At 60.5% G+C, this 56,481-nt stretch carries 52 protein-coding genes and 1 pseudogene (2 of these 53 cut by a window edge); 33 read left to right on the top strand and 20 right to left on the bottom strand.

All coding sequences use genetic code 11. The features are described 5' to 3' along the window. A protein-coding gene (locus tag E4P01_RS16040; protein WP_005786082.1) for a carbonic anhydrase crosses the window boundary here: on the bottom strand, positions 1-375 show its 5' portion. 267 nt of this gene lie to the left of the window's left edge; 375 of the gene's 642 nt are visible here — the first part of the coding sequence; the start codon lies at positions 373-375; its stop codon lies beyond the left edge, outside the window. A 112-nt stretch (positions 376-487) separates the two neighbouring features. Here E4P01_RS16040 and cynR point away from each other — a divergent pair, with 112 nt between their 5' ends. Continuing rightward, the gene (gene cynR / locus E4P01_RS16035) at positions 488-1,354 is read left to right on the top strand and encodes a transcriptional regulator CynR (protein ID WP_148852362.1); all 867 of its coding nucleotides are present in this window, start codon (positions 488-490) and stop codon (positions 1,352-1,354) included. 105 nt (positions 1,355-1,459) lie between these two features. Here the strand turns inward: cynR and E4P01_RS16030 are convergent, their stop codons facing one another. Then, entirely contained in the window at positions 1,460-2,233 is a 774-nt protein-coding gene (locus E4P01_RS16030; RefSeq protein WP_078820605.1) for a transporter substrate-binding domain-containing protein, read from the bottom strand. A gap of 350 nt (positions 2,234-2,583) precedes the next feature. On the opposite strand from E4P01_RS16030, the gene E4P01_RS16025 reads away from it, so the two are divergent. The 5 genes from E4P01_RS16025 (at position 2,584) to E4P01_RS16005 (ending at position 7,240) form a co-directional block, all read left to right on the top strand. Continuing rightward, a complete protein-coding gene (locus E4P01_RS16025; RefSeq protein ID WP_005786085.1) occupies positions 2,584-3,954 on the top strand; it encodes a glutamine synthetase family protein in 1,371 nt (456 codons plus the stop codon). 99 nt (positions 3,955-4,053) lie between these two features. Further along, the gene (locus E4P01_RS16020; protein ID WP_005786086.1) at positions 4,054-4,653 is read left to right on the top strand and encodes a class I SAM-dependent methyltransferase; all 600 of its coding nucleotides are present in this window, start codon (positions 4,054-4,056) and stop codon (positions 4,651-4,653) included. A 122-nt stretch (positions 4,654-4,775) separates the two neighbouring features. Beyond that, a complete protein-coding gene (gene rnd, locus E4P01_RS16015; RefSeq protein WP_032877242.1) occupies positions 4,776-5,909 on the top strand; it encodes a ribonuclease D in 1,134 nt (377 codons plus the stop codon). Beyond that, positions 5,906-6,199: a YcgL domain-containing protein gene (locus tag E4P01_RS16010; protein ID WP_014717482.1), complete on the top strand. Its 294-nt coding sequence runs from the start codon at positions 5,906-5,908 to the stop codon at positions 6,197-6,199. The genes rnd and E4P01_RS16010 overlap by 4 nt, the downstream gene beginning before the upstream one ends. A gap of 108 nt (positions 6,200-6,307) precedes the next feature. Beyond that, on the top strand, positions 6,308-7,240 hold the full coding sequence (locus E4P01_RS16005) for a D-2-hydroxyacid dehydrogenase (RefSeq protein ID WP_078820607.1): 933 nt from the start codon (positions 6,308-6,310) through the stop codon (positions 7,238-7,240). A gap of 70 nt (positions 7,241-7,310) precedes the next feature. Here the strand turns inward: E4P01_RS16005 and E4P01_RS16000 are convergent, their stop codons facing one another. Beyond that, complete coding sequence (locus E4P01_RS16000) at positions 7,311-7,904, bottom strand: nitroreductase family protein (RefSeq protein WP_216090896.1); 594 nt, start codon at positions 7,902-7,904, stop codon at positions 7,311-7,313. Positions 7,905-8,058: 154 nt separating this feature from the next. Between E4P01_RS16000 and E4P01_RS15995 the strand changes: the two genes are divergently transcribed. Next, entirely contained in the window at positions 8,059-8,508 is a 450-nt protein-coding gene (locus E4P01_RS15995; protein WP_216090897.1) for a YcgN family cysteine cluster protein, read from the top strand. A 14-nt stretch (positions 8,509-8,522) separates the two neighbouring features. After that, positions 8,523-9,743: a hypothetical protein gene (locus E4P01_RS15990; protein WP_216090898.1), complete on the top strand. Its 1,221-nt coding sequence runs from the start codon at positions 8,523-8,525 to the stop codon at positions 9,741-9,743. Positions 9,744-9,825: 82 nt separating this feature from the next. On the opposite strand, the gene E4P01_RS15985 is transcribed toward E4P01_RS15990, so the two are convergent. From E4P01_RS15985 to E4P01_RS15975, 3 genes are all read right to left on the bottom strand, one after another. Continuing rightward, positions 9,826-10,176, bottom strand: a complete 351-nt coding sequence (locus E4P01_RS15985; protein ID WP_032877238.1) for a DUF2892 domain-containing protein — start codon at positions 10,174-10,176, stop codon at positions 9,826-9,828. A gap of 67 nt (positions 10,177-10,243) precedes the next feature. Next, positions 10,244-10,711, bottom strand: a complete 468-nt coding sequence (locus tag E4P01_RS15980) for an RNA methyltransferase (protein ID WP_003189607.1) — start codon at positions 10,709-10,711, stop codon at positions 10,244-10,246. Between the two features lie 161 nt (positions 10,712-10,872). After that, the gene (locus E4P01_RS15975) at positions 10,873-11,247 is read right to left on the bottom strand and encodes a YajD family HNH nuclease (protein WP_005786102.1); all 375 of its coding nucleotides are present in this window, start codon (positions 11,245-11,247) and stop codon (positions 10,873-10,875) included. A gap of 107 nt (positions 11,248-11,354) precedes the next feature. Between E4P01_RS15975 and E4P01_RS15970 the strand changes: the two genes are divergently transcribed. Next, positions 11,355-12,275, top strand: a complete 921-nt coding sequence (locus E4P01_RS15970) for a ParB/Srx family N-terminal domain-containing protein (protein WP_216090899.1) — start codon at positions 11,355-11,357, stop codon at positions 12,273-12,275. A 117-nt stretch (positions 12,276-12,392) separates the two neighbouring features. Here the strand turns inward: E4P01_RS15970 and E4P01_RS15965 are convergent, their stop codons facing one another. Beyond that, entirely contained in the window at positions 12,393-13,079 is a 687-nt protein-coding gene (locus tag E4P01_RS15965; RefSeq protein ID WP_216090900.1) for a hypothetical protein, read from the bottom strand. A 78-nt stretch (positions 13,080-13,157) separates the two neighbouring features. On the opposite strand from E4P01_RS15965, the gene E4P01_RS15960 reads away from it, so the two are divergent. Next, positions 13,158-13,436, top strand: coding sequence for a hypothetical protein (locus tag E4P01_RS15960; protein ID WP_005786107.1), 279 nt, complete (start codon positions 13,158-13,160; stop codon positions 13,434-13,436). Between the two features lie 48 nt (positions 13,437-13,484). Here the strand turns inward: E4P01_RS15960 and E4P01_RS15955 are convergent, their stop codons facing one another. Beyond that, positions 13,485-15,527, bottom strand: a complete 2,043-nt coding sequence (locus E4P01_RS15955) for a S9 family peptidase (RefSeq protein WP_216090901.1) — start codon at positions 15,525-15,527, stop codon at positions 13,485-13,487. Positions 15,528-15,551: 24 nt separating this feature from the next. On the opposite strand from E4P01_RS15955, the gene E4P01_RS15950 reads away from it, so the two are divergent. Genes E4P01_RS15950 through E4P01_RS15940 form a run of 3 tightly spaced genes read left to right on the top strand, consistent with a single transcriptional unit; the run spans position 15,552 to position 17,441 of the window. Further along, entirely contained in the window at positions 15,552-16,079 is a 528-nt protein-coding gene (locus E4P01_RS15950; protein WP_216090902.1) for an MFS transporter, read from the top strand. 32 nt (positions 16,080-16,111) lie between these two features. After that, complete coding sequence (locus E4P01_RS15945) at positions 16,112-16,888, top strand: class II glutamine amidotransferase (protein ID WP_032877233.1); 777 nt, start codon at positions 16,112-16,114, stop codon at positions 16,886-16,888. A gap of 10 nt (positions 16,889-16,898) precedes the next feature. Then, positions 16,899-17,441, top strand: coding sequence for a DUF2937 family protein (locus E4P01_RS15940; RefSeq protein ID WP_005786113.1), 543 nt, complete (start codon positions 16,899-16,901; stop codon positions 17,439-17,441). Between the two features lie 113 nt (positions 17,442-17,554). Here E4P01_RS15940 and E4P01_RS15935 read toward each other — a convergent pair whose 3' ends face one another. Next, positions 17,555-18,475, bottom strand: a complete 921-nt coding sequence (locus tag E4P01_RS15935; RefSeq protein WP_005786115.1) for a LysR family transcriptional regulator — start codon at positions 18,473-18,475, stop codon at positions 17,555-17,557. A 175-nt stretch (positions 18,476-18,650) separates the two neighbouring features. On the opposite strand from E4P01_RS15935, the gene E4P01_RS15930 reads away from it, so the two are divergent. Genes E4P01_RS15930 through E4P01_RS15920 form a run of 3 tightly spaced genes read left to right on the top strand, consistent with a single transcriptional unit; the run spans position 18,651 to position 21,003 of the window. Beyond that, a complete protein-coding gene (locus E4P01_RS15930; protein ID WP_032877232.1) occupies positions 18,651-19,391 on the top strand; it encodes a 5-oxoprolinase subunit PxpA in 741 nt (246 codons plus the stop codon). Next, positions 19,388-20,092 carry a 5-oxoprolinase subunit PxpB gene (gene pxpB / locus E4P01_RS15925; protein ID WP_103733530.1) on the top strand — a complete coding sequence of 235 codons (705 nt, stop codon included), beginning with the start codon at positions 19,388-19,390 and terminating at the stop codon, positions 20,090-20,092. The genes E4P01_RS15930 and pxpB overlap by 4 nt, the downstream gene beginning before the upstream one ends. Next, positions 20,089-21,003, top strand: coding sequence for a biotin-dependent carboxyltransferase family protein (locus tag E4P01_RS15920; RefSeq protein ID WP_216090903.1), 915 nt, complete (start codon positions 20,089-20,091; stop codon positions 21,001-21,003). Before pxpB ends, E4P01_RS15920 begins: the two co-directional genes overlap by 4 nt. A 107-nt stretch (positions 21,004-21,110) precedes the next feature. Here E4P01_RS15920 and E4P01_RS15915 read toward each other — a convergent pair whose 3' ends face one another. The 3 genes from E4P01_RS15915 to E4P01_RS15905 form a co-directional block, all read right to left on the bottom strand. After that, complete coding sequence (locus E4P01_RS15915; RefSeq protein ID WP_078820616.1) at positions 21,111-22,289, bottom strand: VWA domain-containing protein; 1,179 nt, start codon at positions 22,287-22,289, stop codon at positions 21,111-21,113. Continuing rightward, a complete protein-coding gene (locus tag E4P01_RS15910) occupies positions 22,289-23,134 on the bottom strand; it encodes a MoxR family ATPase (protein WP_003210690.1) in 846 nt (281 codons plus the stop codon). The genes E4P01_RS15915 and E4P01_RS15910 overlap by 1 nt, the downstream gene beginning before the upstream one ends. A 150-nt stretch (positions 23,135-23,284) precedes the next feature. Further along, the gene (locus E4P01_RS15905; RefSeq protein WP_216090904.1) at positions 23,285-24,361 is read right to left on the bottom strand and encodes a DUF748 domain-containing protein; all 1,077 of its coding nucleotides are present in this window, start codon (positions 24,359-24,361) and stop codon (positions 23,285-23,287) included. 125 nt (positions 24,362-24,486) lie between these two features. On the opposite strand from E4P01_RS15905, the gene cysK reads away from it, so the two are divergent. Further along, on the top strand, positions 24,487-25,461 hold the full coding sequence (gene cysK / locus E4P01_RS15900) for a cysteine synthase A (protein ID WP_216090905.1): 975 nt from the start codon (positions 24,487-24,489) through the stop codon (positions 25,459-25,461). Positions 25,462-25,614: 153 nt separating this feature from the next. Continuing rightward, a complete protein-coding gene (locus E4P01_RS15895) occupies positions 25,615-26,553 on the top strand; it encodes an aspartyl/asparaginyl beta-hydroxylase domain-containing protein (RefSeq protein WP_032877227.1) in 939 nt (312 codons plus the stop codon). 137 nt (positions 26,554-26,690) lie between these two features. On the opposite strand, the gene acnA is transcribed toward E4P01_RS15895, so the two are convergent. Beyond that, positions 26,691-29,432: an aconitate hydratase AcnA gene (gene acnA, locus E4P01_RS15890; RefSeq protein WP_216090906.1), complete on the bottom strand. Its 2,742-nt coding sequence runs from the start codon at positions 29,430-29,432 to the stop codon at positions 26,691-26,693. 196 nt (positions 29,433-29,628) lie between these two features. On the opposite strand from acnA, the gene rlmM reads away from it, so the two are divergent. Both rlmM and tusA read left to right on the top strand, forming a co-directional pair. Next, on the top strand, positions 29,629-30,705 hold the full coding sequence (gene rlmM, locus E4P01_RS15885; protein WP_032877225.1) for a 23S rRNA (cytidine(2498)-2'-O)-methyltransferase RlmM: 1,077 nt from the start codon (positions 29,629-29,631) through the stop codon (positions 30,703-30,705). Positions 30,706-30,831: 126 nt separating this feature from the next. After that, entirely contained in the window at positions 30,832-31,077 is a 246-nt protein-coding gene (tusA, locus tag E4P01_RS15880) for a sulfurtransferase TusA (RefSeq protein WP_032877224.1), read from the top strand. Here the strand turns inward: tusA and E4P01_RS15875 are convergent. Next, the gene (locus E4P01_RS15875) at positions 31,074-32,468 is read right to left on the bottom strand and encodes an MATE family efflux transporter (RefSeq protein WP_032877223.1); all 1,395 of its coding nucleotides are present in this window, start codon (positions 32,466-32,468) and stop codon (positions 31,074-31,076) included. The two genes, tusA and E4P01_RS15875, sit on opposite strands and share 4 nt — an antisense overlap. Positions 32,469-32,636: 168 nt before the next feature. On the opposite strand from E4P01_RS15875, the gene pdxB reads away from it, so the two are divergent. Further along, the gene (pdxB, locus tag E4P01_RS15870) at positions 32,637-33,779 is read left to right on the top strand and encodes a 4-phosphoerythronate dehydrogenase PdxB (RefSeq protein ID WP_216090907.1); all 1,143 of its coding nucleotides are present in this window, start codon (positions 32,637-32,639) and stop codon (positions 33,777-33,779) included. A gap of 53 nt (positions 33,780-33,832) precedes the next feature. On the opposite strand, the gene E4P01_RS15865 is transcribed toward pdxB, so the two are convergent. Beyond that, complete coding sequence (locus E4P01_RS15865) at positions 33,833-34,006, bottom strand: PA1571 family protein (RefSeq protein ID WP_057013325.1); 174 nt, start codon at positions 34,004-34,006, stop codon at positions 33,833-33,835. 236 nt (positions 34,007-34,242) lie between these two features. On the opposite strand from E4P01_RS15865, the gene E4P01_RS15860 reads away from it, so the two are divergent. Further along, positions 34,243-36,009, top strand: coding sequence for an ABC transporter transmembrane domain-containing protein (locus E4P01_RS15860; RefSeq protein WP_179119801.1), 1,767 nt, complete (start codon positions 34,243-34,245; stop codon positions 36,007-36,009). 135 nt (positions 36,010-36,144) lie between these two features. Here E4P01_RS15860 and E4P01_RS15855 read toward each other — a convergent pair whose 3' ends face one another. Continuing rightward, the gene (locus E4P01_RS15855; RefSeq protein ID WP_005786144.1) at positions 36,145-38,073 is read right to left on the bottom strand and encodes a transglycosylase SLT domain-containing protein; all 1,929 of its coding nucleotides are present in this window, start codon (positions 38,071-38,073) and stop codon (positions 36,145-36,147) included. A 213-nt stretch (positions 38,074-38,286) separates the two neighbouring features. Between E4P01_RS15855 and E4P01_RS15850 the strand changes: the two genes are divergently transcribed. Beyond that, positions 38,287-40,206 carry an ATP-binding cassette domain-containing protein gene (locus tag E4P01_RS15850; RefSeq protein WP_005786146.1) on the top strand — a complete coding sequence of 640 codons (1,920 nt, stop codon included), beginning with the start codon at positions 38,287-38,289 and terminating at the stop codon, positions 40,204-40,206. Positions 40,207-40,389: 183 nt separating this feature from the next. On the opposite strand, the gene E4P01_RS15845 is transcribed toward E4P01_RS15850, so the two are convergent. Beyond that, on the bottom strand, positions 40,390-40,830 hold the full coding sequence (locus E4P01_RS15845) for a universal stress protein (RefSeq protein ID WP_005786147.1): 441 nt from the start codon (positions 40,828-40,830) through the stop codon (positions 40,390-40,392). A 105-nt stretch (positions 40,831-40,935) separates the two neighbouring features. On the opposite strand from E4P01_RS15845, the gene E4P01_RS15840 reads away from it, so the two are divergent. The 7 genes from E4P01_RS15840 (at position 40,936) to E4P01_RS15810 (ending at position 49,319) form a co-directional block, all read left to right on the top strand. After that, positions 40,936-41,373, top strand: a complete 438-nt coding sequence (locus E4P01_RS15840) for a hypothetical protein (RefSeq protein WP_032877219.1) — start codon at positions 40,936-40,938, stop codon at positions 41,371-41,373. Positions 41,374-41,831: 458 nt separating this feature from the next. Next, a complete protein-coding gene (gene fadB, locus E4P01_RS15835) occupies positions 41,832-43,979 on the top strand; it encodes a fatty acid oxidation complex subunit alpha FadB (RefSeq protein ID WP_005786151.1) in 2,148 nt (715 codons plus the stop codon). Positions 43,980-44,008: 29 nt separating this feature from the next. Next, entirely contained in the window at positions 44,009-45,184 is a 1,176-nt protein-coding gene (gene fadA / locus E4P01_RS15830) for an acetyl-CoA C-acyltransferase FadA (RefSeq protein ID WP_005786153.1), read from the top strand. A 98-nt stretch (positions 45,185-45,282) separates the two neighbouring features. Beyond that, on the top strand, positions 45,283-45,519 hold the full coding sequence (locus tag E4P01_RS15825; RefSeq protein WP_046071494.1) for a DUF1653 domain-containing protein: 237 nt from the start codon (positions 45,283-45,285) through the stop codon (positions 45,517-45,519). Positions 45,520-45,633: 114 nt separating this feature from the next. After that, on the top strand, positions 45,634-48,255 hold the full coding sequence (gene topA / locus E4P01_RS15820; protein ID WP_005786156.1) for a type I DNA topoisomerase: 2,622 nt from the start codon (positions 45,634-45,636) through the stop codon (positions 48,253-48,255). Between the two features lie 193 nt (positions 48,256-48,448). Further along, entirely contained in the window at positions 48,449-48,970 is a 522-nt protein-coding gene (locus E4P01_RS15815; protein WP_248130096.1) for a DUF6586 family protein, read from the top strand. A gap of 115 nt (positions 48,971-49,085) precedes the next feature. Then, on the top strand, positions 49,086-49,319 hold the full coding sequence (locus E4P01_RS15810; protein ID WP_005786160.1) for a hypothetical protein: 234 nt from the start codon (positions 49,086-49,088) through the stop codon (positions 49,317-49,319). 54 nt (positions 49,320-49,373) lie between these two features. Here the strand turns inward: E4P01_RS15810 and sulA are convergent, their stop codons facing one another. Then, positions 49,374-49,847, bottom strand: a complete 474-nt coding sequence (gene sulA, locus E4P01_RS15805; protein WP_005786162.1) for an SOS-induced cell division inhibitor SulA — start codon at positions 49,845-49,847, stop codon at positions 49,374-49,376. A gap of 10 nt (positions 49,848-49,857) precedes the next feature. Then, on the bottom strand, positions 49,858-50,466 hold the full coding sequence (gene lexA / locus E4P01_RS15800; protein ID WP_003172575.1) for a transcriptional repressor LexA: 609 nt from the start codon (positions 50,464-50,466) through the stop codon (positions 49,858-49,860). A gap of 263 nt (positions 50,467-50,729) precedes the next feature. On the opposite strand from lexA, the pseudogene E4P01_RS15795 reads away from it, so the two are divergent. From E4P01_RS15795 to E4P01_RS15785, 3 genes and pseudogenes are all read left to right on the top strand, one after another. Continuing rightward, positions 50,730-51,437: pseudogene (locus E4P01_RS15795) on the top strand (TetR family transcriptional regulator). Positions 51,438-51,573: 136 nt separating this feature from the next. Beyond that, a complete protein-coding gene (gene nagZ / locus E4P01_RS15790; protein WP_046071498.1) occupies positions 51,574-52,584 on the top strand; it encodes a beta-N-acetylhexosaminidase in 1,011 nt (336 codons plus the stop codon). A gap of 127 nt (positions 52,585-52,711) precedes the next feature. After that, the gene (locus E4P01_RS15785) at positions 52,712-56,017 is read left to right on the top strand and encodes a DEAD/DEAH box helicase (RefSeq protein WP_216090908.1); all 3,306 of its coding nucleotides are present in this window, start codon (positions 52,712-52,714) and stop codon (positions 56,015-56,017) included. 101 nt (positions 56,018-56,118) lie between these two features. Here E4P01_RS15785 and E4P01_RS15780 read toward each other — a convergent pair whose 3' ends face one another. Further along, on the bottom strand, positions 56,119-56,481 hold the final stretch of the coding sequence (locus E4P01_RS15780; protein WP_248130095.1) for a DEAD/DEAH box helicase. It continues 2,328 nt past the right edge of the window; 363 of the gene's 2,691 nt are visible here — the last part of the coding sequence; its start codon lies beyond the right edge, outside the window; it ends in the stop codon at positions 56,119-56,121.

The raw sequence follows: 56,481 nt of genomic DNA, 5'->3' as shown, positions 1-56,481 counted from the left end.
ATGACGCAACCAGTTGGCCACGGCCGGCAGATGGTCCAGGCACTTGCAGGTGGAAATCGCAGTCATGGCGCCGCAGTCCGAATGCCCGCAAATCACAATGTCGCTGACCCCGAGTACCGCCACCGCATATTCGACCGTGGCCGACACACCACCCGGCTCGGGGCCGTAGGACGGCACGATATTGCCGGCATTGCGGATCACGAACAGATCGCCGGGTTCCTGCTGGGTCAGAAGCTCCGGCACGACACGGCTGTCGGAGCAGGACACGAACAAGGTGCCGGGGTTCTGTGTGGTGGCCAGGTGCTTGAACAAGTCGCTGCGTTGGGAAAAGGCTTCACGTTGAAATTTGCGGAAGCCATCGATGAGATGCTGCATGGTGGTTCTCCTTGCGTCGCTGATGGGGCAAGGATGGAAGTTTTCGGCTATAGCGTCCAAGACCGGTTTATGATGCTATCTATAAGTCATGCCTATAGCTGGAGCGCTGTCGATGCTGCTGCGTCATATCCGTTACTTGCTCGCCGTTGCCGAGCATCGCAACTTCACCCGCGCCGCCGAAGCGCTGCATGTATCGCAGCCGACCCTCTCACAACAGATCAAACAGCTGGAAGAAAGCCTCGGCGCGCCGCTGCTCGACCGCTCCGGGCGCAGTATCAGCCTGACCGATGCGGGGCAAGCCTATGTGCGCTTTGCCCGGCTGGCCTTGCAGGACCTGCAGGCCGGCAGCCGCGCCATACACGATGTGCAGGACCTCAGCCGCGGGCATTTGCGCCTGGCCATGACGCCGACCTTCACCGCCTACCTGATCGGCCCGTTGCTGGCGCGATTCAATACGCTGTACCCGGGCATCACCCTCAGCGTCGAGGAGTTGACCCAGGACCGTATCGAAGCTGCACTGGGCGAAGACCTGCTGGATATCGGTATCGGATTTACCGGCGAACATGGGCCGGACATTGAGTGCGAGGGGCTGTTTGTCGAACAACTGAGCGTAGTGGTCAGTGCCAGCCATCCCCAATTGAGCCGACTCGTTTGGCTTGAACAACCCCTGGTGCTGCTGAACACGAGCTTCGCTACCCGCCGCCATATCGATGACTACTGCCGCGGGCAAGGTGTGAAACCATTTATCGCCATGGAAGCCAACTCCATCAGCGCAATCATCGAAATCGTCCGCAACACGTCACTGGCAACCGTCCTGCCCCAAGCACTGGCCGAGGCGCAGACGGGGCTGCACGCCGTGACCATCGACCCACCGCTGCCGCAGCGTACTGCCGCACTATTGAGCCGCAAGGGCGCCTACCGCAGCGCCGCGTGCAGGGCGTTCGTCGAGCTGATGTGGGAGGGGGCTTGCTCCCGATAGCGGAGTGTCAGTTAACAATTTTTTGGCTGATCCACCTATATCGAGAGCAAGCCCCCTCCCACATTTAGATCTCGGTGTGCCAGACAGGCCGTCATGGCAGCAAATTCAAGGCGCCGCCAACCACTGGCTGACAACCCCCCCATACACACCCGTCGCCACGCTCAAGTGCAACCACTGATCCACATAACTCTTCCAGGCCACATCATCGCGAGGTAGCAGGAAGGCTTTTTCACTGTACTGCATCGGCCGCTCAGGATTGACCGCACACAACCCCGGCTTGAGCTTCTGCTGATACCGCGCCTCGCTGGCATCGGTAATCATCACATCGGCCTTGCCCGCCAGCAGCTCATCAAAAATCGTCACATTGTCATGCAGGCGAATCTGTGTCTGGCCCAGGTGGGCACGGGCAAACACTTCATTGGTGCCACCTGCCGGCTCGATCACCCGCACCTGTGGCTGGTTGATCTGCTCAACCGTTTGGTAGCGCTGCACATCGGCGCAGCGCACCAGTGGGATCTTGCCGTCAACCCCCAGCGATTGGCTGAAGAACGCCTTTTTCTGCCGCTCCAACGACACCGAAATCCCACCCACGGCGATGTCGCACCGTTGGGCGAGGAAGTCCGGCATCAGGGTTTTCCACGTGGTGGGCACCCACTTGATCGTGGTGTTGAGGCTCTTGGCCAGGGACTCGGCCATGGCAATGTCGATACCTTCATAATGGCCATCGGCGCGCAATGAGGTGTAGGGCTTATAGTCGCCCGTTGTGCAAACGGTCAGGGTGCCGCGCTGGATCACCTCGTCAAGACGTGACGGGACAGTGTCGGCCTGGGCGATGTTTACCAGGCTTGCCAGCACACAGAGGGCCAGAGGAGCTTTCATGGGGGCGAGTCCTTGGGGCACGGTCGGGGCGCCCATTATTTCCAGCGCCGGGCAGGGTGGCAAGGCGTGGGGAATGTTTAGCCAAACTGTACCCAAACTCCATCAAGCCTGAATTTAACCGCCTATCCAGGCGTGTGACGCTCGGGGTTCTCTATTTCTGTGATCCGCGCATGGACGGTTGCCCCGACACTCACGCCGCGACACTGCCTTCTGCACTTGCGTTCTGGGCCTTGTTCCATTGTCGACACGCGCGCCCGCCAGACACCTCTTTTCTACGTTGATCCACCCCCACGGATGACGTGCACCTGTGCCCATCTGCATCTGCCCGACCCAAACGTATGAGAATTGCCATGAGTGTCTTTGCCCGCCTGCACGAAGCCCGAACCTTCCTTGAGCAGAACCCCGACATTGAGATGTTCGAGCTGTTTATCCTCGACAACAACGGCGTACCCCGCGGCAAGCTGCTGCACCGCGACGAACTGCTGGCGGTGTACGAAACCGGTCGGCCACTGCCCAGCACCATTCTCGGCCTGACCATCAATGGCGATGACGTAGAAAACTCAGGGCTGGTGTGGGAAGTCGGCGATATCGACTGCCGCGCCTACCCGATCAGTGGCAGTTTGCAGCGTATGCCCTGGCGTTTGATCCCCACCGCGGCGGTGCAAGTCAGCATGCACCCCACACAAGGCTTGCCCGCTACCGTGGCCGACCCTCGGCATTTGCTCGCCAAGGTCATCGATGCACTCAAAGCCGATGGCTATTACCCAGTGATGGCGGCAGAGCTGGAGTTCTACCTGCTCGACCAGAAGCCCGACGGCAACGGTCGTCCGCAACCGGCGCGGGATATGGACGGCAATCGCCCGCGTTCGACCCAGGTCTACGGCCTGCGCGAACTGGAGCAGATCGAGCCGTTTCTCGCCGACCTTTATAGCGCCTGCAAGCTGCAAGGTATCCCGGCGCGAACGGCCATCTCCGAGTACGCCCCGGGCCAGGTGGAAATTACCCTTGAACATCGCACTGATGCTTTACAGGCGATGGACGAAGCGGTGCGCTACAAACGCCTGGTCAAGGGCGTGGCCCACAAGCATGGAATGGCCGCATGTTTTATGGCCAAGCCGTTCGACGACCTGGCCGGCACCGGTATGCATATGCACGTCAGCCTGGCCGATGCCCAGGGCAATAACCTGTTCGCCAGCGAGGCGGCTGATGGCACGCCACTGCTGCGCCAGGCGGTGGGCGGGATGCTGAGTACGTTGCTCGATTCGCTGCTGATGTTCTGCCCCAATGCCAACTCCTATCGGCGTTTCCAAACCAACAGCTATGCACCCCTGGCTGCCACCTGGGGCGTGGACAACCGCACCGTCAGCCTGCGCGTGCCCGGTGGCCCGGCCAGTTCCCGGCATATCGAGCACCGCATCTGCGGCGCCGATGCCAACCCTTATCTGGCGGCCGCCGCGATCCTGGCCGGCATCCATCGCGGCATTCGCGAGCAACGCGACCCTGGCGCCCCGGTGGAAGGAAACGGTTATGCCCAGGCCAAGGAGCTGTTGCCCACTGACTGGCTGACCACCCTGCGTGCGCTTGAGGCTTCGCGATGGGCAAAGGATGCGTTTGGCAGTGAATTCCTTGGTGTTTACCTGGCAGTCAAACGTGCCGAATATCGCCAGTTCATGGGCGAGGTCGGCGAGCAGGATTGGCGCTGGTATCTGCATCAGGCGTGACGGAGTTTACGGTGGCGGCTTTCGACCTTTTTTTCACGTTGCAGTGGTTAAGCTGGGAATCAAGGTCGTTCACTACCGTTTTACCCACATGAGCCCGTGATGTCGCCACAACCTCCATCCCCCATCGAGACTGAATTCACCGAGCGCTGTGACCGTGAGCATGCCAGGGTGTGCGGTGATCCGCGTCCGCCAAGGCTGTTGCAGCGCTTGGCCGCGTGGCGGGATGCGCGGCTGGTACGCCATGCGCTGAAGGTCGCGGGTGAGCCAGGGCTTATCCTTGACCTGGCCTGTGGTTCGGGGCGCTTCTGGCCGGTGCTGGCCGAGCACGTCAACCGGGTGATCCTCGCCTCTGACAACTCCCAGGCCATGCTCGACCACGCGCGCACCCATCACCCGGGCACGTTGCTAAAACGTGTCAAAACCTTCCAGGGCTCGGCGTTTTCGATTGGCCTTTCGGCGAACGCGGTGGACTGTATTTTCTGCCTGGAGTTGTTTCGCCATGTGCCCAGCAGCGATGTGCGATTAATGTTGTTGCGCGAGTTTCACCGCGTCAGCCGCGACACGGTGATTGTTTCCGTAAGCGCGGGTACACCGGTAGAGGATGAGTTTCGTCAGGCGGGCTTCAAGGTTCTGAATTACCAGGAGTTCCTGCCGGGCTCCAAACTCTGGTGTGTGTACGTCCTGCGTAAGAGAGGATAACTCCCATATGTCGGACTATTCTTCATCTCCTGTCGGAGTTTTCATGATGGTGTGTGCACTACGGATGCTCGCAAGCCCCTTTCGCGATATATACTGCGCGCCATTCTTCAAGGGAGAGCCGTGTGGCCATCGATATTCACTGGATCTGCGACAACGATAGCCTCGGCCAGCATTGCGCCCAATGGCAGCAGTTGCCATTCGTCGCCCTCGACACCGAATTCATGCGGGTCGACACCTTTTACCCTATTGCCGGGCTGATCCAGATCGGTGATGGCGTGCGCGCTTACCTGATCGACCCCCTGACCATCGACAACTGGCAACCCTTGGCCGCTTTGCTGGAGAACCCGGCGGTGATCAAGGTGGTGCACGCCTGCAGCGAAGACCTGGAAGTGCTGTTGCGCCTGACCGGCAGCCTGCCGGCACCGTTGTTCGACACCCAGTTGGCCGCGGCTTACCTCAACCTCGGCTTTTCCATGGGCTATTCGCGCCTGGTGCAAGCCGTGCTGGATATCGAGCTGCCCAAGGGCGAAACCCGTTCGGACTGGCTGCAGCGGCCATTGTCCGAGACGCAGGTCAGCTACGCCGCTGAAGACGCGGTGCACCTGGCCGAGGTCTATATTCGCCTGCGCCCGCAGCTATCGGATGACAAGTACGCCTGGGTCCTGGAAGACGGTGCCGAACTGGTGGCCAACCTGCGCCGCGAAATCGACCCTTTCGAGGTGTACCGCGATGCCAAGCTGGCGTGGAAACTGTCCCGTGCCCAACTTGCCGTGCTGCGTGAATTGTGCGCCTGGCGCGAACAGCAGGCCCGCGCCCGGGACCTGCCGCGCAACCGCATCATCCGCGAGCATTCGCTCTGGCCGTTGGCCAAATCCCAGCCGGATAACCTGGCAGCGCTGGGCAAGATCGAAGACATGCACCCGCGTACCGTGCGTCAGGACGGCCAGTTCCTGCTGGACCTGATCAAACGTGCCGGTAGCGTGCCGATGGACCAATGGCCTCCCGCCGTGGCCGAACCGTTGCCGGTGGACGCCGCCGCGCTGATCAAGCAACTGCGCGCCCTGGGCCAGACGTTCGCCGAGCGCCTGGAGATGGCGCCGGAACTGATGCTGCGCAAGAAAACCCTCGAAGCCCTGGTCAAAAGTGGCTACCCCGATGGGCCTTACCAATTGCCAGACTCGCTGCGTGGCTGGCGCCGCGAGTTGATGGGCCAGGCGCTGCTCGACAGCCTGGCCAATGCCGGAGAACAGCCTTGAAACGTATTTGTTCCATCTACCGCAGCAAGAAAAAAGACGGCATGTACCTCTACGTGCTCAAAAGCGATGCCCTCGAGCGCGTGCCCGAGCCGTTGATGGAGGCCTTCGGCAAGGCGCATCACGCGTTTGACATGGTGCTGACGCCGGAGCGCAAGCTGTCGCGCGAAGACATCACCGTGGTGCTGGAAAACCTCGACAAACAGGGCTACCACCTGCAAATGCCGCCGGCCGAAGACGAGTACATCGAGCACTTGCCCGAAGAGTTGCTGCGCCGCAACGACCCGATGTGATCGATCAGTGCCCGTGTCAGGGCACAGGCTTTAAATGGAATCGTATTAGACGACGGTGGCCGTAAGGATGCGGGCGGCCGTCTGCATTGTTTTTGAAAGGTTTGAACCATGCGTGTTCTGATTGCTGAACAGGATCACCCGCTCTACGCCCAACTGCTCAAGGAGGCCGCCCCGGACCTTGACGTGCTGACCAGCGGTGACTCGGCCGAACTCTCGCGCCTGGCCGCCGATTGCCCGGTGTGGCTGGGCCAGCCCGATCTGCTGGCGACGCTGCTGCGCCAGGGCCATCAACCGCAGTGGTTGCAATCGACCTGGGCCGGTATCACGCCGCTGCTGGCCGATGGCTTGCCCCGCGACTATCGCCTCACCCGTGCAGTCGGCATCTTTGGCCAGGTCATGGCCGAGTTTGTCCTCACCTATATGCTGGGCCATGAGCGCGAAGTGCTGGCGCGCCTGGTCAGCCAGGTCGAGCGCAAGTGGGACAACCGCATGGGCCAGAGCCTGGCGGGGCGCAAGGCGCTGATTGTCGGCACGGGTGATATTGGCAAAAGCGTGGCTGATTTCCTGGTGCCCTTTGGCGTCAAGCTGTACGGCATCGCCAGTACGGCGCGGGAACAGGCACCCTTTATTGAAGTGGCCGGGCTCGATCAGTTGGGCCGCTTGGTGGGCGAGGTCGATTACGTGATCAACCTGCTGCCCAATACCCCGGACACCCATGACGTGTACAACGCGGCGTTGTTCAAGCAATTCAAGTCGACGGCGCTGTTTATCAACGTCGGGCGAGGCGTGGCGGTGGTGGATGCCGACCTGGTCGAGGCCCTGAAAGAAGGGCATCTGGCCGGCGCGGTGATCGACGTGTGCCGTCAGGAGCCGTTGCCGCAACGCCACCCGTTCTGGACCGCGTGGGGTTTGCTGTTGACTGGGCACAGCTCGGCACCGACTTCGCCGTCGATGATGGTGGCGTTGTTTGTGCAAAACGTGCGCGCCTACCAGGCCAAGCAAGCGCTGCGCGGCGAAGTGGACTTCGACCGGGGCTACTGATCCTTGACCATGCATCAATCTAAAATGTGGGAGGGAGCAAGCCCCCTCCCACATTGGAGTTGCACTAGGCTTACAGGCTGAAGTCGCCCTCAGACACCAGTTCAGTCAACGGCTTGCGCGGGCTCGGCGCTTCACGGCCTTGCAGGTATTGCGGCAGGTTCGACTTGTCACCCAGCTTACCCACCGCTACGGCCGCGTGCAGCGCATAGCCTTGTGGAATCTTCAGCTCTTTGCGGGTCAGCTCCTGATCGAAACCGGCCATGCCGTGGGTGTGCCAGCCGCTGAGGCTGGCTTGCAGCGCCAGGTGGCCCCAGGCCGAGCCGGTGTCGAAGGTGTGCCACAGCGCCGGGGTTTCTTCTGTTGCACCGGGGGCGATGAAGTCGGTTTTCGACGCGATGATGACCAGGGCCGACGCATGCTGCGCCCAATTGCGGTTGAACTCATTCAGCAGGCCCAGGAAACGCGCCCAGTCCGGCGTGTCCCTGCGGGCGTAGAGAAACCGCCACGGCTGCGAGTTGTACGCCGAGGGTGCCCAGCGTGCGGCTTCGAAGAAACTCAGCAACGTCTCTTGCGGGATGCTTTCGCCAGTAAAGGCGCGGGGCGACCAGCGTTCGGTGAATTGGGTATGGATCGGGTAATCGGTAACGCGTGGGTTATCGCTCATGGACAGATCCTGATGAAAAAAACCGGGGTTCAAAACTACTGCGCCAACCCAGGCCTGACAAGTCTTGCAACACCGTCAGTCGTAAGCGCTTGGCCGTAACGGGCTTGGGCACTAGACTGGCGGCCTTTTCACCTTCTGATACTGATGTAGAGCCATGGCCGCCAAAGTCGAACCTTTCTGGATACGCAAAACCCTTGAGCACCTCGACCCGGAGGAGTGGGAGTCGTTGTGCGACGGCTGCGGCCTGTGCTGTCTGCAAAAGCTTGAGGATGAAGACGACAACAGCGTCTATTACACGCGTATCGCCTGCAAACTGCTTGACCTGAAAACCTGCCAGTGCACCGATTACCCCAATCGCCGCGCTTCGGTGCCGGACTGTATCCAGCTCACGCCCGGCCAGGCCGACCAGTTCAAATGGCTGCCGCCAACCTGCGGCTATCGCCTGGTCAGCGAGCGCAAGGATTTGCCGCTCTGGCACCACCTGGTCTGCGGCGACCGCGACGCCGTGCACCATGAACGCATTTCCCAGTCCGGGCGCATGCTCAGCGAAGGCAGCGTGCCAGAGGACGACTGGGAGGATTACCTGATCTTCCGTGCAGGCTGAACAAAGGAGTGTGTATGAAGGTGGCAGCCAAGTTGGCAGCGGCCCTGGTATTGCTGGCCCTGAGCGGGCCGGGCTGGTGCGCGAAGAAGGTTGACCTGGATTATCACGTCAAGCTGCTGCCCCAGAGCGAGCAGGCCGAGGTGCGCGTCAGCCTGTCCCAAGGCTCGGCGGTGCGCAGCCTGGACTTTGACCTGGGCCGCAGTGGTGATTACAGCGACTTCAAGGCCGACGGCCATTGGCAAGTCACGGGCAGCCGTGGTGTGTGGCAGCCCAGCGCCGACAAGGCCAGCCTGACCTACCGCGTGCGTCTGACCCACGCGCGCAAGCCGGGCACCTTTGACACACGGGCCACGCCCAATTGGGCATTATTGCGCGGTGAAGACCTGGTGCCGGCTGCGCGCCTGGACCAGCAAGATGGCATTGAATTGGTCTCGCGCCTGATGTTCGAACTGCCCGCGGGCTGGAAGAGCGTCGAAACTGCCTGGCCGCGCATTGGCAAAAACAAATTCCGCATCGACAACGTGTCCCGCCTGTTCGATCGCCCCACCGGCTGGATGCTCGCCGGTAACCTCGGCAGCCGTCGCCTGCGCCTGGGTGAAACCGAGGTCACCGTGGCCTCGCCAAAGGGGCAGGGCATGCGCCGTATGGACGTGCTGACGCTGCTGACGTTCGTCTGGCCGCAGGTGGACGCTGCGTTCCCACGCCATCCCGCCAAATTATTGATCGTCGGCGCGAGTGACCCGATGCGCCGCGGAGCCTGGGCGTCGCACGATTCGATCTACCTTAACAGCCGTACGCCACTGGTCAGCGAAAATGGCGGCAGCCCGTTGCTGCGCGAGGTGGTGCAGGCCATCGGGCGCTTCAACGACCACGACAGCAGTGACTGGATCAGCGAGGGCCTGGGGGAGTATTACGCGATTGAACTGGTGCGACGTGCGGGGGGCCTCACCGATGAGCGTTATGCGGCGATCCAGGCGCGCCTGGCCAAAGAAAGCAAGGCGGTCACCACGCTGAGGGGCGAGCAAATCGGCAGCGCTGGTGTAGCGCGGGCAGTACTGGTGTTGCAGGACCTGGACCGCGAGATCCGCGTGAAAACCCACAACAAGCGCTCCCTGGATGATCTGGCGCAGGCGGTGATGCGGGTGAACAGCATCAACACCAAAGAGTTCGTTCAGTTGGCTGAAAGCGTAATCGGCGAATCGTCGGTGGTACTGGATAGCAAGCTGCTGCGCTGATCCCAGGCCCTGTGCAATTCAAAATGTGGGAGGGGGCAAGCCCCCTCCCACATTTGAATCTCCAGCATGTCCAAGACTTAGGTCAGGCTTTGGGTTTTACAGCCTTCTCAGCCGCCACTTCCGCCTTGGTCTTCAAATTCTTCAATTCTTCCCCGGCCCGCTCGATCTTCGTGCGCACGCTGTTCATTTCCTGGCGACCCTGCTCCAGCTTGTCTTTGAGCGAACTGTGCCCGGTAAAGCCACGGGCCAGTGCCACGCCGCCAATCGCCACCTGGATCAGCCCGAAAATCCCGCCGCGGCGCAGGCCTTTGCCGACCATCATCACGCCGCCCGCCACTGAGCCGATGCGCTCCCAGCCATGCACGTTCTGGGTAGGCTGAGGCTTCAACGGTGTGGCTTCGATGATAGGTTGCAAGATTTTGCTGTCGCTCATGATCTGTCTCCAACAAGGGCTAGTGTTACTAGCTGACTGCGCGCAGGTGCCGGATGTTCCCGCAGAATCAGTACTTGGGGCCCGAACGGGTGTTGTTGCCCTTGGCCAGGCGGTCGTAGAGCACCACATTGACGGTGGCTGCCAGGTTCATGCAGCCCGTGGTGGGGATGTACACCACATCTTCGCACCAGTCGCGGATCTCCTTGTCCAGGGAACCGTCCTCGGGGCCGAAGATATACAGCGCGCGGTCGGGGTGGGTGTATTCAGGCAGCGGGCGGGCACCTTCCACCAGTTCCACGGCAACCGGGATGCAGCCCAGGGGCAGGATCTTCTTCAGGTCGTCGATGCCGATCAGCGGAATGTCGTGGTGGACCTTCTTGGTGTCGGTGATGAAATCCCGGGCGCGCTCGTAGCGCACGCCGGTGTAGAACACCGAGGCCACGCCGTAGCAACCGGCGGCACGCATCACCGAGCCGACGTTTTCGGGGGATTTGGGGTTATACAGACCGATGCAGCTGTAGCGTTTATTGCCCACGGGGAAGGGTGCCTTGGAGAAAAACGGCGATTATACGGCCTGGGGGTATGCAGTGCTTGGGCGATCGTCATCGCGGGCAAGCCCGGCTCCCACAGGGGAATGCATTCCAAATGTGGGAGCTGGCTTGCCTGCGATGAGGCCAGTACAGACAAGGACGATCTTCAGTCGTCTTTCTTCATCAACCCCGCCAGCGCCGCAAACGGATTGTGCGTCGCCTTGGCAATGCTCGGGCTGCTGGTGGAGCCTTCGCCGAAATACTGCTGGTCGGTGTAGCGCGAGTGTTCGTTGTCGTGGCAGTACAGGCACAGCAATTCCCAGTTGGAGCCGTCCTGGGGATTGTCATCATGATTATGGTTGCGGTGGTGTACGGTCAGTTCACTCAAACGCTTGCCGGCGAATTCACGGGCGCAGCGGCCGCACACGTGGGGGTACATCTTCAAGGCTTTGTCGCGGTAGCCCATTTCGCGGTCGCGCTGGGCATCGGCGAGGATGCGGTCCAGCTTGGCGGTGTGGGAGGGCGGGTTGGTCGAGCTCATCATGGCTCCTGGCTATTTGGTGGGTCACGGATAAGGTTGATTCTAGCCGCTTACGCTGAAAATCACCCCTAGGGATTGCTTCACTGACTGATAAGGATTTGAAATTTATGCGTCTGTATTCATGGACTATCGGGCTTGTGCTCTGTGTGGTTACCGCTCAGGCCCAGGCGTTCTCTACGCCGCAGCCCGGGCAGGTGATCGAGGTGGCCCTGGAGCAATTGCACCCCACCCAGGCCGTGGTGGGTTTCGACCAGATCTACTACAGCCTCGGGCTGTTCGCCGACAAGCCGGCCAAGGCTTTCGATGAATACTGCGAAACCAACGGCCAGGGCGAGGCTGACCAGGTGCCGAAAAACGCCGAGCTGCTAAGGTCCGACAGCTTTACCTGCAAGCACCCGGTCGGCACCTACCCGCAGGATATGAAAACCGTGGTGGTGGGCCCCGGCGGCCAGCTTTACCTGACCGATGGTCATCACAGTTTCACTACCTTGTGGGAAACACCCGGCGCTGGCCCGCGCTTGAAAATGTGGGTCAAGGTCACCGACAACTTCAGTTCCAGCCCCAATCTCGCCACGTTCTGGCAGCGGATGGAAGCGGCCCGCAAGGTCTGGCTCAAGGACAATCGGGGCCAGGCGTTGCCAGCGGAGCAACTGCCGGCGCACCTGGGCTTCAAGAACCTGCAGGACGACACGTTCCGCAGCCTGGTGTATTTCACCCGCAAGGCCGCCTACGGCAAGCCGACCGAGGGTGCGATTGCGCCGGAATTTCTCGAATTCTATTGGGGTAATTGGCTGCGCACGCAGATTGATCTGGGCCAGTACAACCTGAACAAGAAGGGCGGCTACAAGGATGCCATAGAGGCTGTCGCCAAGCGCATGGTCAGCCTGGCGCCGGGGGCAAAGGTCGGCGACAGCGGTTTCACTGCCCGGCAGTTGGGCGGTATGACCCAGCTGGATCAAAAGGAGTTGGAAAAGACCTTCGATAAAAAAGTGCCGTACGTGATCGATTACCGCAAATCCAGAGACTGAAGCAGTACCAAATGTGGGAGGGGGCTTGCTCCCGATAGCAGTGTGTCTGTTAAGGATAGGCAAGCTGACACACCACTATCGGGAGCAAGCCCCCTCCCACATTTGACCGATGGTGATTCAGCCCTTGAGCTTTTCTGCAATCCAGATGGTATGCCGCGTGCCTTTATTGCCATGGGCGAACACCTGAACCTCTTCAGCCTTGAAGCCGGCCTTGCGCAGTTTGTCGCTGAACAGCTTATCGGCACTGGCCGACCACACTGCGAGCACGCCCTTGGGCCGCAGGGCTTTGGCGCAGGCGGCCAGGCCACCGGAGGAATACAGCCAGCTGTTGGCCTTTTGCGTAAGCCCCTCGGGACCGTTGTCGACGTCAAGCATGATCGCGTCGAAGCCCTGGGGCTCGGCCTGTAGCACCTTGGCCACATCTTCCAGACGAATCACCGTGCGCGGGTCCTGCAAGGGGCACCCGGATTTTTCTCCCAGTGGCCCACGGTTCCATTCCACGACGCCCGGCACCAGTTCGGCCACCACCACTTCGGCAGTCTTGCCCAAATGCTTGAGTGCTGCGGCCAAGGTAAAGCCCATGCCCAAGCCGCCGATCAGCACGCGTGAGTTCGGGCGACCGGCGACCTTGCGGCAGGGAATCTCCGCCAGGGCGTCTTCGGAACCGTGCATGCGCGTGTTCATCAACTGGCCGCCGTCACCGCCCTGGATCTTGATGACGAAGTCCTCGCCGTACTCGAACAGGCACAAGGCGCCGCCGTTGTCGGGGATCGGAGTAGTGTCCAGCAGAACGAAACGTTTCATGGAAATCTCATTGGGAAGGGCATTCTTGCGCAGTTGGGAGTAGCCTTAAGGCATTCCGGTCAGGCCATGGAGCCATCGATGAAGTGCAGCATTCTAACGGTCATTGTATTGAGCGCGCTCATATCCGCTGCGGCGCAGGCTCAGGAGTTGCAAACCGTACCGGTCGCGCCCGCACCAACCCCAGGCGCGCCGGGCACGCCGACCCCGACGTTGTACCCTCAAGTCAGCCCGCCCGCCACGCCCAAGACGAACGGTACGCCACCGTTGGTGCCCATCGTGTTGCCCACGCCGCCCAAGGACCAGACTGTCCCCGGCTTGCAGCAGAACGACAGCAAGCCGAAGACGCCCGGCGGTTAAAACAGTCAAGGCGGTCCTGCGTTCAGACAGGACCGCTCCATCAAGTGCTTAGATCAGCCCGAGCGCCTTGAACACAAACGCATATTCGAGCGCTACGTCACGCAATCCCTGGTAGCGCCCGCTCATGCCGCCATGGCCGGCGCCCAGCTCGGTCTTGAGCAGTAACAGGTTGTCTGAAGTGGCGGTATCGCGCAGCTTGGCCACCCACTTGGCGGCCTCCCAATACTGCACGCGGCTGTCGTTGTAGCCGGCAATCACCAGCATGGCCGGGTACGCCTGGGCGCTGACGTTTTCGTATGGCGCGTAAGCCTTGATGCGCGCATACACTTCGGGTTCCTCGGGGTTGCCCCATTCGTCGTACTCGGTGATGGTCAGCGGTAGCTCCGGATCGAGCATGGTGTTGAGCACATCGACAAACGGCACTTCGGCAATCGCCGCCTGGAACAGTTCCGGGCGCTGGTTGAGCACCGCACCAATCAACAGGCCGCCGGCACTGCCGCCACTGATCGCCAGTTGCCTGGAAGTGGTCAGCCCCTCGGTGATCAGGTGTTCGGCGCAGGCGATAAAATCGCTGAAGGTATTCTGTTTGTGTTCCTGCTTGCCGTTGCGGTACCAGGCTTCACCCAGTTCACCGCCGCCGCGCACATGGGCGATGGCAAACGCGACCCCTCGGTCCAGCAAGCTCAGGCGTGCGTGGGAGAACCATGGGTCCAGGCTTGAGCCGTAGGCACCGTAGCCGTACAGATACAGCGGGGTGGGTTTACCCAGTTGATCACGCTTGACCACCAGGCTGATGGGCACTTGGGTGCCGTCGGCAGAGGTGGCCCACAGGCGCTGGCTGACGTAGTCGTCGGCGTTGAATGTGCCGAGTACCGGGGTTTCCTTGAGCACCACCTGCGCGCCGCTTGCCAGCTCTAGCTGACGCACCTGGGCGGGACGGTTCAGGGCCTCATAGCGTAGGCGGATGTTGTCGCTTGGAAATTCCAGGCTGTTTTGTACGTAGAGGCTGTAGGCGGCGTCGGGTAATTCCACGCGATAAGCCGGTACACCCTCGGGGTGCACCTCGATGACCGGCAGGCCGCCGATGCGCAGGCTCAATGTCATGGCGCTGGCGTTCAGGCTCACGCCGTCGAGCATGACTTCGTCGCTGTGAGGGATCAGGTTCTGCCAGTCGGCCTCGGTAGGCGGCGTACCGGTATCGGCGGCGAGGTAGAGCGCGTAGTTGATGCCGTCGCGGTTGCTGCGAATAAACCAGGCCCACTCGCCGTTACGCTTGCCGTGGTCGACATCGTATTCGTGGTCCTCGACCCGCGGCGCCAGGCAGGTGAAGGCCAGGTGCGGCTGATCGGCATCCAGTGCCCAGATCTCACTGGTGGTCTTGCTGCCCAGAGCCAGCAGCAGTTGGCGCTCGGAGCTGGAACGGTAGCAGTGCAGGAAGAAACGGCCATCGGGCTCGTGGAACACTTCCTGCGCCGCCGTACCGTCCAGACGGTAGCGATACAGCTTGTGCGGGCGATGGGTGTCGTCGAGTTCGCCGAAGAACAGCGTCAAGCTGTCATTGGCCCAGGTCATGCTGCCGTCGCAGTTGTCGAACGCCAGTTTGCTGACCTTGTCGGTGGCCAATTCCTTCACGTACAGGGTGTAGATCTCTTCACCGCTGGTGTCGAGGCTGTAGGCCAGGCGCTGGTGGTCGGGGCTGATGCTGAACGCGCCGAGGGAGAAAAAGCCGCCATTGGCCAAGACGTTCGGGTCCAGCAGCAGTTCTTCGCTGGTCTCGTCCACCTGGTTGCTGTCATCGGCCGGGCGGCGGCAGCGATAGTGGCGTGCGTATTCGTCACCGGCGGTGGTGCGGGTGTAGTACAGGTACGGGCCCCAGGGGGAGGGCAGGGACAGATCGGTTTCGAGGATGCGGCCCTTGATCTCTTCGAACAGCGTTTCGCGCAAAGCCTGCTGGTCGGCGAGTTGGGCTTCCTGCCAGGCGTTTTCCGCCTTGAGGTAATCGAGCACTTCAGGGGTGTCGCGCTCCTGCAGCCAGGCGTAGGGGTCTGCGCCTGGGGCCTTGCGGGCAATCGGAGCGGTGGAAATAGGCATGGATAATTCCCTATCTGGCGGACGGTGGCCGGCATTGCAGCCGCGACACGCAAAAGCCGTTATCATAGCCGCCTCTTTGCCAGCCTTGCCATGGACACCATGACCGAGAACGACTATCTGACCGCTTGGGGCCTCTACGCCTTCGCCGCTTTGGGCTGCCTGTTAGTGTGGTGGCGCATGACCCGCTGGGTCTGGCGCTCGCTGCGCGAGCCGCTGCAATTGCTGATGGCGGTGCTGTTACTGAGCCCGACCATCGTCGACCCGGTCAAGACCCAGTTTGCGCCGGCCGTGGCCATTACCGCCCTGGACCTGGTGCTCAAGGTCGGCAACAACGCCTGGCGGGCGATCTCCGATCTGTTCATGTACACGATGATCGTGTTTGCCCTGTACATCGTGTTTGTGCTGATCCGCTGGCCCATCGAACGCGCGGCCAGCGCTCGCCGTGAGCGCAAGGCTGCTGCAGATGCCGCCTTGGCCGCCGAGCCGGAAGACGACGAACCGTTCCGTCGCCCGGCGCCTGCTGGTGGTATGCGGGTCGAGCCGCGCCTTTAAACGTAGACTGCCCCTGCAGCGAGAGCCCTGGCATGTGTGAATTATTGGGCATGAGTGCCAACGTCCCCACCGATATCGTGTTCAGCTTTACCGGGCTGATGCAGCGCGGTGGGCGTACCGGCCCGCACCGCGACGGTTGGGGCATCGCCTTCTATGAAGGCCGTGGCCTGCGCCTGTTCCAGGACCCGGCCGCGAGCAGTGAGTCTGAAGTGGCGCTGTTGGTGCAGCGCTATCCGATCAAGAGCGAAGTGGTGATCGGCCATATCCGCCAGGCCAATGTGGGCAAGGTCAGCCTGGCCAATACCCATCCGTTCGTGCGTGAGCTGTGGGGCCGCAACTGGTGTTTTGCCCATAACGGCCAGTTGGCCGACTTCCACCCGCGCGCCACGTTTTACCGCCCGGTCGGCGATACCGACAGCGAAGCGGCCTTCTGTGACCTGCTCAACCGCGTGCGCGAAGCCTTCCCTGAGCCTGTGGACATCGAGCAAGTGCTGCCGGACCTGATCGCCGCCTGCGCCGAATACCGCAGCAAGGGCGTGTTCAACTGCTTGCTCAGCGACGGCGACTGGCTGTTTTGCTACTGCTCGACCAAACTGGCGCAGATTACCCGGCGTGCGCCGTTTGGCCCCGCACGCTTGAAAGATGTCGACGTGATCGTCGATTTTCAGGCCGAAACGACGCCCAATGACGTGGTAACCGTCATCGCCACTGAACCTTTGACCGACAACGAAAACTGGACCCGCTACGAACCGGGCCAATGGAGCCTGTGGCGACGCGGTGAATGCGTCAGCCAGGGCGTTACCGAATAAGGAATCGACCATGTTGCTCAGCTATCTGCGGTTGGTGCTGTTTGCCATTGGCTTGTTGGTCGGCGTGCAAGTGCCGGGGTTTATCAACGATTACGCCAAGCGCGTCGAAGCCCACCTGATCGAGGCGCAGACTGGCTTGCGCGGCTTTGAGTCGACCGCGCAGCAGTTCTTCAACGGGGACATGCAAGCGCTGGTGGCTCATTACCGCGCCAGCGATGACCCGGTTTTCCAGAGCGACGCCAGCAGCCTGGGCGCGATGCTTGATCGCCAGCTTGAGTTGGACAAGCAATTCCAGGCCATGCAAGGCCCGTGGTACATCCGCGCCCTGCAAGTGGCCGTAGCCGCCGACCCGGATATCCGCCTGGAAACCTGGAATGGCTACAGCTACCAGATTCTGCTGACGCCCGAAGCCATGGGCTGGGGCTTGGGCGGGGCGATGCTGTTGTCGTTCGGCATCGAGTGCCTGTATCGCCTGATCGACTGGGTAGTGCTGGGTGGCCGGCGCTTGCGCCAGAGCCGGCCGATCGAAGAGCGGGACTTGAAGGGCCTATAAGTCAGGGCCGACTCGGTCCAATGTGGGAGCTGGCTTGCCTGCGATAGCGGTGGTCCAGTCACAGATGTGCGCGTTGGCCCACCGCTATCGCAGGCAAGCCAGCTCCCACAGTTTTAATCGGGTTTATGCAGTTGCATGCGTTCTGCACCGACTTCCTCGGCATAGCGCGCCACCACCTTCTGGCACAACCCCACAATCTCCTCCACCAACTCCACCCCCACACGCCATGACACCACCACCTGCAAGTTCGGCAGGCGCTGTGCCATCGGCAGCATCACTAATTCCCCCCGGGCCAGCTCTTCACTGACCAGCACCGGCGGCAGGGCACCGATGCCGAAGCCGTCACGCAATAATCGCGTAATCGCCGACACCGAGTTCACACAGTTCATTCTGGGCGCGGCCACGCCGTTGGCCTGCATCAGACTCAGCACGTCCTGATGCGGGTGGGAGTTTTTCGAGTAGGTGATGATGCGCTCCTGAGCCAGTTCGGCGAGGGAGGCGTAGTCACGGTTGTAAATCGAGTGGCTGGCGACGATCCAGGCCATGGGATGGCTGGCCAGTTCCAGGCTGCGCACGGTTTCCAGGCGCAGCAGGTCAGTTTGCAGGATCAGGTCGAGAAAACCTTTTTGCAACTGATCGCTGAGGTTCAGCGCGGTATCGGCGACCAGCTCGATTTCCACCAGCGGGAACAGCTTCATCAGTTCTGCCACCAGCGGGCTGAGCCAGGTGTGGATCACCGTGTCCATCGCGCCGATCCGAATGCGTCCGACCTTGCTGCTGGTGGTCTCCAGGGACTGTTTCAAACCCTGCATGGTCACCATCATTTGCTCGGCATAATCGAGCACCTTCAAGCCTTCCGGGGTCAGGCTCACGCCCCGGGAGTCACGCAGGAACAGCTTCACCCCCAGCTCGCTTTCGAGCACGGCGATGCGGCTGGAAATAGAGGCCTGGGTGGTGAACAGCTTCTCGGCAGTCAGGCGAAAGCTCTTGAGCTTGGCCACCCAGACGAAGGTTTCGAGGAACTTCAAATTCATGGGATCAACTTTTTCTTATGCATGGATCGGTTTTTATTAGTTGGACGTCGCACCGGGCAAGCGCCAAAAATCGAGCCGTTCCACGATAAGCGTCGTTGGGGTGCCAGGACAAGTTGCGAGTTCTGTGTAATAAATCCCACACTACAAAAAAACAAAACCTACAGGAGCGACCACCGTGAGCCGCCTGCTACTGAACTGCGACATTGGCGAAAGCTTTGGCAACTGGACCATGGGTCTGGACGCCGAAGTCATGCCGTTCATTGATTGCGCCAACGTGGCCTGCGGTTTCCATGCTGGCGACCCGAGCATCATGCGCAAGACCGTCAGCCTGGCGTTCAAGCATGGCGTGCAAGTGGGCGCTCACCCGGCCTATCAAGACCTGCAAGGCTTTGGCCGACGGTCAATGAACTACACGCCGCAGGAAATCCAGGATCTGTTGCATTACCAGATCGGTGCGCTGGACGGCATCTGCCGGGTCCAGGGCGGGCGCGTCAGCTACGTGAAACCCCACGGTGCGATGTACAACGACATGATGGCCAACCCCGCGCAGTTGCGTGCGGTGATCCAGGCCGTGGCCGCCTACGGCGACCTGCCGCTGATGCTGCTGGCTACCCGTGACAACAGCGCCGCCCAAGCTGTGGGTGACGAATACGGTGTGACCCTGTGGTTCGAAGCCTTTGCCGATCGCGCCTACGACAGCAAGGGCCATCTGGTTTCCCGCCAGTTGCCCGGCGCGGTGCACCACGACAGCGACACTATCGTGCAGCAGGCCCTGACCATTTCCCGTGGCGCGGCATTGGTCGCCAGCGACGGCAGCCCGTTGGCCTTGCAGGCCGATACCTTGTGCGTGCATGGCGACAACGCCAGCTCGGTGGCCGCGGTGCAGCGTATCCGCCAAGCGTTGCATACAGCATGAAGCCACGCATTGAAGTGGTGGCCATCGACTGCCTGATGGTGCGTCTGTTTGAGGTGATTGCCGAGGCCAACATGCCGTGGATGCTCGCTGCCACGCAGCGTTTGCGCGCAGAGTTCGGCACGGCGCTGGTGGATCTGGTGCCGTCCTACACCACCTTGATGGTGCATTACGACCTCAGGGAGCTGACCCCGACACAGGCTCGGGAGCTGATCGACCTTGCGCTCACGGACCTGCAACCCCAGGCCCAGGGCAGCGGCCAGTGCCACGTGCTGCCGGTGTGGTACGACCTGAGCGTCGGCCCGGAGTTGACCCTGTTGTCCCAGCGCAGCGGGCTGACGGTAGAGGACGTGATCCGCCGCCACAGCGCCCATGAATACCAGGTGTTCGCCCTTGGTTTCGCGCCGGGTTTTGCCTTTATGGGCCTGGTGGATGAAAGCCTCGCCACACCGCGCCTCAACACGCCGCGCAAACGCGTGGCCGCTGGCAGCGTCGGCATTGCCGAACGGCAAACTGCTGCGTACCCGGTGGTGTCCCCGGGCGGCTGGAACCTGATCGGCCGCACCCCGGCCAAACTCTTCGACCGTGAGCGCGACGGCTACAGCCTGATGCAGCCCGGCGACACGGTGCGCTTCGCCCCGGTCAGCCACACCGAATTCGTCAACCTGGGTGGCGATGACACGCCGTTGGAGGCGCTGGCATGAGCCGCTTGATGATCGAGGCCAGCACGCCGCTGTGCCTGTTGCAGGACGCCGGGCGTTTTGGCGTGCGCCACCTGGGTGTAACCCAGGGCGGCGCACTGGACTGGGTGTCGATGTCCTGGGCTAACTGGCTCTTGGGCAATGCCCTGGATGCGCCGGTGGTGGAGATCACCCTGGGTGGTTTCACCGTGCAGGCCGAGGATTATTGCCTGCTGGCACTGGCCGGTGCAGACCTGGGCGCCTATATCGATGAGCGCGCCATTAGCCCCGGTCGCAGTTTTATCCTGCAAAAGGGCCAGCGACTGCGCTTTACCCAGCCGTTCAATGGGGCACGCGCTTATCTGGCGGCGCCCGGTGGGTTCGATGCCCCGGCTGTACTTGGCAGTTGTGCCACGGTCGTGCGCGAAGCGTTGGGCGGGGTGGACGGTTTCGGCAAGGCATTGGCTGAAGGCGGGCGGTTGGCTTATTCCGGTACGGGCGGTGCAATGAAGGTGCTGGCCAAGCCGGAGTTGCAATCCGGTGCCTCACTGGACGTGATTATCGGCGCGCAGATCGGCCAGTTCAGCGGGCAGAGCTTATTCGACGCCTTCAACACCGAATGGGCGCTGGACAGCCGCGCCGACCGCATGGGTATGCGCTTGCTCGGCACGCCGTTGCAGTACCAGGGGCCGTCGTTGATTTCCGAAGGGATTCCGTTGGGCGCGATCCAGGTGCCCCCGGATGGGCAGCCGATTGTGTTGCTCAATGACCGGCAGACGATCGGCGGTTATCCGCGGTTGGGCGCGTTGACGCCTCTATCCTTGGCGCGGCTGGCGCAGTGTTTGCCGGGGGAGAAGGTGCGGTTGGCACCGGCGGTGCAGGAGGCGGCGCATCGGCAGCACACCAAGTTTTTGCAGCGGTTTGCCGATCGCTAAAAGCATCGCAGGCAAGCCAGCTCCCACAGAGGAATGCATTCCAACCTTGAAATGCAGTCAATATGTGGGAGCTGGCTTGCCTGCGATGAGGCCGGTCAAAACACCGCCTATTTCGAGAGAAAACGCATACCTTCTTCCAGCCCGCGCAGCGTCAGCGGGTACATCTGGTCCTCCACCAACTCCCGCACAATCCCCGTCGAGGCCGTATAGCCCCAGGTATCTTTCGGGTAGGGGTTAATCCAGATCAGCTTCTTGTACTTGGCCATGAACCGCTGCATCCACACATACCCCGGCTCCTCGTTCCAGTGCTCGACGCTGCCGCCGGCCTGGGTGATTTCATAGGGCGCCATGGCCGCATCGCCGATGAAGATCACTTTGTAGTCGGCGCCGTACTTGTGCAGCAGGTCCTGGGTGGACGTGCGCTCCGAAGTGCGACGCTGGTTGTTCTTCCACACTGACTCGTACACAAAGTTATGGAAGTAGAAGTACTCCAGGTGCTTGAACTCGGTCTTGCACGCCGAGAACAGCTCTTCGCAGATTTTCACGTGGGCATCCATCGAACCACCAATGTCGAATAGCAGCAACAGCTTGATGGTGTTGCGGCGTTCGGGGCGCATCTGGATATTCAGCAAGCCGGCATCGCGTGCGGTGTGGTCGATGGTGCCGTCGATATCCAGCTCTTCGGCCGCACCCTGACGTGCAAACTTGCGCAGGCGGCGCAGGGCGATCTTGATGTTGCGCGTGCCCAGTTCCACCTGATCGTCGAGGTTCTTGTACTCGCGCTGGTCCCAGACTTTCACCGCCTTGCCCTGGCGCTTGCCGGCGTCACCGACACGAATGCCTTCGGGGTTGTAGCCACCGGAACCGAACGGGCTGGTGCCGCCGGTGCCGATCCATTTGTTGCCGCCGGCATGGCGTTCTTTCTGTTCTTCCAGGCGCTTCTTGAATTCCTCGATCAGCTTGTCGAGGCCGCCGAGGGACTGGATCTGCGCGCGTTCTTCTTCGCTCAGGGAACGTTCGAATTCCTTGCGCAGCCACTCTTCGGGGATCAGCGCCTGCAAATGGTCATCGAGTTTTTCCAGGCCATTGAAATAGGCACCGAAGGCACGGTCGAACTTGTCGAAATGCCGTTCGTCCTTGACCAGTATCGCCCGGGCCAAGTAGTAGAACTCGTCCATGTCAGCGAAGGTCACGCGCTGTTTCAGCGCGTTGATCAGGTCCAGCAGCTCGCGCACCGACACCGGCACCTTGGCCGCACGCATTTCATTGAACAGGTTGAGCAGCATCAGCGATTACCGCGGCGGCTCATGAACGCCAGCCGTTCCAGCAATTGCACATCCTGCTCGTTTTTCACCAAAGCGCCGGCCAGCGGTGGGATGGCCTTGGTCGGGTCACGCTCGCGCAGTACCGCTTCGCCAATATTGTCGGCCATCAGCAGCTTGAGCCAGTCGACCAGTTCGGACGTGGAAGGCTTCTTCTTCAGGCCCGGAACCTTGCGCACATCGAAGAACACGTCCAGCGCTTCGCTGACCAGGTCTTTCTTGATGTCCGGGTAGTGCACATCCACGATTTTTTGCAGGGTGGTGCGGTCGGGGAAGGCGATGTAGTGGAAGAAGCAGCGGCGCAGGAATGCATCCGGCAGCTCTTTTTCGTTGTTGGAGGTAATGATGATGATCGGGCGCTTCTTGGCCTTGATGGTCTCGTCGATTTCGTAGACGTAGAACTCCATTTTGTCGAGTTCCTGCAACAGGTCGTTGGGGAACTCGATGTCGGCCTTGTCGATTTCGTCGATCAGCAGGATCACCCGCTCCTCGGACTCGAAGGCTTCCCAGAGCTTGCCCTTTTTCAGGTAATTGCGCACATCGTGGACCTTGTCCACGCCCAGCTGCGAGTCGCGCAGGCGGCTCACTGCGTCGTACTCGTAGAGGCCCTGATGCGCCTTGGTGGTGGACTTGATGTGCCAGGTGATCAACTTGGCACCGAAGGATTCGGCCAGTTGCTCGGCAAGCATGGTCTTGCCAGTGCCCGGTTCGCCCTTGACCAGCAATGGCCGCTCCAGGGTGATGGCGGCGTTGACGGCCAGTTTCAGGTCATCGGTAGCCACATAGGCCTGGGTGCCTTCGAACTTCATCGGTCATTCCTCGGATTCATCAATGCCCCGACTATACCCCGCAGCCCCGGCGACTGTGAACGCAGACGGGGCATTCAGTCTCTGAATGGCGGGTCACATCAATATCCTGAGCAATGAGGGACATGTGGGAGGGGGCTTGCTCCCACAGGGTTAATCAGCGCTGGGCTTGGGTTGTTCATACCGGGCATTGAACGCCTGGATAAACCCATTGCGCAGAATTGCGATCACCGCAGAAAACGCACTGACATTCTGCTGGTGCACGCTACCGCTGAGCTCCACACGGGTGGCGAACTGGTTTTTGCGCTGGTTTTTCAGCACCGTCTCGCTGGCTCCGACCACGGCCTCCCAGATTGAGCGGAAGATATTCTTGTCCTTGTTTTCAACATCTTGTTGCCAGTCAAACACCTCTACGTCACGCAGCAGCGGCTTGATGTAGCCGGTGAGTCGGCCATTTTCAGCCTGGGCTTCGATCACCACGTCGCCCGTGCCGGCCTTGAAGTCGAACTTGCCATAGGCCGATGCAAAGTCGTTCATGCGCTTGAGTTGCAGGTCGCGGGCGCGGAAGCGGAACTCGAATTCTTCGAAATCGCTCAGCGGATCAAAGGTGGCATTGGCCTCCAGCGGCGCCTGGCCTTGCAGCAGTGCCTTGCCTTCGAAGCGGGCGTCGCGCTTGCCTTTGACATCCACCACATTGGTCAGGTTGTAGAAGCTGGCGTTGACCCCAGCGGCGTTGATATTGACCCGGGGCTTGGAGCTGAAGTTATGGAAGGCAATCTCGCCGTCTTCGATGCGCACTTCATTGAGGGTGATCGGCAGCAACTTGCGCAGTTGTTCCTGCCAGTCGGTGCCTTTACCCGTCTGGGACGCCTGCTTGTTGGCACCGCCATCGACGAAGTTGATCTGCGGACGCACAAAATGCCCCTCGGCCACGACGGCGTGGTCGTACCAGAGTGAATGCCAGCTCACGGCGAACTCGATCAGCGGCGCCTTCACGAACGGCACCGGGACCTTGCCGTCCACCTTGACGATTTGCAAGCCGTTGATCCGGTAGGCGCCGCGCCACAGGGCCAGGTCCACATCGGCGATTTCGCCGCGGTAATCGCCCATGTTGGCGAGTTTCTCGTTCAGGTAATTGCGCACCAGGTAGGGCAGCGCGATATTCAAGGCAATCAGGACCAGCACCAGAGCGGCGATTGTCCCTAACGGCCAACTGTAACGACGTTTCATGGGGCAGTTCTCCTTGCTTGTAGGAGATTGACTGTTCTGATGAACGCAACGTTCCCCCGTCTGGACGCCCTGGAGAACGAGGCATACCCTTGGGACCTTCTTCAAAGTCGCCAACAGGATCCCTCATGAGCCGTATCTTTGCAGACAACGCGCATTCCATCGGTAACACGCCCCTGGTTCAGATCAACCGCATCGCACCGCGTGGCGTGACGATTCTGGCCAAGATCGAAGGGCGTAACCCGAGTTATTCAGTGAAGTGCCGCATTGGCGCAAGCATGATCTGGGATGCCGAAAGCAGCGGCAAGCTCAAGCCAGGCATGACCATTGTCGAGCCGACTTCCGGCAATACCGGTATCGGCCTGGCGTTTGTCGCGGCGGCCCGTGGCTATAAATTGCTGCTGACAATGCCGTCGTCCATGAGCCTTGAGCGCCGCAAAGTGCTCAAGGCCCTGGGCGCCGAACTGGTGCTGACCGAGCCGGCCAAGGGCATGAAGGGCGCCATCGAAAAGGCCGGTGAAATCCTCGCCGGCGACCCGAGCACCTACTTTATGCCGGCCCAGTTCGAAAACCCGGCCAACCCTGCGATCCACGAGAAAACCACCGGCCCGGAAATCTGGAACGACACCGACGGCGCCGTGGATGTGCTGGTGGCGGGCGTGGGGACCGGCGGCACCATCACCGGGGTGTCACGCTATATCAAGAACACTGCGGGCAAGCCGATCCTGTCGGTGGCCGTGGAACCCATGGTTTCCCCGGTGATCACCCAGGCCTTGGCGGGGGAAGAAATCAAGCCCAGCCCCCACAAGATCCAGGGTATCGGCGCCGGGTTTGTGCCAAAAAACCTTGATCTGTCGATGGTCGACCGCGTGGAGTTGGCGACCGACGAAGAGTCCAAGGCCATGGCCCTGCGCCTGATGCAGGAAGAGGGTATCTTGTGCGGTATCTCCTGCGGTGCCGCCATGGCTGTGGCAGTACGCCTGGCCGAGAAGCCGGAAATGCAAGGCAAGACCATCGTGGTGATTTTGCCGGACTCCGGCGAGCGCTACCTGTCGAGCATGTTGTTCAGCGATGTGTTTACCGACCAGGAAAACCAGGCCTGATCTTCAAAGCGGTCCCACAAGGTTGATGTAAGTCATCCGGTCGGCGTGGGCCTTCTGCATAATGGCTCAAGTGTTTATCATGGCCGGCTGTTACGTCTGGTTTCCCGTTGACGCAAGTTTGCCGGCCAGGCGCTTATTTCCAGGAGTTGCTGCATGACCTTTTCTTTGGCCGCCAAACTGTCGGTGTTGCTGCTGTTTATCGGCAGCACGCTGTATGTGCACCTGCGTGGCAAGGCCCGTTTGCCGATGCTGCGCCAGTTCGTCAACCATTCGGCGCTGTTCGCCCCGTATAACGCCTTGATGTACCTGTTTTCCGCGGTGCCGTCCAAGCCGTACCTGGACCGCAGCAAGTTCCCGGAACTGGACGTGCTCAAGGACAACTGGGAAGTGATTCGCGAAGAGGCCATGCACCTGTTCGACGAGGGCTACATCCGCGCCGCCGAAAAGAACAACGACGCCGGTTTCGGTTCGTTCTTCAAGAAAGGCTGGAAGCGCTTCTACCTCAAGTGGTACGACAAACCCCTGCCATCGGCCGAGGCCCTGTGCCCCAAAACCGTGGCCCTGGTCAGCAGCATCCCCAACGTCAAGGGCGCGATGTTCGCGCTGTTGCCGGGCGGCAGCCACCTGAACCCGCACCGCGACCCCTTCGCCGGTTCGTTGCGTTATCACCTGGGGCTGTCCACGCCGAACTCTGACGACTGCCGCATCTTCGTCGACGGCCAGGTCTACGCCTGGCGCGACGGTGAAGACGTGATGTTCGACGAAACCTACGTGCACTGGGTGAAGAACGAAACCGAGCAGACCCGCGTGATCCTGTTCTGCGACATCGAACGGCCGTTGAGCAACCGTGTGATGACCCGCGTCAACCGCTGGGTCAGCAAGCAACTGGGCCGTGCTACTGCGCCGCAGAACCTCGACGACGAACGCGTGGGCGGCATCAACCAGGCCTATGCCTGGAGCAAGACCTTCAGCGACAAGTTCAGTGGCCAGGTCAAGCAGTGGAAGCGCAAGCATCCCAAGGCGTACCGCATTGCGCGGCCGGTGCTGGCGGTAGTCGTCTTGGTATTGCTCTGGAAGTGGTTGTTCGGCTGATTGTGATTTCTTGACTTGAAATGCAGCCAAATGTGGGAGGGGGCTTGCTCCCGATAGCAGTGGATCAGTCAGCAAATGCCTAGCTGATACACCGCCATCGGGAGCAAGCCCCCTCCCACATTGGTTTGCAGTGTTGCTTATGACGCGATCAACTGCCGCAATACGTAGTGCAAGATCCCACCCGCTTTGAAGTACTCCACTTCATTCAAGGTATCAATCCGGCACAGCACCTCAACCTTCTCGCTGCTGCCATCTTCCCGAGTGATCATCAACGTCAGGTTCATGCGCGGTTCGACCTCGGCATCGGTCAGCCCGAGGATGTCGATCTTCTCCTTGCCGGTGAGCTTGAGCGTCTTGCGGTTCTGGTCCAGCTTGAACTGCAACGGCAACACGCCCATGCCCACCAGGTTGGAGCGGTGGATACGCTCGAAACTCTCGGCGATCACCGCCTTGACCCCCAGCAGGTTGGTACCCTTGGCCGCCCAGTCGCGGCTGGAACCGGTGCCGTATTCCTGGCCTGCGATCACCACCAGCGGCGTGCCGGAAGCCTGGTACTTCATGGATGCATCGTAGATCGCCATTTTTTCCCCGGTGGGGATATACAACGTGTTGCCGCCTTCCTCGCCGCCCAGCATTTCATTGCGGATACGGATGTTGGCAAAGGTGCCGCGCATCATCACTTCGTGGTTGCCCCGGCGCGAGCCGTAGGAGTTGAAGTCACGCGGTTCCACCCCTTGCTCGCGCAGGTAGCGTCCAGCCGGGCTGTCGGTCTTGATGTTGCCGGCAGGGGAGATGTGGTCGGTGGTCACCGAATCACCGAGCAGGGCCAGGATGTTGGCGCCCTTGACGTCCTTGATCACCGGCAGCGGGCCGGCAATGTCATCGAAGAACGGTGGGTGCTGGATGTAGGTGGAGTCCTTTTGCCACACGTAGGTCGCTGCCTGCGGCACTTCAATCGCCTGCCATTGCTCGTCACCGGCGAACACCTCGGCGTATTCCTTGTGGAACATGCTGGTGCTGACCTGGGCCACCGCGTCGGCGATTTCCTGGCTACTGGGCCAGATATCTTTCAGGTACACCGGGTTTCCGCTCTGATCGTTACCCAGCGGTTCGCTGCTGATGTCGATGCGCACGGTGCCGGCCAACGCATAGGCGACTACCAGGGGCGGCGAAGCCAGCCAGTTGGTTTTCACCAGCGGGTGCACGCGGCCTTCGAAGTTGCGGTTACCGGACAGCACCGAGGCCACGGCGAGGTCGGCCTTCTGGATGGCTTTTTCGATAGGCTCGGGCAACGGCCCGGAGTTACCGATACAGGTGGTGCAGCCGTAGCCCACCAGGTCAAAACCGAGCTTGTCGAGGTACTGGGTGAGGCCCGCGGCCTTGTAATAGTCGGTGACCACCTTGGAGCCTGGGGCCAGTGAGGTCTTGACCCAAGGTTTGCGGGTCAGGCCCTTTTCCACGGCCTTTTTCGCCACCAACCCGGCCGCCATCATTACGCTGGGGTTGGAGGTGTTGGTGCAGGAGGTGATGGCGGCGATCACCACCGCGCCGTTTTTCAGGCGATAGGTGTTGCCTTCGTATTCATAATCGGCCTCGCCGACCAGATCGGCGTTGCCCACGGCCACGCCGCCACCGCCTTCACTTTCCAGGCGGCCTTCTTCCTTGCTGGTGGGTTTGAATTGCAGGTCGAGGAAGTCGCTGAACGCTTGGCCGACATTCGGCAGGGATACCCGGTCTTGGGGGCGCTTGGGCCCGGCGAGGCTGGCTTCGACGCTGCCCATGTCCAGGGCCAGGGTGTCGGTGAACACCGGTTCCTGGCCGGCGTTGCGCCACAGGCCCTGGGCCTTGGTGTAGGCCTCCACCAGTTTGACCGTCTCAGCCGGGCGGCCGGACAGGCGCAGGTAGTCCAGCGTCACCTCATCCACTGGGAAAAAGCCACAGGTAGCGCCGTACTCCGGCGCCATGTTGGCGATGGTGGCGCGGTCGGCCAGGGGCAGGTCGGCCAGGCCGTCGCCGTAGAACTCGACGAACTTGCCCACTACGCCTTTCTTGCGCAGCATTTGTGTAACGGTGAGCACCAGGTCGGTGGCGGTGATGCCTTCCTTGAGCTTGCCGGTGAGCTTGAAGCCGATGACCTCCGGAATCAGCATCGACACCGGCTGGCCGAGCATGGCCGCTTCGGCTTCGATCCCACCCACGCCCCAGCCGAGTACGCCGAGGCCGTTGATCATGGTGGTATGGGAGTCGGTGCCGACCAGGGTGTCGGGGAAGGCGTACGTGCGGCCGTCTTCGTCCTTGGTCCACACGGTGCGGCCCAGGTATTCCAGGTTCACCTGGTGACAGATGCCGGTGCCAGGTGGCACGACGCTGAAGTTGTCAAAGGCGCTCTGGCCCCAGCGCAGGAAGGCGTAGCGTTCGCCGTTGCGCTGCATTTCGATGTCAACGTTCTGCTCAAAGGCGCTGGTGGTACCGAACTTGTCGACCATCACCGAGTGGTCGATCACCAGGTCCACCGGCGACAGCGGGTTGATGCGCTGCGGGTCACCGCCGGCCTTGGCCACGGCGGCGCGCATGGCGGCCAGGTCGACCACCGCGGGCACCCCGGTAAAGTCCTGCATCAGCACGCGGGCGGGGCGATACTGAATCTCGCGGTCCGACTGGCGCTCTTTGAGCCAGGCGGCGATGGCTTTGAGGTCGGTGCCGGTAACGGTCTTGGCATCTTCCCAGCGCAGCAGGTTTTCCAGCAGTACCTTGAGCGACATCGGCAGCTTGTCCAGATCACCCAGGCTCTTGGCGGCTTCGGGCAGGCTGAAGTAGTGGTAGGTCTTGCTGTCTATTTGCAGTGTCTTAAGGGTTCTCAGGCTATCAAGGGATGACATTACATGACTCCTTATGGTCCGCACGGCCACGGACCTGGCGGGACGAACAGAGCTAACACGTTAGCGCTGTTTTCATTAGCAGGCTAATAACTGGACTCTATCGCCGAGCCCAAGGTTCCGAACTCGGCTATCATGCGCGCGTTTTCATGACAGGCATTGCGATAGCGCAAGGTCAGTTGATTCACCAGGAGAGTAGATGAACACCCTTTTTATGCACTGCCGCCCGGGTTTTGAAGGCGAAGTCTGTTCCGAGATCGCGGAACACGCCGCGCGCCTGAACGTGTCCGGCTACGCCAAGGCCAAGACCGGCAGCGCCTGCGCCGAATTTGTCTGCACGGAAGAAGACGGCGCCCAGCGCTTGATGCACGGCCAGCGCTTCGCCGAGCTGATCTTCCCAAGGCAGTGGGCGCGCGGGGTGTTTATCGACCTGCCGGAAACCGACCGCATCAGTGTGATCCTTACCCACCTGCGCGACTTCCCGGTGTGCGGCAGCCTATGGTTGGAAATGGTCGACACCAATGACGGCAAGGAACTCTCCAACTTTTGCAAAAAATTCGAAGTGCACCTGCGCAAAGCCCTGCTGGGCGCCGGCAAGCTGGTGGACGACCCGAGCAAGCCGCGCCTGTTGCTGACCTTCAAGAGCGGCCGCGAAGTGTTCATGGGGCTGGCCGAGTCGAACAACTCGGCAATGTGGCCGATGGGCATCCCGCGCCTCAAGTTCCCGCGTGACGCGCCCAGCCGCTCGACCTTGAAGCTGGAAGAGGCCTGGCATCACTTTATCCCCCGTGACCAATGGGACGAGCGCCTGCACGGTGATATGACCGGCGTCGACCTCGGCGCAGCGCCGGGCGGTTGGACCTGGCAACTGGTCAACCGTGGCATGCTGGTCACCGCCATCGACAACGGCCCCATGGCCGAAAGCCTGATGGACACCGGCCTGGTGCAGCACTTGATGGCTGATGGCTTCACCTTCGTGCCCAAGCAGCCGGTGGACTGGATGGTCTGCGATATCGTCGAGAAGCCTGCGCGCAACGCGGCGCTGCTGGAAACCTGGATCGGCGAGGGGCATTGCCGTGAGGCGGTGGTCAACCTGAAGTTGCCGATGAAGCAGCGTTACGCCGAAGTGAAGCGCCTGCTCGAACGCATCGAAGAGGGCTTCAAGGCGCGTGGCATACGGGTGGAAATCGGTTGCAAGCAGCTGTACCACGACCGAGAGGAAGTGACGTGCCACTTGCGTCGTCTGATAGACGTAAAGAAATCCAAAAGCCGCTGATAATAATTGTGGGAGCTGGCTTGCCTGCGAAAGCGGTATAACAGTCGAAATGTATGTTGAATGTGCCCCCGTCATCGCGGGCAAGCCCGCTCCCACATAAGAGCGGGCCTGTTTCAGGAGTGAAGTATGAGTGTTGATTTACCCGTAGACGGCACCCTCGACGCCACCGGCCTCAACTGCCCGGAGCCGGTGATGATGCTGCACCAGCACATCCGTGACCTGCCGGCGGGCGGCTTGCTCAAGGTGATCGCCACCGACCCGTCGACCCGTCGTGATATTCCCAAATTCTGCGTGTTTCTTGACCACGAACTGGTGGATCAACAGGAAGATGCTGGCACCTACCTGTACTGGATCCGCAAGAAAGCCGATTAAGCCAGCGCCTTTTCGGCACGAATGCGCCGGCGTGCACTGCGCGCCAGGCGCACCAGCAACATCCCCGCCGCACAGCTCAAACCCACGATCAGCCCTTGCCATAAACCGCTTGGGCCGCTGGGTTCGCCGAGCCAGTCGGTCAGCCCTAGGGCATAACCCACCGGCAGCCCCACGCCCCAATAGGCGAACAAGGTCAGCACCATGGTCACCCGGGTGTCCTGGTAGCCGCGCAAAGCACCGGCGGCAGTGACCTGAATCGAGTCGGAGAACTGGAACAGCGCCGAGAACACAATCAGCATCGACGCCAGGTGGATGACCACCGGGTCGGGCGTGTAGATCGCCGCGATCTGCTCACGAAACACCAGCATCAGGCTGCACGACAGGCACGCATAGGCCAGTGCAGTGCCCATGCCGACCCCGGCGGCGAAGCGCGCTTCACGCGGTTCGCCACGCCCCAGGGCCTGGCCGACGCGCACGGTCACGGCCATGCTCAGGGAGTAGGGGATCATGAATACCAAAGAACTGACATTCAACGCGATCTGATGGCCGGAAACCACGGTGGCGCCCAGGCTGCCAAGCAACAGGGCAATCACCGCGAATATGCTCGACTCGGCGAAGATCGCTACGCCAATCGGCAGGCCGATGCCCAGGATGCGCTTGATCACCGCCCATTTCGGCCAGTCAAAGCGCTTGAACAGTTCGCTGCTCTGGTACACCGGGCCCCAGCGCGTCCAGCCAGCCAGGCCGAGCATCATTACCCACATCGCAATGGCCGTGGCCCAGCCGCAACCCACGCCGCCCATGGCCGGTACGCCGAAGTGGCCGTAGATGAAGATGTAGTTCAGCGGAATATTCAGCGCCAGGCCGCACAGGCCCATGACCATGCTCGGCCGCGTACGGCCCAGGCCATCACTGAAGCAGCGCAGCACGTAATACAGCGCAATTGCCGGCATCCCCGCGGCGATGCCGTGCAGGTAACCCATGGACGGCTCGATCAGGTCGGGCTCGACCTTCATCGCATGCAGGATCGGCTCGGCACATAGCAACAGCACCGCGCCGCAGAGGCCGACCACCACGGCCAACCACAACGATTGGCGCACCAACGGTCCGATCTCTGTGAGTTTTCCCGCGCCATAGCGCTCGGCCACTTTCGGCGTGGTGGCCAGCAAGGTGCCGGTCATCAGCAGGTACACCGGGATCCAGATCGAGTTACCCAGGCCGACCGCCGCAAGGTCCTGGGGGCTGACACGCCCGGCCATCACCGCATCGACAAAACTCATCGCAGTAGTTGCCAATTGGCCGATCATGATCGGCAAGGCCAGCGTCAGCAGGCCGCGCACTTCCCGGCTGATGCGGGCTGGGCGGGAAAGGGTAGCGGTGGCAGTGTTCACGTACAGGTGTCCAATAAAAAAGCAGTCGCAAGGACGGCGGATTCTACGCTTTGACGCAGTGGTCAGGAAAAAACCTGTGTTGCTGATTTGTAATGCAGCCCCACAGGGATCTGTTGTGTTAGTTGAATCCCATGCCTGTACACTGCTGATCCGCCAAAGGAGCCTGCCATGCTGATTGTTGCCGACGAAAATATTCCGCTGCTTGATGACTTTTTCCAGGGGTTTGGCGAGATTCGCCGCGTGCCTGGGCGGTCCATCGACCGCGCTACCGTCGAGCAGGCCGACGTGCTGCTGGTGCGCTCGGTGACCAACGTCAACCGTGCCCTGCTCGAAGGCAGCAACGTACGCTTTGTCGGCACCTGCACCATCGGCACCGACCATCTGGACCTGGACTTTTTCAAGCGGGCAGGGATCCAGTGGGCCAGCGCGCCTGGCTGCAATGCGCGGGGGGTTGTGGATTACGTACTCGGCAGCTTGCACACCCTGGCCGAAATCGAAGGCGTCGAGTTGGGCTCGCGCACCTACGGTGTCGTCGGTGCCGGTGAGGTGGGCGGGCGACTGGTCAAGGTCCTCAAGGGCCTGGGTTGGAACGTGCTGGTGTGCGACCCGCCGCGCCAGATCGCCGAGGACGGCGACTACGTCAGCCTGCAACAGATCATCGAGCAGTGCGATGTGATCAGCTTGCACACGCCGCTGATCAAGTCCGGCAATGGCGCCACCTGGCATTTATTCGACCGCCAGCGCCTGGAGCAACTCAAGCCCGGCACCTGGCTGATCAACGCCAGCCGTGGCGCGGTGGTGGACAACGCCGCGCTGCGCGAGGTGCTGCTGGCCCGCGAAGACCTGCAAGCGGTGCTGGATGTGTGGGAAGGCGAGCCGCAAGTGGACGTCGACCTGGCTGACCTGTGCGTGCTGGCCACGCCGCATATCGCCGGCTACAGCCTCGATGGCAAGCAGCGCGGCACCGCGCAGATCTACCAGGCATTTTGCGCGCACCTGGGCCACGAACCGAGCGTTCAGCTCAGTGATTTATTGCCGGCACCGTGGCTGGCCGAAGTCCACCTGGACGCTTCAACCGATCCGGCCTGGGCACTGGCGGCCCTGTGCCGCAGCGTGTACGACCCGCGCCGTGATGATGCAGATTTTCGTCGCAGCCTGGTGGGGACCGTGCAGGAGCAGCGCCAGTCCTTCGATTTGCTGCGCAAGCACTACCCGCAGCGCCGTGAGATAGATGGCCTGAAAGTGCGCATCAAGGGCGAGTCGACGGCGCTGTCGGCTATCGTTTCGGCTCTGGGCGCTGAAACGCTGTAAACACCCATAAAAAACCCGGCCACCTGGGCCGGGTTTGAAAGAGCGTGGGCACTTCAGCCTTGCTGGGCAGGTTTGACCAGTCGCTGTTCCAGCTCGCTGCAGGCTTGCTGGATCATCTCTTCGGTAATCTGCACCTCGCGGCCCTTGGCATCGATATACGAGCAAGGCAACACCTGCTGCTGGCGGATCACTTCAATCTTGGCGTTGCTGCTATCTTGCAAGGTCATGGCCTGTCTCCTCATCAGGTTGTGTACCTATCTTAAATCCCCCGCATGAACGCGCTGTTACAACTCCTTGCACGCTCATCGGTTCGAACACCCAGTCCACCAGAAACCGGTACATATTTCCAGATGAGTCTTAGACCGATAGCCTCTAGCGGCCTGTATCGGCGGGCATAATTAACCTGACTCATTGTTATTTGCGCAAGTTCCCCCAATGTTGAAGTACAGATTCCTCATTGGTGGTGCCTTCCATGCTCTCAACCCGTCAACGCCGTGCGATCCGCCTGGCCAGCCGCTTTATTGCGCCCTACCGCTGGCAGGCCCTGGGCGCCTTGCTGGCGCTGATCGTCACCGCCGGCATCACCTTGTCCATGGGGCAGGGCATTCGCCTTCTGGTCGACCAGGGTTTCATGACCCAGTCACCGCACTTGCTCAACCAGTCCATCGGCTTGTTCATGGTGCTGGTACTGGGCCTGGCTGTGGGTACGTTCACGCGGTTTTACCTGGTGTCGTGGATTGGCGAGCGCGTGGTGGCCGATATTCGCCGGCAAGTGTTCAATCACTTGATCTACCTGCACCCAGGCTTCTATGAGAACAACCGCAGCTCGGAGATCCAGTCGCGGCTGACCACCGATACCACGTTGCTGCAATCGGTGATCGGCTCATCGCTGTCGCTGTTCCTGCGCAACGCCCTGATGGTCATCGGCGGCATCGTGTTGCTGTTCATCACCAACCCCAAGCTCACCAGCATCGTGGTGGTGGCGCTGCCGCTGGTACTGGCGCCGATTCTGATCTTCGGGCGCCGGGTGCGCAGCCTGTCGCGTCTGAGCCAGGATCGTATTGCCGACGTCGGCAGCTATGTCGCCGAGACCTTGGGCCAGATCAAAACGGTGCAGGCCTACAACCACCAGGTGCAGGACGAACAGCGTTTCGCTGTTACCGTGGAGGACGCGTTCACCACCGCACGTAAACGCATCCTGCAACGCTCCTGGCTGATAACCCTGGTGATCATGCTGGTGCTCGGCGCCGTGGGCGTGATGCTATGGGTAGGTGGCATGGACGTGATCAGCGGGCGCATTTCCGGCGGTGAGCTGGCGGCGTTTGTGTTCTATAGCCTGATAGTCGGCAGTGCGGTTGGCACTCTGAGCGAAGTGCTCGGCGAGTTGCAGCGCGCTGCCGGTGCGGCCGAGCGTATCGGTGAGCTGTTGCAGTCGAGCAACGACATCCAGGCGCCGGCCGATGGCAGCGAACGCTTGCCGCAGCGGGTCAGTGGCCGCATGGAGCTGCAAGATCTGCGCTTTTGCTACCCCTCACGGCCGGACAGTTACGCCATTGATGGCTTGAACCTGACCATCAATCCCGGCGAAACCCTGGCGCTGGTAGGCCCATCAGGCGCGGGTAAATCGACAATCTTCGACCTGCTGCTGCGCTTCTACGATCCCCAGCAAGGGCGCATCCTGCTCGAAGGCCGCCCGCTGACCGAGCTGGACCCCCTGGACCTGCGTCGCCACTTTGCACTGGTGTCCCAGAGCCCGGCGCTGTTTTTCGGCAGCGTCGAGGACAACATTCGCTACGGCAACCCGTCCGCCACCATGGCCCAGGTCGAAGCCGCTGCGCGCATCGCCCATGCCCACGATTTCATCCTGCAAATGCCCGAGGGCTACCAGACCCACCTCGGCGACGGTGGCCTGGGCCTCTCTGGCGGCCAGCGCCAACGCCTGGCCATCGCCCGCGCCTTGTTGGTCGACGCGCCGATCCTGCTGCTGGACGAAGCCACCAGCGCCCTCGACGCGCAGAGTGAGCACCTGATCCAGCAAGCGCTGCCGCAATTGATGCAAGGAAGAACCACGCTGGTGATCGCTCACCGTCTGGCGACCGTCAAGAATGCCGATCGAATAGCGGTGATGGATCAGGGCAAACTGGTGGCGGTGGGCACGCACCAGGAGTTGATTGCGAGCAATCCACTGTATGCGCGGTTGGCGGCGCTGCAGTTCAGCGCAGATCACTAGCGCCATAAGCATTGCAGAAATGCCAATGTGAGAGGGGGCTTGCTCCCGATAGCAGAGTGTCAATCAGCAGTTTTGTTGCTGACCCACCGCTATCGGGAGCAAGCCCCCTCCCACATTGGAAGCAGGTTCAGTGCCTTACTGGTCGTCGAAGTACCGCTCATGCCAATCCACCAGCGGCTGCGGCGAATTGAGCTTCTGCCCGTAGATCACCGAATAAGACAGCACGTTCTGCACATACTGGCGGGTTTCGTCGAACGGGATGCTTTCAACCCACACATCGAAGCTCAGGTGGTCTGCACCGCGCAGCCATTGGCGCACGCGGCCGGGGCCGGCGTTGTAGGCGGCGGAAGCGAGCACACGGTTGCCGTTGAACTGGCTGTGCACCTGGCTCAGGTAGGCGGCGCCGAGCTGGATATTTTTATCCGGGTCCAGCACCTGGGCCGGGGAGGCCAGGGGGATGCTGAATTTGCGTGCGGTTTCCTTGGCGGTGCCGGGCATCAGTTGCATCAAGCCGCTGGCGCCCACGCCGGAGCGGGCGTCGTCCATAAACGCGCTTTCCTGACGCGTGATGGCAAATATCCAGCTTGAATGCAGGCCGCGCACCTTGGCTTCGCGCACCAGAGTGTCGCGGTGCGCCATCGGGAAGCGGATGTCCAGGTCGTCCCAGTACTGCGCCTGGCTGATGGTACGGATCGCCGGGAAGTACCACTTCATGTCGTAGGCCAACTTGGCCTGGGCGACCATTTCGTCACGGTTGAAGTGCCGGCTGACGTGGTACCACTCGCGGCGACCGTCCACGATCTGGCCACGGGCGTAGAACTCCAGCGCACGGCGCACCCCAGGAGTATTGCGCACCTTGTTGACCAACGCCTGGCTCATCACCAGCGGTTTGTTGTTCAACTGGTAAGGGGATTTGGAACGGTCAGCAGCAAGGAAACCGTAGAAGTCCCGTTCCTTGGCCACGTTTTTGTACAGCACCAGGGCCTGCGGGTTTTTCGGTTCGGCCAGCTCCAGGCTGCGCGCCTGCCAGTAGCGCCAGCGGTTAGTGGTGGCCAGGTCTTGTGGGAGTTTGCGGGTCAACTGGTAGGCATCTTCCCAGCGTGCCAGGCGCAACAGCAGGCGCAGGCGCCATTCGGACACGGTGTTGTCGCGCAGTTCCGGGTCGTACTTGGTCATCACGTCCAGCGCACGTGGGTCGAAGCGCTTGGCCAGGGTCAGGCCAATCTCGCGGGCAATCGACACCTTTTCGTCACGGGAGAAGTGCATGCTGCTGGCGTAGCCGTCGAGCAGGGCCATGGCCTTGTCCGGATCCTGGCGGGCCAGGCGGCGCAGGCCCAGGCCGACGGCGTCAGACATCGCCTCGGTGGCCGGCAGGAAGCGTGACGGATCGCTGAGCATGTCAGGCTTTTGCGCCACATCCACCATCAGGCGGCCTTGGACGCCTAGGGTTGGCAGGGTCTTCACCAGGCTGTTGGCCAGCGCGTAATTGCGGGCTTCGGCGGCGAGCTTGGTGCGGTCCCAAATCTTCTGTTCGGTCAGTTGGCCGGCAGCGGCCCATTGGCCGAAGGTGGCGTCACAGGCGGCGGGCTGGGATTTGCCGGTCATCCACAATTTTTCGGCGGTCTTGTAGCCTTCAGCCTTCAGATTGTGGCTGAGCTGGTACTGGCCATGCAGGCAGTCCAGCTCGACGAAATTGAGCTTGGTGTCGTAGTACTTTTCAAAGGTCTGCCAATCGCCACGCTCGGCCAGCCAACGCAGCCAACGCAGTTTCATCCAGTTGGCCTGGGGCAGGTCGCCGTGTTTGGCGAGGAACTGTTCGATTTCCTCGTTGCTCGCGGTTTTCAGGCGTGCAGTCAGCTCGTCATACGCCAGGTACGGCGTGAGCGGGTAGTCGGCCAGGGCCTGGCTGTATTGCATGTACGGGCCGCTGTCGCCCTTGGCCAGGGCGCGTTTGGCTTGATCGTAATACTGACGTTGGGTGGTGAGGTCCACCGCCTGGGCGGTTTGAACGGCAGTGGCGGAAAGAAGCAGACAAGATAAAAAGTTGAAAAGGCGACTGCGCATGAGACGTCCGTGCAGAGAAATCACGACTAGCACCGGCACTGCCGACACTGATTGCCCCTAGCTTAGCCTTTTGCCAGCGGCCCGCGAAAGCTTTGCCGTCTGGTTCGTTCAAGTTCGCCGGAAATGTCCTACAGAACGTGTCAATAGAGAAAATGCCGACCGCATCCCACCCTCAAGTCAGGTAGAATGCGCGCCCAGTTTTTGGAGAAGCGTATGACCCTGCTCAAATTCAGCGATGTGTCCCTTGCTTTCGGCGCCATGCCGTTGTTGGACAAGGTGTCCTGGCAGATCGCCCGTGGTGAGCGGGTGTGCATCATCGGCCGCAACGGCACCGGCAAGTCCAGCATGATGAAGCTGGTAAAAGGCGACCAGAAGCCTGATGACGGCTCTGTCTGGCGTGCCCCGGGCCTCAAGATCGGCGAATTGCCGCAGGAATTGCCGGTGGCCGACGGACGGACAGTGTTCGACGTGGTTGCCGAAGGCCTGGACGGCGTCGGCGAGTTGCTCGCGCAATACCATCACCTGGCGCAGAACTGCGTCACCGAGGAGGACCTGGACAAGCTGATGCACGTCCAGCAAGACCTCGAAGCCCGTGATGGCTGGCGCTTGCAGCAACTGGTGGACAGCACCCTGAGCCGCCTGCAACTGCCGGCCGACAAGACCCTCGCCGAATTGTCCGGGGGCTGGCGTCGCCGTGTGCTGCTGGCCCAGGCCCTGGTGTCCGAGCCGGACCTGCTGTTGCTCGACGAACCGACCAACCACCTGGACATCGGCGCCATCGCCTGGCTTGAAGAAGCCATCAAGGACTTCCAGGGCGCCGTGCTGTTTATCACGCACGACCGTGCTTTCCTGCAGAGCCTGGCCACGCGCATCCTCGAACTGGACCGTGGCGGCCTGATCGACTGGAACGGCGACTACGCCAGCTTCCTGGTGCACAAGGAAGCCGCCCTGGCTGCCGAAGAAACCGCCAACGCGCTGTTTGACAAAAAGCTGGCCCAGGAAGAAGTCTGGATCCGCCAGGGCATCAAGGCCCGTCGCACCCGTAACGAAGGCCGCGTGCGTGCCTTGAAAGCCTTGCGCGTGGAGCGCAGTGAGCGCCGCGAGCGTACCGGCAAGGCCAATATCCAGCTGGACACCGCCGACAAGTCGGGCAAGCAGGTAATGGTGCTGGAGAATGTCAGCTTCCATCACCCGGACGGCCCGTTCCTGATCAAGGACTTCTCCATGGTCCTGCAACGCGGCGACCGTATCGGCCTGCTGGGCGCCAACGGCACCGGCAAGACCACCTTGCTCAAGCTGATGCTCAGCGGTCTGCAGCCGACCAGCGGCAAGGTGGAAGAGGGCACACGCATCGACGTGGCCTACTTTGACCAGTTGCGCCACCAGTTGGACCTGGAAAAGACCGTGATCGACAACGTCGCCGAAGGTCGCGACTTTATCGACATCGACGGCCAGAGCCGCCACGTACTCAGCTACCTGGGCGACTTCCTGTTCAGCCCGCAACGTGCGCGTACGCCGGTCAAGGCTCTGTCTGGTGGTGAGCGCGCGCGTTTGCTGCTGGCCAAGCTGTTCAGCAAACCGGCCAACCTGCTGGTGCTCGACGAACCGACCAACGACTTGGATGTGGAAACCCTTGAGTTGCTCGAAGAAGTGCTGCTGACGTTCAACGGCACTGTGCTGATGGTCAGCCACGACCGGGAATTCCTCGACAACGTGGTCACCAGCACTCTGGTCTTCGAAGGTGAAGGCAAGGTGCGCGAATACGTCGGTGGTTACCAGGACTGGCTGCGTCAGGGTGGTTCGCCACGTCTGCTGGGCGTGACCGAGAGCAAGTCCGGCAAGGCCGACCTGACCTCGGCGGTGGTGACTCCTGTGCAAGAGGCTGCACCGGCCCAGGAAGCTGCACCCGCGGCCAAGAAGAAGCTCAGCTACAAGCTGCAGCGTGAGCTGGAAGCCTTGCCGGGTGAGATCGACGCCAAGGAACAGCAGATTGCCGCGGTAGAAGCGCAAATGGCTGACGCCGGTTTCTACCTGCGCCCGGCTGCAGAAACCGCTGCGGTCATCGCTTCCCTGGAGACGTTGAACCAGGAGCTGGAAGCGTTGGTTGAGCGTTGGGCCGAGCTGGATGCCTGAGTGATTGCACCGCAATAAAAAAGCCCGGCACTCTTCTATGAGCGCCGGGCTTTTTCATATGAAATACAGTTAAGAATGTGGGAGCTGGCTTGCCTGCGATAGCAGTCTGTCAGTTGATACACCTGGCGACTGACACACAGCTATCGCAGGCAAGCCAGCTCCCACATTAGACCTTCATCGGTCTTACGAACTCTTTGCCAGTTTGACGGCCAGTACATCGCAAGGCGCGCCGTGCAATACATCATTGGCGGTGGAGCCCAGCAACAGTGCCAGGCCATGACGGCCGTGGCTGCCGACCACGATCAGGTCACAGGCCTTTTCCTTGGCCAAGTGGTGGATTTCCTGACGCGGTTGGCCGTATGTCAGGTGGCAGTCTTCCTTTTTCAGGTGCGGGTATTTGAGAATCAAGCGGTCCAGGCGCTCCTTGGCCTGGTCGAATTGTTGTTGCTGCAACTGGGAAAGGTCCATCGGTACGTCACCGCCAAAGGCCATGGCCATGGGCTCGACGATATGCACCAGCGACAGTATGGCGCCATTGGCCAATGCGGATTCCTGCGCGCGCTTGATCACCGGATCGCACTCTTCGGTCAGATCGACAGCGACCAGAATATGTTTGTAGGGCATGAGGCGTTCCTCCAAGGGACTGCAATAAGTTCAGTATGGCTGCTTTCAAGCGGATGGGGTTGCGTCAGGTCAAATCCGCTCATCTAGAAATTCGGGAGTACACATATGACGGTGTGGATAGTGGTGTCAATCCTTGCGGTGGTTTTAAGCCCCCTGGCCTGGCTGCGCCCGTCGCGTGGGCAGAGCGGGCGCATGGCCCTGCGCATGGAGGCACGCCGCATCGGCCTGGCCATGCAGTTGGCGCCCCAGGAATGGCCGCACTGGCTCAAGCAAGAGCCGCCGAGCCCTTGTGCGCAGTACTGTCGACCGCGGCGTGGGAGCACGCCGGCCATCTGGAGTTACTGGCAGTTGGAGCCGGGTGTGTGGGTCAATCAATGGCGCGAAGAGTGTGTGGATGAAAAGTTGTTGCCGTATTTTGCGACGCTGCCGGCGAACGTCTACAAGGTCGAGGCCGACAAGCAGATGATCGCCTTGTACTGGGGCGAGAAGGGCGACATGAGTGTGTTGAAGGATATTGATGCGTTGCTCAGGGCCTTGGCCTGACACTCCTACAGAGATCGGGCAATAAAAAGCCCGACTTCATCATCGGGCTGGAGGTGGCCAGGCAGGCCGGTAAATCTGCAAGTTCCCGCTAGCCTAGCCGTATATCCCTTTCTGTACAGCCGCTTCCCACATCTTTTCTATTATTGATCTTGTGAATATTTGAATATTGACGGGTTGCCTGCCTGTGGGCCTGGTTCTGAAATGACTGGAAAGTCGCGTTTTACCTAGCCTTTGGAGCGATTGACAATTGCCCGGAATTGGATGAAGGTGGCGTACCCAAATCAAACGGGCGTATGAATTGAGCGTTTGTCCTACAGGCAGCTCAGACATAACCCCGACTATCGCACTGGCGGGTGTGCCTGGCGGATGGGTTTGAGCATTGATGCGACTGTCAACGTCAAACCAGAGGCCAGCGTCCGGTGTGTACTGTTCAGCTTCCATATCGTGGAGATCAGTTGATGATTTACGAAGGTAAAGCCATCACGGTTAAGGCTCTTGAAAGTGGCATCGTCGAATTGAAATTCGACCTCAAGGGTGAGTCCGTCAACAAGTTCAACCGTCTAACCCTGAACGAACTGCGTCAGGCCGTAGACACCATCAAAGCAGATGCTTCGGTCAAGGGCGTGATCGTCTCCAGCGGCAAGGACGTGTTTATCGTCGGCGCTGACATCACCGAATTCGTCGACAACTTCAAGCTGCCCGATGCCGAGCTGGTGGCTGGCAACCTCGAAGCCAACAAGATCTTCAGCGATTTCGAAGACCTCAACGTGCCGACCGTTGCCGCGATCAATGGCATTGCGTTGGGTGGCGGCCTGGAAATGTGCCTGGCAGCGGATTTCCGTGTCATGTCCGCGACCGCCAAGATCGGCCTGCCGGAAGTCAAACTGGGCATCTACCCGGGCTTCGGCGGTACCGTGCGCCTGCCGCGCCTGATCGGTGCCGACAATGCGATCGAATGGATCGCCGCCGGTAAGGAAAACAAGGCCGAGGACGCACTGAAGGTCGGTGCCGTCGACGCAGTGGTGGCTCCGGACAAACTGGCCGAAGCCGCGCTGAACCTGATCAAGGGCGCCATCAGCGGCGAATTTGACTACAAGGCCAAGCGTCAGCCGAAGCTGGAAAAACTCAAGCTCAACGCTATCGAACAGATGATGTCGTTCGAAACCGCCAAAGGTTTCGTGGCAGGCCAGGCCGGTCCGAACTACCCGGCCCCGGTTGAAGCGATCAAGACCATCCAGAAGGCCGCGAACTTCGGTCGTGACAAAGCCCTGGAAGTGGAAGCGGCAGGCTTCGTCAAACTGGCGAAAACCTCGGCGGCCCAGAGCCTGATCGGCCTGTTCCTGAACGATCAGGAACTGAAGAAAAAGGCCAAGGCCTACGACGAAATTGCCAAGGACGTGAAACAGGCTGCCGTACTCGGCGCCGGTATCATGGGCGGCGGTATCGCCTATCAGTCGGCGTCCAAAGGCACGCCGATCCTGATGAAAGACATCAACGAGCACGGTATCGAGCAGGGCCTGGCCGAAGCCGCCAAGCTGCTGGTGGGCCGCGTTGATAAAGGTCGTATGACCGCTGCAAAAATGGCCGAAGTGCTCAATGGCATTCGTCCTACGCTGTCCTACGGCGATTTCGGCCACGTCGACCTGGTGGTCGAAGCGGTTGTCGAGAACCCGAAGGTCAAGCAGGCGGTATTGGCTGAAGTGGAAGCTCAGGTCAAAGATGACACCATCCTGGCCTCCAACACCTCGACAATTTCCATTTCGCTGCTGGCCAAGGCCCTCAAGCGTCCGGAAAACTTCGTCGGCATGCACTTCTTCAACCCGGTGCACATGATGCCGCTGGTGGAAGTGATCCGTGGCGAGAAGTCCAGCGAGCTGGCCGTTGCCACCACCGTTGCCTACGCCAAGAAAATGGGCAAGAACCCGATCGTGGTCAACGACTGCCCGGGCTTTTTGGTCAACCGCGTGCTGTTCCCCTACTTCGGCGGTTTCGCCAAGTTGGTCAGTGCCGGTGTGGACTTCGTGCGCATCGACAAGGTCATGGAGAAATTCGGCTGGCCCATGGGCCCTGCGTACCTGATGGACGTGGTCGGTATCGACACCGGCCACCACGGCCGCGACGTGATGGCTGAGGGCTTCCCGGACCGCATGAAAGACGACCGCCGCTCGGCGATCGACGCGCTGTACGAGGCCAAGCGCCTGGGCCAGAAGAACGGCAAGGGCTTCTACGCCTACGAGGCCGACAAGAAGGGCAAGCAGAAGAAAGTCGCCGATCCGTCGGTGCACGAAGTGCTCGCTCCGGTCATCTACGAACAGCGTGAGGTGTCGGACGAGGACATCATCAACTGGATGATGATCGCCCTGTGCCTGGAAACCGTACGTTGCCTGGAAGACGGCATCGTCGAAACCGCCGCCGAAGCCGATATGGGCCTGGTGTACGGTATTGGTTTCCCTCCATTCCGTGGTGGTGCACTGCGCTACATCGATTCGATCGGTGTGGCCGAGTTCGTTGCCCTGGCTGACAAATACGCTGATTTGGGCCCGCTGTACCACCCGACCGCGAAGCTGCGTGAAATGGCCAAGAATGGCCAGAGCTTCTTCGGTTAAGCGCCCAATCGACTAGAGCGAGAATATTTATGAGCTTGAATCCAAGAGACGTCGTGATTGTCGACTTCGGTCGTACTCCGATGGGCCGCTCCAAGGGCGGCATGCACCGCAACACCCGCGCTGAAGACATGTCGGCGCACCTGATCAGCAAGCTGCTGGAACGTAACGTCAAGGTTGACCCGAACGAAGTCGAAGACGTGATCTGGGGCTGCGTCAACCAGACCCTGGAGCAGGGCTGGAACATCGCGCGCATGGCGTCGTTGATGACTCAGATCCCGCACACCGCAGCCGGCCAGACCGTCAGCCGCCTGTGTGGCTCGTCGATGAGCGCGCTACACACCGCTGCGCAAGCGATCATGACCGGCAACGGTGATGTATTCGTGGTCGGCGGCGTGGAGCACATGGGCCACGTCAGCATGATGCACGGCGTCGATCCCAACCCGCACATGTCGCTGTACGCGGCAAAAGCCTCGGGCATGATGGGTCTGACCGCAGAAATGCTCGGCAAGATGCACGGCATCACTCGCGAAGCCCAGGACGCGTTCGGCCTGCGTTCCCACCAGCTCGCCCACAAGGCGACCGTGGAAGGCAAGTTCAAGGATGAGATCATCCCGATGAACGGCTACGACGAGAACGGTTTCCTGAAACTGTTCGACTACGACGAAACCATTCGTCCGGACACCACCCTGGAAAGCCTCGCGGCGTTGAAGCCTGCGTTCAATCCAAAGGGCGGCACCGTGACAGCCGGTACGTCGTCGCAGATCACCGACGGTGCTTCGTGCATGATCGTGATGTCGGCGCAGCGTGCCCAGGACCTGGGTATCCAGCCGCTGGCCGTGATCCGTTCGATGGCGGTAGCAGGTGTGGACCCGGCGATCATGGGCTATGGTCCAGTACCGGCCACACAAAAAGCCTTGAAGCGCGCGGGCCTTTCCATCTCCGATATCGACTTCTTCGAGCTCAACGAAGCTTTCGCCGCACAGGCCCTGCCAGTGCTGAAAGATTTGAAAGTACTCGACAAGATGAACGAGAAGGTTAACCTGCACGGCGGTGCGATTGCCCTGGGCCACCCATTCGGTTGCTCCGGTGCACGTATCTCCGGCACTTTGCTTAACGTGATGAAGCAAAATGGCGGCAACCTCGGGGTTGCTACCATGTGCATTGGTCTCGGCCAAGGCATCTCCACCGTCTTCGAACGCGTCTAAACGTTCGGTTGACGGAAGCCGGGGCCAAGTGCCCCGGTTTTTGTTTTTTGGAACTTTTTAATATTTTTTTTCAACAAATTTTGTACGAGGGGCAGAGCATGAAAGTTGAACCAGGGCTCTACCAACATTATAAGGGGCCGCAGTACCGCGTTTTCAGCGTGGCACGGCACTCCGAAACCGAAGAAGAAGTGGTGTTTTACCAAGCACTGTATGGCGAATACGGCTTTTGGGTGCGTCCCTTGAGCATGTTCCTTCAGACCGTTGAAGTTGACGGCGAGCAGGTCCCGCGCTTTGCTTTGGTCCAGGCCGAACCCAGTCTTTTTAAAGGGCAATAAGGGCAGGTCGCGCAGAATGCTGCGCTTGACCTCACCTTGTTGCCACTATATATAGCGTTGCCGCGACAGGCGCCAACTGCCTTTCACTTCTCGAATTCAGGAATTTTCCGATCCATGGGCAAATCGCTGGTCATTGTGGAATCCCCGGCTAAGGCCAAGACCATCAACAAGTACTTGGGCAACGAGTACGTGGTGAAGTCGAGTATCGGCCATATCCGAGACCTGCCCACCAGCGGTTCGGCTAGCGCCAGCAAGGAGCCTGCCGCCAAGCGCGGCAAGGCGGCCGCGGGCGAAGGTCCGGTGCTCAGCCCTAAAGAGAAAGCGCGCAAGCAGCTGGTCTCGCGCATGGGTGTGGACCCGGACCATGGCTGGAAGGCCAAGTACGAAATCCTTCCGGGCAAGGAAAAGGTCATCGAAGAGCTGCGCCGGCTCGCCAAGGATGCTGACACCATCTATCTCGCGACGGACTTGGACCGCGAAGGGGAAGCCATTGCCTGGCACCTGCGCGAAGCCATCGGCGGTGATGACAGCCGCTACAAGCGTGTGGTGTTCAACGAAATCACCAAGAAAGCCATCCAGGAAGCCTTCTCCAAGCCGGGCGAGCTGGATATTGACCGCGTCAACGCCCAGCAGGCCCGTCGCTTCCTCGACCGCGTCGTGGGCTACATGGTCTCGCCACTGCTGTGGGCGAAAATTGCCCGTGGTTTGTCCGCCGGCCGTGTGCAATCGGTTGCGGTGAAGCTGGTGGTGGAGCGTGAGCGTGAGATTCGTGCGTTCAACCCCGAAGAATATTGGGAAGTGCACGCCGATCTCGGCACCGCCAAGGGCGCCAACGTGCGCTTTGAAGTGGCCCGCGAGAAAGGCGAGGCCTTCAAGCCGCTGAACGAAGCCCAGGCCATGGCCGCGCTGGAGAAGCTCAAGGCCTCCAGCTACAGCATCGTCAAGCGCGAAGACAAACCGACCAGCAGCAAGCCGTCGGCGCCGTTTATCACTTCTACCCTGCAACAGGCCGCGAGCAACCGCCTGGGCTTCGGGGTGAAGAAGACCATGATGATGGCCCAGCGTCTGTATGAAGCCGGTTACATCACCTACATGCGTACCGACTCCACCAACCTGTCGCAAGACGCGGTGGCGATGGCGCGCACGTATATTGAAAGCGAATTCGGCAAGACCTATCTGCCGGAGAAGCCGAACGTCTACAGCAGCAAGGAAGGCGCACAAGAGGCTCACGAAGCGATTCGTCCTTCCGACGCCAACACCACGCCCGCCAAGCTGAGCGGCATGGAGCGTGACGCTGAGCGCCTCTACGAGCTGATCTGGCGCCAGTTCCTGGCCTGCCAGATGCTGCCGGCGCAATACCTGTCTACCACTGTCAGTGTGGGCGCTGGCGACTTCGAGCTGCGCGCCAAGGGCCGTATCCTCAAGTTCGACGGCTACACCCGTGTCATGCCGCAAATCGCCAAGCCTGGCGATGACGACGTGCTGCCGGACATGGCCCAGGGCGATACGTTGAAGCTGATCAAGCTCGACCCGTCCCAGCACTTCACCAAGCCGCCGGCGCGCTATTCCGAAGCCAGCCTGGTGAAAGAGATGGAAAAGCGCGGTATCGGTCGCCCGTCGACCTATGCAGCGATCATTTCTACCATCCAGGACCGTGGCTACGTCGCGCTGCACAACCGTCGTTTTTATTCGGAAAAGATGGGCGATATCGTTACCGAGCGTCTGTCCGAGAGCTTCTCCAACCTGATGGACTACGGCTTCACCGCCGGTATGGAAGAGAACCTCGATGACGTGGCCCAGGGCGAGCGCGACTGGAAAAACGTGCTGGATGAGTTCTACGGCGACTTCAAGAAAAAACTCGAAGTGGCCGAGAACCCTGAGAGCGGTATGCGCGCCAACCAGCCGGTGATGACGGATATTCCGTGCACCACCTGCGGTCGACCAATGCAGATTCGTACCGCCTCCACGGGCGTGTTCCTCGGTTGCTCAGGCTACAGCCTGCCGCCCAAAGAGCGCTGCAAGGCGACCGTCAACCTGGTGCCGGGCGATGAAATCGCGGCTGATGACGAGGGTGAATCCGAGTCGCTAGTGCTGCGTGGCAAGCACCGCTGCCCGATCTGCAGCACGGCGATGGACGCCTACCTGCTGGACGAGAAGCACAAGTTGCACATCTGCGGTAACAACCCCGATTGCAATGGCTACGAGATCGAAGAGGGCACCTACCGCATCAAAGGCTATGAAGGTCCGAGCCTGGAATGCGATAAGTGCGGCAGCGAGATGCAGCTCAAGACCGGCCGTTTCGGCAAGTTCTTCGGCTGCACCAATCCTACCTGCAAGAACACGCGCAAACTGCTCAAAAGCGGTGATGCGGCGCCGCCGAAGATGGATCCGGTGAAGATGCCGGAGCTCAAGTGCGAAAAGGTCAACGACACCTACATCCTGCGTGACGGTGCTTCGGGGCTGTTCCTGGCTGCCAGCCAGTTCCCGAAAAACCGCGAGACCCGTGCGCCGCTGGTGATGGAGATCGTGCCGCACAAGGACGAGATCGATCCGAAGTACCACTTCCTGTGTGAAGCACCGAAGAAGGACCCGGATGGTCGCCCAGCCGTAATCCGCTACAGCCGCAAGACCAAGGAGCAGTACGTGCAGACCGAAGTGGACGGCAAGCCTACCGGCTGGAAAGCGTTCTACGACGGCGGCAAGTGGAAGGTCGAGGACAAGCGCCAGGGCGCTTGATCCGTCGGATGCGCTGAAGATCCAATGTGGGAGGGGGCTTGCCCCCGATGAGGGAGTGTCAGTTGATACATCTGTAACTGACCCACCGCCATCGGGAGCAAGCCCCCTCCCACATTTGCACTTGCAGTACGTTCGGCTGATCCGTGACACTGTTCAGCCAGCATCACGCCTATTCGTTGTGGAGATTGCCGTCATGGCCAACGAACTCTATACCCGTACCAATCAGAAAATTTACTTCGCGGGTTTATCCCTGGACGCCCTTGGCCGTGCAGAGGAAGGGAAGGAGATGAATGCCATCGCGCTGGTGCAGGCGGGGCGCGAAGCGGCCTTGTTTCATCTCTATGGCGCGTTGCTGGGGCTGTGCCATGAAATTGCAGGGTTCTATCGCTTGCCCCAGGCGGGTGCCCCCCGTGCAAAAATGATCATGAATCGTGAAGTGCTCGATTCGATGGCGATCCCTGAGTTGGCCGAGTTGGTGGAAATGGCCCAGAGCCCTGACAGTTGGGTGGCACGGCTGCTCAAGGCCCATGCCGATATGTTCCATCCACCACGTATTCCCCATGTGCCCAAGGGCGATGTCACCCAGCCGCTGATCGTTGCCGTGGCGTTGGAACAGGATGAGCCCAAGCCCTTGGGGCGCGAAGAGTTGGAAGGCTGGCGCCAGAAGCTGAAAAAGATGGCGCTGCGTTTCCGTGAGGGGTTGAACGAGTGCTGAAGGTAGGCGCTCGCCGGGCACCATTCATCAAGCCGTAAAGAAACCTGCCCGGTTCCTCTGCGAGGCTGGGTGGATGACTGATATAATCTCGGCCTTTCGTGGAGAACAGACTTTTATGCCAACGTCCTTTCTGGAAATTGTTGAACTGCCTGATGGCCGAATCGAACTGCGCCGGGCTGAGGACGAAGGTTCTCTGGTTATTCTGGATTTTTCCGAAGATGCCAAAGTGTTCCTGCAGGGCCAGCACGTGGAAGTGGCTAAAGCCATGTTGAGCGTGGGCGTGCAGATGGCAGGTCGCCTGGCTGAAGGCGAGCCGGAGAAGGACGACGGCCCGCGGGTACTTCACTGAAGTCTTGTGGTGAAGGGGCTTCCAAGCCCGATCACTGCAAGCCAAGCTGTAGTTTTATCCCAAACGAATATTCAAACTCTGAGCGTCGCCCGTACGTGCGGCACTGATGAGTTGCTGCTTGGCGCTCGCATTCAACGGATTCAACCAGCTCACCACCGTATGACTGCGGCCTAGACGCAAGGCCTCACAGGTCAACTGCTGGGCGCTCTGCGCTCCCCGTGGCTGCAATAGCAGGATGCGCTCGCGGTTGAGGCCGGCGTCCCGCAGCCAGGCCTGGGTCAGGCTGGCGGGCGGGGCGATCAGCGTCAGCCAGCGTGCGTCCTGGTCTTCGCTCAATTCGCGCAGAATTGGCGCCAGCAGGTTCAGGCAGCTTTCGGCTGCACCGCGCAACGACAATTCACTGAACGCCTCAGGTTCACCGCCCCAGGGGGCTTCGACCGTTTCCTTGAGGATAGGCGCAAGGGGTTGGGCCATAAAGGCCTCGAACAGCGACAGTTGTGTGTGTTGTGGGGTGTGCACGAGCTGCATGATGCCTCCTTTAGCGGCGAATGACGCCGACACTCAAGCCTTCGATCACCAGGTCCTGATCTTTCAGGTTGACTTCAATCGGGGCGAACTCAGGGTTCTCGGCCAGTAGCCAGACCTTGCTGCCTTCACGCTTGAAGCGTTTGACCGTGACCTCATCACCGATACGGGCGACGACGATCTGGCCATTGCGGGCTTCACGGGTGGTATGCACGGCGAGCAGGTCGCCATCGAAGATGCCTACGTCCTTCATGCTCATGCCGTGCACACGCAACAGATAGTCGGCGCGAGGATGGAAGAAGGTCGGGTTGATGTTGCAGGATTCCTCGACGTGCTGCTGCGCCAGGATCGGCGCACCGGCAGCGACGCGGCCGATGATCGGTAGTGTCGATTCGTCGGCCTTGGCTTCAAAGCCAGGGATGCGGATACCGCGTGAAGCCCCTGGAGTCATCTCGATCGCGCCTTTGCGAGCGAGCGCCTTGAGGTGTTCTTCCGCGGCATTCGGGGACTTGAACCCCAGTTCCAGGGCAATCTCCGCACGGGTAGGCGGGTAACCGTTATCATCGAGGCAGCGCTTGATGAAGGCCAGAATCTCGGCTTGGCGTGGCGTCAGTTTTAGCATGTTGATCGCTCTGTCTTTTTATACAGTGACTGGGATTATATACAGTGAACTGCGCTTGGCAATCATCCTTTTGCGCGACTCCGCTGGACGGTCATGCGTCACCCTTCCTACAACGTAGATAGGGTGTTGCCTACACGGCGAAAGGGATGTGATTAAATAGCGATGAAAGGGGTGACTGCCCGGCCGGAAAGCGAACCCGCAGGCTTGACAAGACACACTCTGAAACGTATGTTTCAAACAAGTGTTTGTCAGGCGGAGTAGCCATGGCCCAGTCGGAAACCGTTGAACGCATTCTCGATGCTGCCGAGCAATTGTTCGCGGAAAAAGGATTTGCTGAAACCTCATTGCGGCTGATCACCAGCAAGGCTGGGGTCAACCTCGCTGCCGTGAACTATCATTTCGGCTCGAAAAAAGCCCTGATCCAAGCGGTGTTTTCCCGCTTCCTGGGGCCATTCTGTGCCAGCCTCGACCGTGAGTTGGAGCGCCGCCAGGCCAAGGCTGATCACAAGCCAAGCCTGGAAGAGCTGCTGGAAATTCTTGTAGAGCAGGCGTTGGTCGTGCAACCTCGCAGTGGTAATGACCTGTCGATCTTCATGCGCCTGCTGGGCCTGGCGTTCAGCCAGAGCCAAGGCCACCTGCGTCGTTACCTGGAAGACATGTACGGCAAAGTATTCCGCCGCTATATGTTGCTGGTCAACGAGGCGGCCCCACGTATTCCGCCTATCGAACTGTTCTGACGCGTGCATTTCATGCTCGGCGCTGCGGCGTTCAGCATGTCCGGGATCAAGGCGTTGCGAGCGATAGCCGAGACCGATTTCGGCGTGAACACCTCGATCGAACAGGTGATGCGCCTGATGGTGCCGTTCCTCGCTGCGGGTATGCGCGCCGAGACCGGCGTCACCGACTCGACCATGGCCGCCGCCCAATTGCGCCCACGCAGCAAAACTGCACCGGTCGCCGCCAAGGTTTGATCGCCCCTGGGTGTGCGTGGCCGCTAGCATCCGCTAAGCTAGCCGCCATGCCGATTTCAGCTATTTATCCGCAACCCGTCGTGCTGACCGTGCCTGGTCAGCCCGACGGGTTGTGTGCGTTATTTAAGGAAGGTTTATGACTGCTGCCCTGCAAGGTTCTTTGATGGTCGACGTTGCCGGTACCTGGCTGACGGCCGAGGATCGTCACCTGTTGCGCCAACCGGAAGTGGGCGGTCTGATTATTTTTGCGCGCAATATCGAGCATCCACGCCAGGTTCGCGAGCTGAGTGCGGCGATCCGTGCGGTGCGCCCGGACCTGCTGCTGGCGGTCGACCAGGAAGGCGGGCGCGTACAGCGCCTGCGCCAGGGCTTTGTGCGCCTGCCAGCCATGCGCGCGCTGGCCGATAACCCCAACGCTGAATACCTGGCAGAACAGTGCGGCTGGATCATGGCCACCGAAGTACTGGCCGTGGGTCTCGACCTGAGTTTCGCCCCAGTGCTGGACCTGGATTACCAACGCAGCGCCGTGGTCGGCACTCGCTCCTTCGAAGGCGACCCCGAGCGCGCCGCCGTACTGGCCGGTGCCTTTATTCGCGGCATGAACAGCGCCGGCATGGCCGCCACCGGCAAGCACTTCCCCGGGCACGGTTGGGCCGAGGCCGATTCCCACGTCGCGATTCCCAATGACGAACGCAGCCTGGAACAGATTCGTGCCAATGACCTGGTGCCTTTCGCACGCTTGAGCAAGCAATTGGCCGCAGTAATGCCTGCGCATGTGATCTACCCGCAGGTCGACAGCCAGCCCGCCGGGTTCTCACGCCGTTGGTTGCAGGACATCCTGCGCGGCGAGTTGCAGTTCGACGGGGTGATTTTCAGTGATGACCTGTCCATGGCGGGCGCCCATGTGGTCGGCGATGCGGCGAGTCGGATCGAGGCGGCGCTGACGGCGGGTTGTGACATGGGGCTGGTGTGCAATGACCGCGCGGCTGCCGAGCTGGCACTCACCGCCGCGCAGCGGATGAAGGTTACGCCGTCGGCGCGGATTGCGCGTATGCGTGGGCAGGCGGTTGCGTCGACTGATTACAAACAGGATCCGCGCTGGTTGACGGCTCTCACAGCGTTGCGGGACGCTCAGCTGATTGAGTGAACGGCGCCTGTGCTGTTAAGAAGCTTGGTGTAAGAAGCGTCTGGATATGGCTGTAGCTATCTCTTACCGCCTTGTAGGAGTCGCCCTGCTTTAAATCTCGTTGCTGACCGCTGTAGAGTTCTGCTCCATGAATGACCTGATTGCACGTATCGTCGAGTTGGATTGGCAGGAATACTTTGACCCTCGCTCGCTGGAGCGTGGCTTTGAGTATGCTGGCGAAAATCGTCTTGAGATAAAAGAATTCGGACAGGACAGACTGATTGCACAGTGCAAGGGGTCTGGCCGGAATGTCTATAGCCTGGCGATTACCCTGGAGGGGGCAACATCCCGTTGGACGGGCCTCAGGTGCGTCTGTTCTTGCCCGGTGGCGATCAATTGCAAGCACGCCGCTGCAACCTTGTTTACGTTGACCGCGCTGTATGACGAGCTGAACGAACCGAAAAAGCAGGTGGCCGACCGTCTGAGTCCGCAGCTCGAAAGCTGGCTTGAGAGTATTCCTGAGCCCACCCAGGTGGGTGAGGTTCAGCCCAAGAATACCGGTACCTGTTTGCTGTATCAGATCACTCCCGAGGTTTATTCCAGTGGCTGGTTATTGGACGTGTACCGGGCGCGCGTGACGAAAAAAGGTGACTACAGCGATATCAGGCCGCTGTACTCGATGGATGAGACATTGCGGCGCGCCCCTGGTTATATGCATGAGCTGGATACGCGTATTGGTCGACTGCTGATGTTGGGCCGCTCTTATGGGAGTTATGGCAGCAGCTTTCAGCTGGCGGGCGAGATGGGGGCTGAAATTCTCCAATTGGCGTTGAAAACCCAGCGCCTGTTTCTTGAGGTGGGCCCAAGACTGGCGCTTAACCCTGGCCCGGCCCGCACCGCTCGTTTCGATTGGGCTGTGATGCCCGATGGCAATTACATTCCCAGTTGGATCAGTGACGGGCTCGAGTTGGACGACGTGTTGCCCCTCAAACCGCTTCATTATCTTGACCTCGATAACATGGCAATCGGGGTGGTTGAGCACGGGCTGGATGAGAATCTGGCCATGCATCTGTGCAACTTGCCGATGATTCCTGCTGATCAAGTCGCGTTATTCAGTCATCGCATCAGCGCGGCGTCCAAGGTGATTCCGCCGCCGCGCAAGCTGACCGAGCGTGTAGTCGATACGTTGGAGCCTCAAGGGTGCCTTACCTTGGGAAGCGACGAGTCCTACGTGTACAGCCAGACCGACTATCGGCGGGTGATCACCCTGGAACACCGCGCTGCCTTGGCTTTCCGTTACAACACCAGCCAGGTCAGCGGCAAGGGCACTGAGGACATCCTGTTTCTCAACAGCACCGAAACCCAGCGCATTCAACGCAAGCCGGCGGCTGAAAAAGCCCTGCGCAAGACGCTCACAAAAATCGGCTTCAAAACGGTCAATCGTAAAACCCGTGCGCTGCCTGCCAGTGCAGGAGAGATGTTCGATCTACCCAATGATGAAGCCTGGCTGGCGTTTGTTGAGAGCGGGCTGTCGGTTTTGCGTGAGGCAGGGTGGGACGTCGTCATCCACCCGGGGTTTTATTACGATGTGGAGGCTGTAGACGGCTGGTACGCGGACATCGAAGAGTCGCCCGGCCACGAGTGGTTTGACCTTGAGCTGGGCATTGAGGTCAACGGCGAGCGTCACAGTCTGCTGCCAATCGTATTAGACTTGATGCGTCGTCAACCCAAACTGCTTGACGCCGCCTACATGGCCGAGCGTGATGATCAGGAGCGCGTGTTGGTCAGTCTGGGCGCCCGCACTCATACCAAAGTCGCGCTGCCCTACGGTCGTATCAAACCCCTGATGGCGACCCTCGGCGAACTCTACCTGCGTGCACCGGAAGGCGATGCACTGCGGCTGAGTGCGCCGGATGCGGCGCGGCTCAGTAACCTGGATGCACTACCCTTGGTCTGGCAGGGCGGCGAGCGACTGCGTGATTTCGCCAAGCGCCTTAAAGACTCCATTCACGTTCATGTGCCGGCTCCTCGGGGCCTGAACGCGGAACTGCGCGGCTATCAGCTCGAAGGGCTGAACTGGATGCAAACACTGCGCGAGCTGGAAGTCGGCGGGATCCTGGGTGACGACATGGGGCTTGGCAAAACCCTGCAGGCGCTCGCACATTTGCTCTGCGAAAAGCAGTCTGGCCGTTTACAGGCGCCTGCACTGGCGGTAATGCCCACCAGCTTGATCCCGAACTGGATGGACGAAGCTGCGCGTTTTACGCCACAGCTCAAAGTCCTGGCACTGCACGGTGCGCAGCGTCAGGCTGACTTCATGCGCTTGACCGATTACGACCTGGTACTCACCACCTATGCACTGTTGCCGCGGGACCTCGAAGTCCTGCAGCCTCAGCGCTGGAGCGTGCTGATCCTGGACGAAGCGCAAAACATCAAGAACCCCAACAGCAAAGCGGCCCAGGCTGCTCGTCAGTTGGAGGCCGGTCAGCGTTTATGCTTGAGCGGTACGCCTTTGGAAAACCACTTGGGTGAGCTGTGGTCGCTGTTCCACTTCCTGTTACCGGGCTGGTTGGGCGACAGCAAAACCTTTAATCGTGATTACCGTACGCCCATCGAGAAACACGGTAATGCGCAGCGTATGCAGCACCTCAGCGCACGTATCAAACCGTTCCTGTTGCGACGTAAAAAGGAGCAGGTCGCGACGGAATTACCGCCCAAGTCCGAAATCGTCCACTGGGTCGAGCTGAGCGATGCACAGCGGGATGTCTACGAAACGGTACGCGTGGCGATGGACAAGAAGGTGCGCGACGAAATCAGTCGGCATGGCGTGGCCCGTAGCCAAATCATCATTCTCGAAGCACTGCTCAAACTGCGCCAGGTGTGCTGTGACTTGCGCCTGGTCAAATCTGCGCCGGTGACTAAAGCTGTCAAGGCCGGCACTGGCAAGTTGGGCAGCCTGATGGAGATGCTGGAAGAGTTACTCAGCGAGGGGCGGCGGATTTTGTTGTTCTCGCAATTCACCTCGATGCTGGCGTTGATTGAAGAAGAGCTCAAGCAGCGTGGGCTTGAGTATTCGATCCTGACGGGAGACACCCTTGACCGACGTACGCCAGTGAAGAACTTCCAGGACGGTAAGACACCATTATTCCTGATCAGCCTGAAAGCGGGCGGTACGGGCTTGAACCTGACGGCGGCCGATACGGTGATTCATTACGATCCGTGGTGGAACCCTGCAGTGGAGAGTCAGGCCACCGACCGGGCTTATCGTATAGGCCAGGATAAGCCGGTGTTTGTGTACAAGATGATTGCCCGGGGCACGGTGGAAGAGAAGATCCAGGCGTTGCAGTTGGAAAAGGCGGCCTTGGCTGATGGTGTGTTGGAAGGGGGCGCCAGTGCCGGTTGGAAGCTGGAGCAGCGGGATATTGAGGCGCTGTTTGCTCCTTTGCCTGGCTGAGGACCGCGTCGCGGCCATCGCAGGCAAGCCAGCTCCCACATTTTGATGTGTGAATACATTCAAGTGTGGGAGCTGGCTTGCCTGCGATAGCGATCTAACAGTCAGCGCTTCTCTTGCTTATTAGACAGTGGTGCGAAGAGCGCCTCGATATCCTCATTACCCAACTGCCAATCCCCCGTGGTCCGCCCATCCAGCACGCCCGCCGCCAAGTCGGATTTCTCCTTCTGCAGGTGCTGGATTTTCTCCTCCACCGTGCCTCGGGCAATCATCTTGTACACGAACACCGGTTTTTCCTGCCCGATGCGATACGCACGGTCGGTGGCCTGGTTTTCCGTGGCCGGGTTCCACCACGGGTCGTAGTGAATCACCGTGTCGGCTTCGGTCAGGTTCAAACCCACGCCACCGGCCTTCAAGCTGATCAAAAAGATCTGCAACTTGCCGCTCTGGAAATCCTTCACCGGTGT

The sequence above is a fragment of the Pseudomonas sp. NCIMB 10586 genome, from assembly GCF_023127895.1.
In the GTDB taxonomy this organism is placed as follows: Bacteria; Pseudomonadota; Gammaproteobacteria; order Pseudomonadales; family Pseudomonadaceae; genus Aquipseudomonas; species Aquipseudomonas synxantha_A.
Note: the sequence above shows the minus strand (reverse complement) of the source record. Positions and strands in the feature narration are given on the sequence as shown.

Bases quoted from the DNA above. Each gene is read 5' to 3' on its own strand.
- cynR (WP_148852362.1), top strand. From the start codon at position 488: ATGCTGCTGCGTCATATCCGTTACTTGCTCGCCGTTGCCGAGCATCGC.
- E4P01_RS16030 (WP_078820605.1), bottom strand. From the start codon at position 2,233: ATGAAAGCTCCTCTGGCCCTCTGTGTGCTGGCAAGCCTGGTAAACATC.
- E4P01_RS16025 (WP_005786085.1), top strand. From the start codon at position 2,584: ATGAGTGTCTTTGCCCGCCTGCACGAAGCCCGAACCTTCCTTGAGCAG.
- E4P01_RS16020 (WP_005786086.1), top strand. From the start codon at position 4,054: ATGTCGCCACAACCTCCATCCCCCATCGAGACTGAATTCACCGAGCGC.
- E4P01_RS16005 (WP_078820607.1), top strand. From the start codon at position 6,308: ATGCGTGTTCTGATTGCTGAACAGGATCACCCGCTCTACGCCCAACTG.
- E4P01_RS16000 (WP_216090896.1), bottom strand. From the start codon at position 7,904: ATGAGCGATAACCCACGCGTTACCGATTACCCGATCCATACCCAATTC.
- E4P01_RS15995 (WP_216090897.1), top strand. From the start codon at position 8,059: ATGGCCGCCAAAGTCGAACCTTTCTGGATACGCAAAACCCTTGAGCAC.
- E4P01_RS15990 (WP_216090898.1), top strand. From the start codon at position 8,523: ATGAAGGTGGCAGCCAAGTTGGCAGCGGCCCTGGTATTGCTGGCCCTG.
- E4P01_RS15985 (WP_032877238.1), bottom strand. From the start codon at position 10,176: ATGAGCGACAGCAAAATCTTGCAACCTATCATCGAAGCCACACCGTTG.
- E4P01_RS15975 (WP_005786102.1), bottom strand. From the start codon at position 11,247: ATGAGCTCGACCAACCCGCCCTCCCACACCGCCAAGCTGGACCGCATC.
- E4P01_RS15970 (WP_216090899.1), top strand. From the start codon at position 11,355: ATGCGTCTGTATTCATGGACTATCGGGCTTGTGCTCTGTGTGGTTACC.
- E4P01_RS15965 (WP_216090900.1), bottom strand. From the start codon at position 13,079: ATGAAACGTTTCGTTCTGCTGGACACTACTCCGATCCCCGACAACGGC.
- E4P01_RS15960 (WP_005786107.1), top strand. From the start codon at position 13,158: ATGAAGTGCAGCATTCTAACGGTCATTGTATTGAGCGCGCTCATATCC.
- E4P01_RS15955 (WP_216090901.1), bottom strand. From the start codon at position 15,527: ATGCCTATTTCCACCGCTCCGATTGCCCGCAAGGCCCCAGGCGCAGAC.
- E4P01_RS15945 (WP_032877233.1), top strand. From the start codon at position 16,112: ATGTGTGAATTATTGGGCATGAGTGCCAACGTCCCCACCGATATCGTG.
- E4P01_RS15940 (WP_005786113.1), top strand. From the start codon at position 16,899: ATGTTGCTCAGCTATCTGCGGTTGGTGCTGTTTGCCATTGGCTTGTTG.
- E4P01_RS15935 (WP_005786115.1), bottom strand. From the start codon at position 18,475: ATGAATTTGAAGTTCCTCGAAACCTTCGTCTGGGTGGCCAAGCTCAAG.
- pxpB (WP_103733530.1), top strand. From the start codon at position 19,388: ATGAAGCCACGCATTGAAGTGGTGGCCATCGACTGCCTGATGGTGCGT.
- E4P01_RS15920 (WP_216090903.1), top strand. From the start codon at position 20,089: ATGAGCCGCTTGATGATCGAGGCCAGCACGCCGCTGTGCCTGTTGCAG.
- E4P01_RS15915 (WP_078820616.1), bottom strand. From the start codon at position 22,289: ATGCTGCTCAACCTGTTCAATGAAATGCGTGCGGCCAAGGTGCCGGTG.
- E4P01_RS15910 (WP_003210690.1), bottom strand. From the start codon at position 23,134: ATGAAGTTCGAAGGCACCCAGGCCTATGTGGCTACCGATGACCTGAAA.
- E4P01_RS15905 (WP_216090904.1), bottom strand. From the start codon at position 24,361: ATGAAACGTCGTTACAGTTGGCCGTTAGGGACAATCGCCGCTCTGGTG.
- cysK (WP_216090905.1), top strand. From the start codon at position 24,487: ATGAGCCGTATCTTTGCAGACAACGCGCATTCCATCGGTAACACGCCC.
- E4P01_RS15895 (WP_032877227.1), top strand. From the start codon at position 25,615: ATGACCTTTTCTTTGGCCGCCAAACTGTCGGTGTTGCTGCTGTTTATC.
- acnA (WP_216090906.1), bottom strand. From the start codon at position 29,432: ATGTCATCCCTTGATAGCCTGAGAACCCTTAAGACACTGCAAATAGAC.
- rlmM (WP_032877225.1), top strand. From the start codon at position 29,629: ATGAACACCCTTTTTATGCACTGCCGCCCGGGTTTTGAAGGCGAAGTC.
- tusA (WP_032877224.1), top strand. From the start codon at position 30,832: ATGAGTGTTGATTTACCCGTAGACGGCACCCTCGACGCCACCGGCCTC.
- pdxB (WP_216090907.1), top strand. From the start codon at position 32,637: ATGCTGATTGTTGCCGACGAAAATATTCCGCTGCTTGATGACTTTTTC.
- E4P01_RS15865 (WP_057013325.1), bottom strand. From the start codon at position 34,006: ATGACCTTGCAAGATAGCAGCAACGCCAAGATTGAAGTGATCCGCCAG.
- E4P01_RS15855 (WP_005786144.1), bottom strand. From the start codon at position 38,073: ATGCGCAGTCGCCTTTTCAACTTTTTATCTTGTCTGCTTCTTTCCGCC.
- E4P01_RS15850 (WP_005786146.1), top strand. From the start codon at position 38,287: ATGACCCTGCTCAAATTCAGCGATGTGTCCCTTGCTTTCGGCGCCATG.
- E4P01_RS15845 (WP_005786147.1), bottom strand. From the start codon at position 40,830: ATGCCCTACAAACATATTCTGGTCGCTGTCGATCTGACCGAAGAGTGC.
- E4P01_RS15840 (WP_032877219.1), top strand. From the start codon at position 40,936: ATGACGGTGTGGATAGTGGTGTCAATCCTTGCGGTGGTTTTAAGCCCC.
- fadB (WP_005786151.1), top strand. From the start codon at position 41,832: ATGATTTACGAAGGTAAAGCCATCACGGTTAAGGCTCTTGAAAGTGGC.
- fadA (WP_005786153.1), top strand. From the start codon at position 44,009: ATGAGCTTGAATCCAAGAGACGTCGTGATTGTCGACTTCGGTCGTACT.
- E4P01_RS15825 (WP_046071494.1), top strand. From the start codon at position 45,283: ATGAAAGTTGAACCAGGGCTCTACCAACATTATAAGGGGCCGCAGTAC.
- topA (WP_005786156.1), top strand. From the start codon at position 45,634: ATGGGCAAATCGCTGGTCATTGTGGAATCCCCGGCTAAGGCCAAGACC.
- E4P01_RS15815 (WP_248130096.1), top strand. From the start codon at position 48,449: ATGGCCAACGAACTCTATACCCGTACCAATCAGAAAATTTACTTCGCG.
- E4P01_RS15810 (WP_005786160.1), top strand. From the start codon at position 49,086: ATGCCAACGTCCTTTCTGGAAATTGTTGAACTGCCTGATGGCCGAATC.
- sulA (WP_005786162.1), bottom strand. From the start codon at position 49,847: ATGCAGCTCGTGCACACCCCACAACACACACAACTGTCGCTGTTCGAG.
- lexA (WP_003172575.1), bottom strand. From the start codon at position 50,466: ATGCTAAAACTGACGCCACGCCAAGCCGAGATTCTGGCCTTCATCAAG.
- nagZ (WP_046071498.1), top strand. From the start codon at position 51,574: ATGACTGCTGCCCTGCAAGGTTCTTTGATGGTCGACGTTGCCGGTACC.
- E4P01_RS15785 (WP_216090908.1), top strand. From the start codon at position 52,712: ATGAATGACCTGATTGCACGTATCGTCGAGTTGGATTGGCAGGAATAC.